The organism is Stenotrophomonas sp. BIO128-Bstrain, assembly GCF_030128875.1.
Taxonomy (GTDB): Bacteria; Pseudomonadota; Gammaproteobacteria; order Xanthomonadales; family Xanthomonadaceae; genus Stenotrophomonas; species Stenotrophomonas bentonitica_A.
This window is the reverse complement of sequence record NZ_CP124620.1, coordinates 4409842-4466276: the sequence shown is the minus strand read 5'-3', so window position 1 is coordinate 4466276 and position 56435 is coordinate 4409842. Positions and strand designations below refer to the sequence as shown.

General features: G+C 66.7%; 54 protein-coding genes and 1 pseudogene (2 of these 55 only partly in view). 23 read left to right on the top strand and 32 right to left on the bottom strand.

Annotation, left to right across the window (positions count from 1 at the left end):
- Together POS15_RS20320 and ubiE are read right to left on the bottom strand one after the other, a co-directional pair.
- On the bottom strand, nt 1-100 hold the start of the coding sequence (locus tag POS15_RS20320; protein WP_019186051.1) for a GGDEF domain-containing protein. 767 nt of this gene lie to the left of the window's left edge; the window shows 100 of its 867 coding nt (coding positions 1-100); it begins with the start codon at nt 98-100; its stop codon lies beyond the left edge, outside the window.
- A gap of 68 nt (nt 101-168) precedes the next feature.
- The gene (gene ubiE / locus POS15_RS20315; RefSeq protein ID WP_019186052.1) at nt 169-930 is read right to left on the bottom strand and encodes a bifunctional demethylmenaquinone methyltransferase/2-methoxy-6-polyprenyl-1,4-benzoquinol methylase UbiE; all 762 of its coding nucleotides are present in this window, start codon (nt 928-930) and stop codon (nt 169-171) included.
- A gap of 79 nt (nt 931-1009) precedes the next feature.
- Here ubiE and POS15_RS20310 point away from each other — a divergent pair, with 79 nt between their 5' ends.
- From POS15_RS20310 to POS15_RS20295, 4 genes and pseudogenes are all read left to right on the top strand, one after another.
- Nucleotides 1010-1462, top strand: coding sequence for a nucleoside deaminase (locus tag POS15_RS20310; RefSeq protein ID WP_019186053.1), 453 nt, complete (start codon nt 1010-1012; stop codon nt 1460-1462).
- Nucleotides 1463-1716: 254 nt separating this feature from the next.
- A complete protein-coding gene (locus POS15_RS20305) occupies nt 1717-1995 on the top strand; it encodes a hypothetical protein (protein ID WP_019186054.1) in 279 nt (92 codons plus the stop codon).
- Between the two features lie 62 nt (nt 1996-2057).
- Entirely contained in the window at nt 2058-2390 is a 333-nt protein-coding gene (locus POS15_RS20300) for a hypothetical protein (RefSeq protein WP_019186055.1), read from the top strand.
- Nucleotides 2391-2466: 76 nt separating this feature from the next.
- A pseudogene (locus POS15_RS20295) lies at nt 2467-2685 on the top strand (low affinity iron permease family protein); the annotation flags it as partial.
- Nucleotides 2686-2805: 120 nt separating this feature from the next.
- Here POS15_RS20295 and POS15_RS20290 read toward each other — a convergent pair.
- The 3 genes from POS15_RS20290 to smeD are packed head-to-tail and all read right to left on the bottom strand — an operon-like array spanning nt 2806 to nt 8554.
- Nucleotides 2806-4209 (bottom strand): efflux transporter outer membrane subunit, encoded by a 1404-nt coding sequence (locus tag POS15_RS20290; protein ID WP_284129672.1) that lies wholly within the window; start codon nt 4207-4209, stop codon nt 2806-2808.
- Nucleotides 4210-4216: 7 nt separating this feature from the next.
- Nucleotides 4217-7363 carry a multidrug efflux RND transporter permease subunit SmeE gene (smeE, locus tag POS15_RS20285; protein WP_070425966.1) on the bottom strand — a complete coding sequence of 1049 codons (3147 nt, stop codon included), beginning with the start codon at nt 7361-7363 and terminating at the stop codon, nt 4217-4219.
- Nucleotides 7364-7375: 12 nt separating this feature from the next.
- A complete protein-coding gene (gene smeD / locus POS15_RS20280; RefSeq protein ID WP_284128755.1) occupies nt 7376-8554 on the bottom strand; it encodes a multidrug efflux RND transporter periplasmic adaptor subunit SmeD in 1179 nt (392 codons plus the stop codon).
- A gap of 231 nt (nt 8555-8785) precedes the next feature.
- Between smeD and POS15_RS20275 the strand changes: the two genes are divergently transcribed.
- Entirely contained in the window at nt 8786-9454 is a 669-nt protein-coding gene (locus POS15_RS20275; RefSeq protein ID WP_019183678.1) for a TetR family transcriptional regulator, read from the top strand.
- 63 nt (nt 9455-9517) lie between these two features.
- On the opposite strand, the gene hslU is transcribed toward POS15_RS20275, so the two are convergent.
- The 7 genes from hslU to POS15_RS20240 all read right to left on the bottom strand — a co-directional run bounded on the left by hslU (nt 9518) and on the right by POS15_RS20240 (nt 16626).
- Nucleotides 9518-10891, bottom strand: a complete 1374-nt coding sequence (gene hslU / locus POS15_RS20270; RefSeq protein ID WP_019183677.1) for an ATP-dependent protease ATPase subunit HslU — start codon at nt 10889-10891, stop codon at nt 9518-9520.
- A gap of 60 nt (nt 10892-10951) precedes the next feature.
- Nucleotides 10952-11503: an ATP-dependent protease subunit HslV gene (hslV, locus tag POS15_RS20265; RefSeq protein ID WP_019183676.1), complete on the bottom strand. Its 552-nt coding sequence runs from the start codon at nt 11501-11503 to the stop codon at nt 10952-10954.
- A 91-nt stretch (nt 11504-11594) separates the two neighbouring features.
- Nucleotides 11595-12485 carry a tyrosine recombinase XerC gene (xerC, locus tag POS15_RS20260; RefSeq protein ID WP_284128754.1) on the bottom strand — a complete coding sequence of 297 codons (891 nt, stop codon included), beginning with the start codon at nt 12483-12485 and terminating at the stop codon, nt 11595-11597.
- Nucleotides 12486-12507: 22 nt separating this feature from the next.
- Nucleotides 12508-13185 carry a DUF484 family protein gene (locus POS15_RS20255; protein ID WP_019183674.1) on the bottom strand — a complete coding sequence of 226 codons (678 nt, stop codon included), beginning with the start codon at nt 13183-13185 and terminating at the stop codon, nt 12508-12510.
- The gene (gene dapF / locus POS15_RS20250; protein ID WP_070471917.1) at nt 13182-14036 is read right to left on the bottom strand and encodes a diaminopimelate epimerase; all 855 of its coding nucleotides are present in this window, start codon (nt 14034-14036) and stop codon (nt 13182-13184) included. The genes POS15_RS20255 and dapF overlap by 4 nt, the downstream gene beginning before the upstream one ends.
- Nucleotides 14029-14274 (bottom strand): lipoprotein, encoded by a 246-nt coding sequence (locus POS15_RS20245; protein WP_019183672.1) that lies wholly within the window; start codon nt 14272-14274, stop codon nt 14029-14031. The genes dapF and POS15_RS20245 overlap by 8 nt, the downstream gene beginning before the upstream one ends.
- Before the next feature lie 234 nt (nt 14275-14508).
- Nucleotides 14509-16626, bottom strand: coding sequence for a S9 family peptidase (locus POS15_RS20240; protein ID WP_284128753.1), 2118 nt, complete (start codon nt 16624-16626; stop codon nt 14509-14511).
- 111 nt (nt 16627-16737) lie between these two features.
- Between POS15_RS20240 and POS15_RS20235 the strand changes: the two genes are divergently transcribed.
- Entirely contained in the window at nt 16738-17934 is a 1197-nt protein-coding gene (locus POS15_RS20235; RefSeq protein WP_284128752.1) for a pyridoxal phosphate-dependent aminotransferase, read from the top strand.
- A 166-nt stretch (nt 17935-18100) separates the two neighbouring features.
- Here the strand turns inward: POS15_RS20235 and POS15_RS20230 are convergent, their stop codons facing one another.
- Nucleotides 18101-20197, bottom strand: coding sequence for a prolyl oligopeptidase family serine peptidase (locus tag POS15_RS20230; protein ID WP_284128751.1), 2097 nt, complete (start codon nt 20195-20197; stop codon nt 18101-18103).
- A gap of 34 nt (nt 20198-20231) precedes the next feature.
- Nucleotides 20232-20558, bottom strand: a complete 327-nt coding sequence (locus POS15_RS20225) for a hypothetical protein (RefSeq protein ID WP_046273170.1) — start codon at nt 20556-20558, stop codon at nt 20232-20234.
- Nucleotides 20559-20763: 205 nt separating this feature from the next.
- On the opposite strand from POS15_RS20225, the gene POS15_RS20220 reads away from it, so the two are divergent.
- Nucleotides 20764-21375: a lipocalin family protein gene (locus tag POS15_RS20220; RefSeq protein ID WP_019183667.1), complete on the top strand. Its 612-nt coding sequence runs from the start codon at nt 20764-20766 to the stop codon at nt 21373-21375.
- A gap of 9 nt (nt 21376-21384) precedes the next feature.
- Here the strand turns inward: POS15_RS20220 and POS15_RS20215 are convergent, their stop codons facing one another.
- The 5 genes from POS15_RS20215 to POS15_RS20195 all read right to left on the bottom strand — a co-directional run bounded on the left by POS15_RS20215 (nt 21385) and on the right by POS15_RS20195 (nt 24883).
- Nucleotides 21385-21687 carry a HigA family addiction module antitoxin gene (locus tag POS15_RS20215; RefSeq protein WP_019183666.1) on the bottom strand — a complete coding sequence of 101 codons (303 nt, stop codon included), beginning with the start codon at nt 21685-21687 and terminating at the stop codon, nt 21385-21387.
- 10 nt (nt 21688-21697) lie between these two features.
- Entirely contained in the window at nt 21698-21976 is a 279-nt protein-coding gene (locus tag POS15_RS20210) for a type II toxin-antitoxin system RelE/ParE family toxin (RefSeq protein WP_046273155.1), read from the bottom strand.
- 172 nt (nt 21977-22148) lie between these two features.
- The gene (locus POS15_RS20205) at nt 22149-22838 is read right to left on the bottom strand and encodes a methionine ABC transporter permease (protein ID WP_019183664.1); all 690 of its coding nucleotides are present in this window, start codon (nt 22836-22838) and stop codon (nt 22149-22151) included.
- A complete protein-coding gene (locus tag POS15_RS20200) occupies nt 22835-23842 on the bottom strand; it encodes a methionine ABC transporter ATP-binding protein (protein WP_019183663.1) in 1008 nt (335 codons plus the stop codon). The genes POS15_RS20205 and POS15_RS20200 overlap by 4 nt, the downstream gene beginning before the upstream one ends.
- 144 nt (nt 23843-23986) lie before the next feature.
- Nucleotides 23987-24883, bottom strand: a complete 897-nt coding sequence (locus tag POS15_RS20195; protein WP_019183662.1) for a DMT family transporter — start codon at nt 24881-24883, stop codon at nt 23987-23989.
- Between the two features lie 77 nt (nt 24884-24960).
- Here POS15_RS20195 and POS15_RS20190 point away from each other — a divergent pair, with 77 nt between their 5' ends.
- Nucleotides 24961-25443, top strand: coding sequence for a YajQ family cyclic di-GMP-binding protein (locus POS15_RS20190; protein ID WP_046273152.1), 483 nt, complete (start codon nt 24961-24963; stop codon nt 25441-25443).
- 204 nt (nt 25444-25647) lie between these two features.
- Here POS15_RS20190 and POS15_RS20185 read toward each other — a convergent pair whose 3' ends face one another.
- The 3 genes from POS15_RS20185 to POS15_RS20175 form a co-directional block, all read right to left on the bottom strand.
- Nucleotides 25648-26748, bottom strand: coding sequence for a helix-turn-helix domain-containing protein (locus POS15_RS20185; protein WP_284128750.1), 1101 nt, complete (start codon nt 26746-26748; stop codon nt 25648-25650).
- Between the two features lie 88 nt (nt 26749-26836).
- Complete coding sequence (locus tag POS15_RS20180) at nt 26837-27964, bottom strand: NAD(P)-dependent alcohol dehydrogenase (protein ID WP_284128749.1); 1128 nt, start codon at nt 27962-27964, stop codon at nt 26837-26839.
- Nucleotides 27965-27977: 13 nt separating this feature from the next.
- Nucleotides 27978-29441, bottom strand: coding sequence for a benzaldehyde dehydrogenase (locus POS15_RS20175; protein WP_261998104.1), 1464 nt, complete (start codon nt 29439-29441; stop codon nt 27978-27980).
- Nucleotides 29442-29651: 210 nt separating this feature from the next.
- Between POS15_RS20175 and POS15_RS20170 the strand changes: the two genes are divergently transcribed.
- Both POS15_RS20170 and POS15_RS20165 read left to right on the top strand, forming a co-directional pair.
- The gene (locus POS15_RS20170; RefSeq protein WP_026069847.1) at nt 29652-30230 is read left to right on the top strand and encodes a DUF1415 domain-containing protein; all 579 of its coding nucleotides are present in this window, start codon (nt 29652-29654) and stop codon (nt 30228-30230) included.
- The gene (locus POS15_RS20165; protein WP_284128748.1) at nt 30221-31021 is read left to right on the top strand and encodes an SDR family oxidoreductase; all 801 of its coding nucleotides are present in this window, start codon (nt 30221-30223) and stop codon (nt 31019-31021) included. Before POS15_RS20170 ends, POS15_RS20165 begins: the two co-directional genes overlap by 10 nt.
- 118 nt (nt 31022-31139) lie before the next feature.
- On the opposite strand, the gene POS15_RS20160 is transcribed toward POS15_RS20165, so the two are convergent.
- Both POS15_RS20160 and POS15_RS20155 read right to left on the bottom strand, forming a co-directional pair.
- A complete protein-coding gene (locus tag POS15_RS20160) occupies nt 31140-33173 on the bottom strand; it encodes a M3 family metallopeptidase (RefSeq protein ID WP_046273148.1) in 2034 nt (677 codons plus the stop codon).
- 118 nt (nt 33174-33291) lie between these two features.
- On the bottom strand, nt 33292-34404 hold the full coding sequence (locus POS15_RS20155) for a PLP-dependent cysteine synthase family protein (protein WP_019183654.1): 1113 nt from the start codon (nt 34402-34404) through the stop codon (nt 33292-33294).
- A 112-nt stretch (nt 34405-34516) separates the two neighbouring features.
- Here POS15_RS20155 and gloA point away from each other — a divergent pair, with 112 nt between their 5' ends.
- Complete coding sequence (gene gloA / locus POS15_RS20150; protein WP_019183653.1) at nt 34517-35044, top strand: lactoylglutathione lyase; 528 nt, start codon at nt 34517-34519, stop codon at nt 35042-35044.
- Nucleotides 35045-35092: 48 nt separating this feature from the next.
- On the opposite strand, the gene POS15_RS20145 is transcribed toward gloA, so the two are convergent.
- Nucleotides 35093-35455 (bottom strand): hypothetical protein, encoded by a 363-nt coding sequence (locus POS15_RS20145; protein WP_284128747.1) that lies wholly within the window; start codon nt 35453-35455, stop codon nt 35093-35095.
- A gap of 178 nt (nt 35456-35633) precedes the next feature.
- Between POS15_RS20145 and POS15_RS20140 the strand changes: the two genes are divergently transcribed.
- Nucleotides 35634-36068 carry a VOC family protein gene (locus POS15_RS20140; protein ID WP_284128746.1) on the top strand — a complete coding sequence of 145 codons (435 nt, stop codon included), beginning with the start codon at nt 35634-35636 and terminating at the stop codon, nt 36066-36068.
- Nucleotides 36069-36144: 76 nt separating this feature from the next.
- Here the strand turns inward: POS15_RS20140 and POS15_RS20135 are convergent, their stop codons facing one another.
- A complete protein-coding gene (locus tag POS15_RS20135; RefSeq protein WP_284128745.1) occupies nt 36145-36606 on the bottom strand; it encodes a DUF2846 domain-containing protein in 462 nt (153 codons plus the stop codon).
- Nucleotides 36607-36901: 295 nt separating this feature from the next.
- On the opposite strand from POS15_RS20135, the gene POS15_RS20130 reads away from it, so the two are divergent.
- Both POS15_RS20130 and POS15_RS20125 read left to right on the top strand, forming a co-directional pair.
- On the top strand, nt 36902-38188 hold the full coding sequence (locus tag POS15_RS20130; protein ID WP_284128744.1) for a putative DNA modification/repair radical SAM protein: 1287 nt from the start codon (nt 36902-36904) through the stop codon (nt 38186-38188).
- Nucleotide 38189: 1 nt separating this feature from the next.
- Complete coding sequence (locus tag POS15_RS20125; RefSeq protein ID WP_019183649.1) at nt 38190-39641, top strand: UdgX family uracil-DNA binding protein; 1452 nt, start codon at nt 38190-38192, stop codon at nt 39639-39641.
- 59 nt (nt 39642-39700) lie between these two features.
- On the opposite strand, the gene POS15_RS20120 is transcribed toward POS15_RS20125, so the two are convergent.
- A complete protein-coding gene (locus POS15_RS20120) occupies nt 39701-40132 on the bottom strand; it encodes a CBS domain-containing protein (protein ID WP_019183648.1) in 432 nt (143 codons plus the stop codon).
- A 465-nt stretch (nt 40133-40597) separates the two neighbouring features.
- On the bottom strand, nt 40598-42439 hold the full coding sequence (gene glmS, locus POS15_RS20115; RefSeq protein ID WP_019183647.1) for a glutamine--fructose-6-phosphate transaminase (isomerizing): 1842 nt from the start codon (nt 42437-42439) through the stop codon (nt 40598-40600).
- 203 nt (nt 42440-42642) lie between these two features.
- Between glmS and POS15_RS20110 the strand changes: the two genes are divergently transcribed.
- The 7 genes from POS15_RS20110 to POS15_RS20080 all read left to right on the top strand — a co-directional run bounded on the left by POS15_RS20110 (nt 42643) and on the right by POS15_RS20080 (nt 50448).
- Complete coding sequence (locus tag POS15_RS20110; RefSeq protein ID WP_019183646.1) at nt 42643-43908, top strand: efflux RND transporter periplasmic adaptor subunit; 1266 nt, start codon at nt 42643-42645, stop codon at nt 43906-43908.
- Nucleotides 43909-43949: 41 nt separating this feature from the next.
- The gene (locus POS15_RS20105) at nt 43950-44675 is read left to right on the top strand and encodes an ABC transporter ATP-binding protein (RefSeq protein WP_019183645.1); all 726 of its coding nucleotides are present in this window, start codon (nt 43950-43952) and stop codon (nt 44673-44675) included.
- An 8-nt stretch (nt 44676-44683) separates the two neighbouring features.
- The gene (locus POS15_RS20100) at nt 44684-45988 is read left to right on the top strand and encodes an ABC transporter permease (RefSeq protein WP_019183644.1); all 1305 of its coding nucleotides are present in this window, start codon (nt 44684-44686) and stop codon (nt 45986-45988) included.
- Nucleotides 45989-46004: 16 nt separating this feature from the next.
- Nucleotides 46005-47225: an FtsX-like permease family protein gene (locus tag POS15_RS20095; protein ID WP_046273141.1), complete on the top strand. Its 1221-nt coding sequence runs from the start codon at nt 46005-46007 to the stop codon at nt 47223-47225.
- A gap of 31 nt (nt 47226-47256) precedes the next feature.
- Nucleotides 47257-47664, top strand: coding sequence for a PDZ domain-containing protein (locus POS15_RS20090; RefSeq protein ID WP_070471988.1), 408 nt, complete (start codon nt 47257-47259; stop codon nt 47662-47664).
- A gap of 79 nt (nt 47665-47743) precedes the next feature.
- A complete protein-coding gene (locus POS15_RS20085) occupies nt 47744-49084 on the top strand; it encodes a sigma-54 dependent transcriptional regulator (RefSeq protein WP_284128743.1) in 1341 nt (446 codons plus the stop codon).
- The gene (locus POS15_RS20080; protein ID WP_019183640.1) at nt 49081-50448 is read left to right on the top strand and encodes a HAMP domain-containing sensor histidine kinase; all 1368 of its coding nucleotides are present in this window, start codon (nt 49081-49083) and stop codon (nt 50446-50448) included. The genes POS15_RS20085 and POS15_RS20080 overlap by 4 nt, the downstream gene beginning before the upstream one ends.
- Nucleotides 50449-50511: 63 nt before the next feature.
- Here POS15_RS20080 and glmU read toward each other — a convergent pair whose 3' ends face one another.
- Nucleotides 50512-51876 carry a bifunctional UDP-N-acetylglucosamine diphosphorylase/glucosamine-1-phosphate N-acetyltransferase GlmU gene (gene glmU, locus POS15_RS20075; protein WP_284128742.1) on the bottom strand — a complete coding sequence of 455 codons (1365 nt, stop codon included), beginning with the start codon at nt 51874-51876 and terminating at the stop codon, nt 50512-50514.
- Between the two features lie 85 nt (nt 51877-51961).
- On the opposite strand from glmU, the gene POS15_RS20070 reads away from it, so the two are divergent.
- Nucleotides 51962-52345 (top strand): GtrA family protein, encoded by a 384-nt coding sequence (locus tag POS15_RS20070; protein WP_284128741.1) that lies wholly within the window; start codon nt 51962-51964, stop codon nt 52343-52345.
- A 114-nt stretch (nt 52346-52459) separates the two neighbouring features.
- Complete coding sequence (locus POS15_RS20065) at nt 52460-53680, top strand: ISL3 family transposase (protein ID WP_284128102.1); 1221 nt, start codon at nt 52460-52462, stop codon at nt 53678-53680.
- Nucleotides 53681-53747: 67 nt separating this feature from the next.
- On the opposite strand, the gene POS15_RS20060 is transcribed toward POS15_RS20065, so the two are convergent.
- The 3 genes from POS15_RS20060 to atpG all read right to left on the bottom strand — a co-directional run.
- Nucleotides 53748-54170 (bottom strand): F0F1 ATP synthase subunit epsilon, encoded by a 423-nt coding sequence (locus POS15_RS20060; protein ID WP_019183637.1) that lies wholly within the window; start codon nt 54168-54170, stop codon nt 53748-53750.
- Nucleotides 54171-54285: 115 nt separating this feature from the next.
- The gene (gene atpD, locus POS15_RS20055) at nt 54286-55692 is read right to left on the bottom strand and encodes a F0F1 ATP synthase subunit beta (RefSeq protein WP_019183636.1); all 1407 of its coding nucleotides are present in this window, start codon (nt 55690-55692) and stop codon (nt 54286-54288) included.
- A gap of 37 nt (nt 55693-55729) precedes the next feature.
- Nucleotides 55730-56435: the 3' portion of a F0F1 ATP synthase subunit gamma gene (gene atpG / locus POS15_RS20050; RefSeq protein WP_019183635.1), read on the bottom strand. It continues 158 nt past the right edge of the window; the window shows 706 of its 864 coding nt (coding positions 159-864); the start codon falls outside the window, past its right edge — the gene reads right to left on this strand; its stop codon occupies nt 55730-55732.

Here is a 56435-nt window from a genome sequence, read left to right as displayed (position 1 = left end):
GGACCAGCAGCGGGACGTGCAGGCCGAGGAACACCACCGCCATCAGCTTGGCGGTGAATGAGCGGGGAAATACGCGGGCAAGCCCGCGGTACAGGCGCATGGCAGGCCCTCTTCGACAGCCTGCCTGCAGTGTGGCCGAGCCCCCTCAGCGGGAACCGGACCGCTGTCTCAAAGTTTGTAGCCGGAGTGAATCGAAACGATGCCGCCGGTCAGGTTCTTGTAGTGGCAACGCTCGAAACCGGCCTCGGCCATCATGGCCTTGAGCTGTTCCTGCGGCGGATGCTTGCGGATGCTCTCGGCCAGGTACTGGTAGCTGTCGCCATCGCGCGCGAACAGCTGGCCCAGCTTGGGCAGGATCTTGAACGAGTGGAAATCGTAGATCGGCTTGAACCAGTCGGCGGTGACTTCGGAAAACTCCAGCACACGCGCCTGGCCGCCCACCTTGAGCACGCGGTGCATCTCGCGCAGGCCGGCTTCCTTGTCGGTGACGTTGCGCAGGCCGAAGGCGATCGTGACCAGATCGAAGCTCGCATCCGGGAACGGCAGCGCCTCGGCGTTGCACTGCACGTAGTTCAGGCCCGCGACCAGGCCGCGGTTGGTCAGCCGGTCACGGCCGACGGAGAGCATGCCGGCGTTGATGTCGCCCAGCACCACTTCACCCTCATCACCCACCCGCTCCTTGATCAGCGCGGCGATGTCGCCGGTGCCGCCGGCCAGGTCGAGCACGCGGTCACCCGGCTTCACCTGCGCGGTGGCCACGTAGTAGCGCTTCCACGCCCGGTGGATGCCCAGGCTCATCAGATCGTTCATCAGGTCGTAGCTGCGCGCGACCGAGGTGAACACTTCGCCCACCAGCTTCTGCTTGTCCTTCGCAGCGACGTCGCGGAAGCCGAAATGGGTGGTGCCAGTCTTGTAGGGGGATTCGCTCATGGGGACGATTATCGCACCGCCGGCGCCGTTGCGGCAGGCCGCCCACTATCATGAAGGCCTTCACGTCCCTGGATTGCGCATGATCACCACCCCCGACTACGCCGCCCTGCTCGAAACCGCCATCGCCGAAGCCCGCCAGGGCCTGGCCGAAGGCGGCATCCCGATCGGCGCCGCGCTGTACCACAACGACGGCCGGCTGCTCGGCTGCGGCCACAACCGCCGCGTGCAGGAAGGCGACCCGTCCGTGCACGGCGAGACCGACGCCTTCCGCAAGGCCGGCCGCCAGCGCCGCTACCAGGACACCATCATGGTGACCACCCTGGCCCCGTGCTGGTACTGCAGCGGGCTGGTGCGCCAGTTCAACATCGGCACCGTGGTGGTGGGCGAATCGGTCACCTTCCAGGGTGGCATCGAGTGGCTGCGCGAGAACGGCGTCAAGGTGATCGACATGCAGAGCCAGGCATGCATCGACCTGCTCGGCGGCTTCATCAGCGCCCATCCCGAGGTCTGGAACGAAGACATCGGCGAGTAAGCGCCGCCGCTTCCGCGCGCATATGCGTGGAAGATGCCCGCGCGGGGCCGAACGGTGGCGCGCGGGCACGGCAACGTTCTGAATGCTTCAGTGAGCAGGCCGGGCCGCAAGGCCCTGTGCTGCGGGTGTCTGCGCGTGATGCCCTCACGCACCGACGACGGTCGCCGGACAAGGCGAACACGCCGCACTAACAACCGCGCTGCATGAACGGCTTAAGGTGGTTGCACAGGGGGCACCATCGTCGAGGAGACGTCATGCATGCCCGAACCCGCCGCACCTCCTCCGTCGAACCCGAGCTGACCGATGCCTGGGAACGACTGCAGGTGCACTACGCACGCCACCAGAACGCCGCGCCTTTCTGGGATGCCTACCAGGCGATACAGGATGAGTTGACGCGGTCCCATCCCCAGCAACGTGTCGCCGTCTGCAACCGGCTGGCGACGCTGGCCGAGCGGCTCGGCGTGGTCCACCACGCTCATCTGCTGCGCGAGCAACGTGGCGAAAGCCGCCACACCAGCTCCACATCGCCATGACACCGCTTGCACCGCGCTCTACGCCATCATCCAGATTCCCTTCTTCCCAAACTGAAGTGACCATGTCCTCCGCCCAGATCTCCATCCCTGCCGTCATCGATGTCGACGCCGAAGTCAGCTACTGGCGCCAGCGTCATGCCGACGGCAACCTCGGGACGGGCTCGTTCGGCCATTACGTGCCGTGGATCAAATTCGCCTGCGACTCGCTGATCACGCAACCGCGTGCCAGCGATGAGCAGCGCGATGAAATGTTCCAGACCCACTACGCGCTGCAGATCATGCCGCGCCTGTCCGAAGAACAGGCACGCCAGTTCGTCGACCAGTGCTGGGAACACGTCTACCATGCCGGCCGCCAGGACCTGTCCTCGCGCCCGCGGTTGCATGCCCGGGTCTGACCCGCCCCGGCTGCACAGCGCCTGCACGGCGCCCCACCAATGATGCAGGCACCTCGGACCCGGTCTGCCGTGCCTCATGAAACTGCGCAGCATCTTCAACCTGGTCGCCAAGAAGGCGTCCTATGCGGCGGGAACGCCGTGGACCTTCCTGGCGGCGGTCAGTCAGAACGCGGATACCGCCGCGATCCAGATCAAGCTTGATGAGCTGATCCGCGCCACCAAGGGCGCCAACAACGAACTGCTCGATCTGGAAGAGCTGGACGAAGAGCGCCTGGAAGAGATCCGCCGCGAGTACTAACGCATGGCACGCGAGGCGGGCAATGCGCTGGACCGCGCGCGGCGCTGCCACGGCGATGGCCGCGCCGACGACCCATGACGGGCACGGGTGCGGCCGGCCGGACGCACCCGCGCAGACTTACCCGCGCTCGTGCCAGCCGCCGCCGAGCACCTTGTACAACGCCACCTGGTTGGACTGCTGCGCCAGCTGCGTGCTGACCAGCGACTGCCGCGCGGTGTAGGCGGTACGCCGTGCATCCAGCAAGGTCAGGAAGCTGTCCAGGCCGGCGTCGTAACGCGCCTGGGACAATCGCTGCGCCTGCTCCGCCGCGGCGACCAGCGCCTGCTGCGAAGACAACTGCGCATCCAGGCTTTCGTTGAGCGCCAGTGCATCGGCCGCCTCGCGGAACCCGGACTGGATCGCCTTCTCGTACTGCGCCAGTGCGATATCGCGATCGGCGGTGGCCATGCCCAGATTCGCGCGCAGCTTGCCGCCCTGGAAGATCGGCAGGTTGAGCTTGGGAATGAAACTCCACACGCGCGTGCCGCTGTCGAACAGACCCGACAGCTCCGAGGAGGCCGAACCGATGTTGCCGGTCAGGCTGATCGACGGGAAGAACGCCGCGCGCGCGGCACCAATGTTGGCGTTGGCCGAGAGCAGCACGTGCTCGGCGGCCATCACGTCCGGGCGGCGCAGCAGCACATCGCCCGGCATGCCGGCCGGCAGCGGCCGCACACTGGCCACATCGGTCACCTCTGCCTGCGGCAGCAGGGCGGCATCGACCGGCCCGCCGGCCAGCAGCACCAGTGCATTGCGGTCCTGGGCGACCTGGCCGGCAAAGCGCGCCACATCCGTGCGCGCGGTTTCCACCAAGGTGCGGGTCTGGCTGAGTTCCAGCGCCGAGGCGCCGCCAAGCTGACGGCGTGCCTCGGTCAGGCGCAGCGAATCTTCGTACGTCGCCAGCGTCGCCTGGGCGATCCGCAGCTGTTCGCTGTCCGCGCCCAGGGTCAGCCACGCATTGGCCACCTCGGCCACCAGCGACAGCTGCGCGCTGCGACGGTTGGCCGCTTCCGCGAAGTACTGCTGCAGCGCAGCCTGGCTGAGGTTGCGCACGCGGCCGAACAGATCCAGCTCGAACTCGACCACGCCGAGGTTCGCACTGAACTGCTCGGTCACCGGCGCATCACCGCCGCTGCGGGTCATCTGCCCCTGCACGCCGATCGCCGGTACGCGGTCGGCACGCTGGATGCGGTACTGCGCCCGGGCACGCTCGACGTTGAGCACGGCCACGCGCAGGTCGCGGTTGTTCTCCAGCGACTGGCTGATCACTGCCTGCAGGCGCGGGTCGACGAAGAAATCGCGCCAGCCGATGTCGGCCACTTCCATCGGTGCGGCGGTCACTGCCCCCGTGGTGGCCGTTGCCGGCCACTGCGAGGGAATCGCCGGGGCGACTTCGGTGCTGCGCGGCTCCAGCGTCGAGCAGCCGGACAGCACCAGGCTCACGGCCAGCGCCAGGCTCACGGCCAGCGCCAGGCTGGCCATCATGGGCTTACGCATCGGAACCTCCAGCGTTCTTGCCGTACTTTTTGCGATTGAACACGCGCTGCACCACCACGAAGAACAGCGGGATGAAGAACACACCCAGCAGGGTGCCGACCACCATGCCGCCCAGCACGCCGGTACCGATGGCCTGCTGCGCGCCAGAACCGGCACCAGAGGCGATCGCCAGCGGCAGCACGCCCAGGCCGAAGGCCAGCGAGGTCATGATGATCGGGCGCAGACGGTCGCGCACGGCATGCATCGTCGCTTCGATCAGGCCGGCGCCCTTCTCCAGGTTCTCCTTGGCGAACTCCACGATCAGGATCGCGTTCTTGCTGGTCAGGCCCACCGTGGTCAGCATCGCCACCTGGAAGTAGATGTCGCGCTCCATGCCGCGGAAGGTGTTGGCCAGCACCGCGCCGAGGATGCCCAGCGGCGCCACCAGCAGCACCGAGGTCGGCACGCTCCAGCTTTCATACAGCGCGGCCAGGCACAGGAACACGATCAGCAGCGACAGCGTGTACAGCAGTGGCGTCTGCGAACCGGCCTGGCGTTCCTGGTAGGACAGCGCGGTCCACTCGATGTCGAAACCGGCCGGCAGCTGCTTGGCGAGCTTCTCCACTTCGTTCATCGCATCGCCCGAGGCCACGCCCGGAGCGGGCTCGCCCTGGATCTCCATCGCGGAGACGCCGTTGTAGCGCTCCAAGCGCGGCGAGCCGTAATCCCAACGCTGGCTGGCGAAGGCCGAGAACGGCACCATCTCACCGGCGGTGTTCTTCACCGACCACAGGTTGAAGTCTTCCGGGTTCATGCGGAACGGCGCATCGGACTGCACGTACACGCGCTTGACCCGGCCACGGTCGATGAAGTCATCGATGTAGCTGCTGCCCCATGCCGCCGCCAGCGTCGTGTTGACCGCCTCCAGCGACAGGCCCAGCGCGCTGGCCTTGCCGACATCGATATCGATGCGCAGCTGCGGGGTGTCTTCCTGCCCGTTCGGGCGCACGTTGGCCAGCAGCTTGCTCTGCCCGGCCATGCCGAGCAGCTGGTTGCGTGCCTCCAGCAAGGCCTGGTGACCGGCACCGCTGGTGTCCTTCAGGAAGAAGGTATAGCCCGAGCCGATGCCCAGCTCCGGCATCGCCGGCGGCGGGAAGGCGAAGATGAAGGCGTCCTTGATCCCGCCCAGCGCGGCCATGGCCCGGCCGGTGATCGGCATCGCGCCCTGGTCGGCATCACGGTCCTTCCAGTCCTTGAGCTTGACGAAGGCCATGCCGGCGTTCTGCCCCATGCCGGCGAAGCTGAAGCCCTGCACGGAGAAGATCGACTCGATCGCGTCGGCCTCGTTCTCCATGAAGTGCTTTTCGAGCTTGTCGATCGATTCCAAGGTACGTTCCTGGGTGGCGCCGACCGGGGTCTGGACCAGCGCCATCAGGATGCCCTGGTCTTCATTGGGCAGGAACGAACTGGGCAGGCGCATGAACAGCAGGCCCATCACCAGCGCGAGCGCCGCGAACACGCCCATGAAACGCCACGGACGGCCGAGGATCCCTCGCACGCCACGCTGATACTTCGCACTGGAGTTGTCGAAGCCGCGGTTGAACGCGTTGAAGAAACGGCCCGACCAGCCCTTGTGGGCGACGTGGTGCTCGCCCTTCTTGAGCGGCTTGAGCATGGTGGCGCACAGCGCCGGGGTCAGCACGATGGCGACCAGCACCGACAGCGCCATCGCCGAGACGATCGTGGCCGAGAACTGGCGGTAGATGACGCCGGTGGCACCGCTCATGAAGGCCATCGGCACGAACACCGCCGACAGCACCAGGCCGATGCCGACCAGCGCACCGGTGATCTGGCTCATCGATTTGCGCGTGGCTTCCAGCGGCGAGAGGCCTTCCTCGGACATGATCCGCTCGACGTTCTCCACCACCACGATCGCGTCATCGACCAGCAGGCCGATCGCCAGCACCATCGCGAACATGGTCAGCATGTTCACCGAGAAGCCCAGCGCGGCCAGGATGCCGAACGTGCCCAGCAGCACCACCGGCACCGCGATCGTCGGGATCAGGGTCGCGCGGAAGTTCTGCAGGAACAGATACATCACCAGGAACACCAGCACGATGGCTTCGATCAGGGTCTTGATGACGCCCTTGATCGAAACCTGCACGAACGGGGTGGTGTCATACGGCACCACCGCCTTCAGGCCGGCCGGGAAGTTCGGGGCCATTTCATCCAGGGTGGCACGCACGCCGTTGGCGGTGGCCAGCGCGTTGGCGCCGGTGGCCAGGGTGATCGCGATACCCGACGACGGCTTGCCGTTGTAACGGGTCACGAAGTCGTACGACTCGGCCCCCAGCTCCACGCGGGCCACGTCGGCCAGGCGCAGTTCGGCACCGTCCTGCGCGCTGCGCACGATGATGTTGCGGAACTGCTCCGGGGTCTGCAGGCGGTCCTGCGCGTTGATGGTGGCGTTGAGCTGCTGGCCCTTGATCGACGGCGCACCACCGAGCTGGCCGATGGCGACCTGCGCGTTCTGCGCGGTGATCGCCGCGATCACTTCGGCGGTGGACAGCTTGTAGGTGTGCAGCTTGTTGGGGTCCAGCCAGATGCGCATGGCGTACTTGCCACCGAACACCTGGATGTTGCCCACGCCCGGCACGCGGCTCAGCGGATCGACGATGTTGGAGCCGACGTAATCGGAGATGTCGTTGGCATCCATGCTGCCGTCTTCAGACACGAAGCCGAGCACCTGCAGGAAGCCACTGCTCGACTTGGCCACGTTGATGCCCTGCCGCTGCACTTCCTGCGGCAGCAGCGGCATGGCCAGCTGCAGCTTGTTCTGCACCTGCACCTGGGCGATGTCCGGGTCGGTGCCGCTCTGGAAGGTCAGCGTGATCGTGGCCTGGCCATTGGAGGAGCTGTTGGAGGAGAAGTAGATCAGGCCGTCCAGGCCCTTCATGTTCTGCTCGATGATCTGCGTCACCGAGTCCTCGACCACCTTGGCCGATGCACCCGGGTAGCTGGCGCTGATCTCGACGGCCGGCGGCGCCACTTCCGGGTACATCGACACCGGCAGCTTGAGCACCGCCAGGCCACCGGCGAGCATGATGATGATCGCAATCACCCACGCGAAGATGGGGCGATCAATGAAAAAACGTGCCATGGAATTCTCCGGTTACTGCTGGGCGGCGGGAGCCGCCGGCGCGGCGGCCGGCTTGGCCGGGGCCGCGCCCATTTCGGTGGCCTGCACGGGCATGCCCGGCTGGATCTTCTGCAGGCCTTCGACGATGACCTTGTCACCGGCCTTCAGCCCGTCCTCCACCAGCCACTTGTCGCCGAGCGAGCGGCTGACCTTGACCTGCCGCACTTCGACCTTGTCGTCCTTGCCGACCACCATGGCGCTGGTATCGCCCTTGGGATCGCGGGCGATGCCCTGCATAGGCACCAGGATCGCGTTCTCGCGCACGCCGCTGCCGACCTGCGCACGCACGTACATGCCCGGCATCAGCACCTGGTCCGGGTTCTCGACCTTCACCCGCAGCGCGTAGCTGCCGGTGGTCGGGTCCACGCTGACTTCGGAGAATTCCAGGGTGCCCTTGTGGTCGAACGCGGTGCCGTCGTCGAGCAGGATCGTCACCGGCAGGGTCTGGTTGTCCTGCAGGCGGCCGCTGGCCAGCTCGCGGCGCAGCTGCAGCAGCTCGCTGGCGGACTGGGTCAGATCGACATAAATCGGGTTCAACTGCTGCACGGTGGCCAGCGCTTCGGCCTGGCCGGCGCTGACCAGCGCGCCCTGGGTGACCGAGGACTTGCCGATGCGGCCGCTGATCGGCGCGGTGATGCGGGCATAGCCCAGCGTCACGTTGGCCGCATCCAGCGCGGCGCGCGCGGCACCGACATCGGCCTCGGCCTGCTTGAGCGCGGCGATCGCGTTCTCGTTGTCCTGGGTGCTGACCGCCTCGACCTTGGCCAGCTCGCCGATGCGCCTGGCGCTCAGGCGTGCGGCATTGGCGGTGGCTTCGGCGCGGGCCAGCTGGGCGCGGGCGCTGTTGGCCTGGGCCCGGTAGCTGGCGTCATCAAGCTGGTACAGCGGCTGCCCCGCGGTGACCAGGCCCCCTTCGGTGAACAGCCGCTTGGCCACGATGCCGTTGACCTGCGGGCGCACTTCGGCGACCAGGAAGGCGTTGGTCCGGCCCGGCAGTTCACGGGTCAGGCCGACCTGCTCGGCTTTCAGGGTGGCCACGGTGACCTGGCCAGGCCCGCCCTGTGGACCCTCCTGCTCACCACCGCCACAGGCGGACACGGTCAGGGCGATCGCGAGGGACAGCGCGAGAAGGCGGTACGGGGTTCTGGACATGGCGGTAGGGGCTCGCAGACGGAAAAGGGCGCGCCTGCAGCCCAACTTCCGATAAAAGCGAAGAATGACGACAAACAGGCAGCAAATGACGGCAAATATCCGAAACGAGACCCGCCGACATTCGCAGGCAGTCCTCGCTGAGGATCAGTGGGGCGCAAATATACATACATGCATGTTTGTTTGTAAAGCGGTACAATTCAGGCCGGTTTCATCCAGCAACTGCACAGCGCAATGGCCCGAAAAACCAAAGAAGAGGCGCAGGCCACCCGCGAGGGCATCCTCGATGCGGCGCAGGTCTGTTTCCATGAATACGGGGTCGCCGGCACCAGCCTGGCGATGATCGGCGCGCGCGCCGGATTTACCCGCGGCGCGGTGTACTGGCACTTCAAGAACAAGGCCGAAGTGCTGACCGCGATGATCGACCGCGAGCGCGTGCCGTTCATCGAGCGCATGCGCCGCACCACCTCGGCCAAGCGCAACACGCCGATCCTGGACCTGCGCTCGGCGCTGCTGGTCTCCTTCCGCGAACTGGCCGAAGACGAGCGCCTGCGCAACATGATGGAAATCATGCTGCGCAACGATCTGTCAGTGGAAAGCCAGGCGATGCAGGAGCTGCAGCGCGAAGCGTCACGTGAGGAACTGGCGATCATCGCCGCCGCACTCGAGCGCGCGCGCGAGCTGGGCCAGCTGCACGACCACGCCGATGCCGAAACCGTGGCGCGCATCGTCAGCACCAGCCTGACCGGCGTGCTGTACAGCGCGATGCTGGAACCGGATCTGTTCGAGATCCAGCGCGACGGCATGCAGACGCTGGATGCGATCTTCAGTGCCTTCGTCAAACCGGGGGTGTTCACCCCGGGCGCACCGCCAACGCCATTGCCGACCGACGACGAGGTGTGAGGCAAAAAAAACGGCGACACCGAAGTGCCGCCGTTCTTCCTACCACCCGATCGTTGCGTGCCGTTACAGGATGTAGCGGCTCAGGTCCGGATCCTGCACCAGCTCGCCCAGATGCGCATCGACGTAGGCCTGGTCGATGCTGATGGTCTCGCCATCGCGATCCGGCGCTTCATAGCTCAGCGTATCCAGCAGACGCTCCAGCACGGTGTGCAGGCGGCGCGCGCCGATGTTTTCCTGGCGCTCGTTGACCTGGAACGCGATCTCGGCCAGGCGGTCCACCGCATCGACGGTGAACTTCATCGACACGCCCTCGGTCTGCAGCAGCGCTTCATACTGCTTGGTCAGCGCAGCCTTGGGCTCGGTGAGGATGCGCACGAAGTCCTGCTTGCTCAGCGCACCCAGCTCCACGCGGATCGGGAAACGACCCTGCAGCTCCGGGATCAGATCGCTGGGCTTGGCCAGGTGGAACGCACCGGAGGCGATGAACAGGATGTGGTCGGTCTTGATCGTGCCGTACTTGGTGGAGACGTTGGAGCCTTCCACCAGCGGCAGCAGATCGCGCTGCACACCCTCGCGCGACACATCGCCCCCACCGACGTTGTCACCGCGCTTGGCGACCTTGTCGATCTCGTCGATGAACACGATGCCGTGCTGCTCGCAGGCCTCGATCGCCGCGCTGCGGATATCGTCTTCGTTGACCAGCTTGCCGGCCTCCTCCTCGACCAGCAGCGGGCGCGCCGCCTTGATCGACAGCGTGCGCTTCTGCGCCTTCGCGCCGCCCATGCTGGAGAACATCTGGCGCAGCTGCTGGCCCATTTCCTCCATGCCCGGCGGGGTCATGATGTCCATGCTCACGTTGGCCGACACTTCCAGCTCGATCTCGCGCTCGTCCAGCTCACCGTTGCGCAGCATGCGGCGGAACTTGATGCGGGTCTCGTTGTCCTGCGCGGACGGCTCATTGCGCGCGGCTTCGGCATCGAAGCCGATACCGGTGCTGCGGCGCGGCAGCAGCGCATCCAGGATGCGGTCTTCGGCGCGTTCTTCGGCCTGCGTGCGCACGCGCACCTTGGCCTGCTCGCGGTACAGCTTGACCGCGGTGTCGGCCAGGTCGCGGATGATCTGCTCCACATCCTTGCCGACATAGCCGACCTCGGTGAAACGGGTCGCTTCGACCTTGACGAACGGTGCGTTGGCCAGCGTGGCCAGGCGACGCGCGATCTCGGTCTTGCCGACGCCGGTCGGGCCGATCATCAGAATGTTCTTGGGCATCACTTCGTTGCGCAGCTCGGTCGGCAGCTGCATGCGGCGCCAGCGGTTGCGCAGCGCGATGGCGACCGCGCGTTTGGCGTCGTGCTGGCCGACGATGTGCCGGTCCAGTTCCTGCACGATTTCGCGCGGGGTCATGGTGGCGGAAGAAACTTCAATCTTGTGCGGCATGAGTGTGCTCACGGATGAATTGGGTTTTTCGAGGTTGCCGGCCAGCGGCCGGCACTACGCTTACAGTTCCTCGACCACCACGTTGCGATTGGTGTAGATGCAGATGTCGCCGGCGATGTTGATCGACTCGGTGGCGATCGTGCGGGCATCCAGTTCGGTGTGCGCCATCAGCGCGCGGGCGGCCGACAGGGCGTAGGAACCACCGGACCCGATCGCGATGATGCCGTCTTCGGGCTCGATCACATCACCGGTGCCGCTGATGATCAGCGAGGTGTCCTTGTCGGCGACGGCGAGCAATGCCTCAAGCTTGCCCAGGCGGCGCTCGGTGCGCCAATCCTTGGCCAGTTCCACCGCAGCGCGCTGCAGCTGGCCATGCTTTTCCAGCTTGGCCTCGAACAGCTCGAACAGGGTGAAGGCATCGGCGGCGGCACCGGCGAAACCGGCCAGCACCTGGCCCTCGCGACCCAGGCGGCGCACCTTGCGGGCATTGCCCTTCATCACCGTGTGGCCGAGCGTGACCTGGCCATCGCCGGCGACGGCGACATGCCCATTGCGGCGCACCGAGATGATGGTGGTGGCATGAAATACGTTGGGGTTCTGACTGGGGTCCATGGAGCCTCCGGGGTGACAAAGACTGAGGTGGGGTCTGTGCCCGACGCTTCAACCCGTCCTGCCCTGCGCCCGGATGCCGCAGCGGATCGATTCAGCTTTCGTTGCCGCTCTTGCGCCGCTTGGCGCGCGGGTGGGCCGCATCGTAGACCTTGGCCAGGTGCTGGAAATCCAGGTGGGTGTAGATCTGCGTGGTGGCGATGTCGGCGTGACCGAGCAGCTCCTGCACGCCGCGCAGATCACCGGAGGATTCCAGGATGTGGCTGGCGAAGCTGTGCCGCAGCATGTGCGGGTGCACGTGCTTGAACAGGCCCTGGCGCTGGGCCAGTTGGCGGATGCGGATCTGCACGGCGCGCTGGGTGATCGGCCCGCCCTTGCGCCCGGGGAACACCGGCGCGGTCGCCGCGCCGCCGCTCTCGGCCCGCCAGCCCTGCAGCGCGGTGCGTGCATGCGAGCCGAACGGCACCCGGCGCTCGCGGTTGCCCTTGCCCAGCACGTTGACCAGGCCGGTATCGAAATCCAGGTCGAGCCAGATCAGCGCGCACAGCTCGCTCAGGCGCAGCCCGGAGGAATAGAACAGCTCCAGCAGCGCGCGATCGCGCAGGCCGAGCGGTGCATCGGTGGGCAGTTCGACCAGTTGCACGGCTTCATCGGCATCGAGCACCTGCGGCAGCTTGCGCGGCGCCTTGGGGGCTTTCAGGCCGGTGGCCGGGTTGGCCGCGATGCGATGGTGCTTGAGCAGCCACGCGTAGAAGCTGCGGCACGCCGAGAGCCGGCGCTGCAGCGAGATGGGCGACAGGCCACGCCGGTGTTCGGCCGCGATGAACTGGCGCAGCTGCGCGCTGTCGAGCGTGTCGATGATGGCGCCCTGCCCGTCCGACCACGCCGCCAGGGCGTCCAGGTCGCGACGATAGGCATCCAGCGTGTGCGCCGACATGCGGCGCTCCACCTGCAGATGCGACAGGAAGTCCTGCGCGGTACTCACGACGGCTCCGCTCAAGGGAATGTCAGGGCGACGGGAAACGCTGCAGGGCCACGACCAGCGACTCGCCCATCATGCGCAGGAACAACGTGCCCATGCCGGGGTAGAACCGGTTGCCGTCGTGGCTGCCCACTGCGATCAGGCCGACGCCCGGCAGCGGCAGCAGCGCGCTGGACTGCACTTCCTCGGCACGCCCCGCGTACAGCACGGTATTTTTTTCCGGCTGCAGGCGGCCACAGATCGGCTCGCCGTCTTTCAGGCAATCGCGGAACACCCCCAGCAACGGGCTGCTCTCCTCGATCACCTGCAGCCACGGCGCCTGCTCCAGCCCCGCAACCGGGTGCAGCACGATCAGCCGGACCAGATCGCCAGCAAAATCTTCTTCCAGCGAGGCGGCCATCGCCCGCAGGGTATCGGCCGCCGAGTCCTGTTTCATCAGTGCCAGGGTGAGCTGGTGCGTGCGGACCGCCAAGCGCTCGTTGATCTGCGCATTGGCGGCCAGATCGGCCAGCCGCCGCGACAGCTCACGGTTCTTGTCCCGCAGCACTTCCAGCTGGTAGCTGGCCAGCGACGCGGTGGGGCCGTCATCACGCGGCACCACCAGGGTCAGGGCCAGGTCCGGGAACTGTTTCAGGAAGGTCGGATGCCGACGCAGCCAGGCGGCTACTTCGTGCGATCCGATTTTCTCGGCGGTGTCACTCATGCGTTCCACTCTCCATCAAAGACGAAGGCTGCGGGTCCGGACATCACGATCTGTGCATCATCGGCCGGCCAGCGGATGCGCAGATCGCCACCCGGAAGCGACATCGTGGCATCGCGCTGCAGGCGACCGCGCTGCATCATCACCACGGCCGCGGCGCACGCGCCGCTGCCGCACGCCAGGGTTTCGCCGGCACCGCGCTCGTACACGCGCAGGCGCGCATGCTGCGGGCCGAGCACCTGCACGAAGCCGACGTTGACCGACTTCGGGAACGAGGCGTGCTGCTGCAGCAACGGACCCAGGCGTTCGACCGGGGCGGCATCGACCAGGCCCACTTCGATGACCGCGTGCGGATTGCCCATCGACACCGCGCCGAAACGCACCGTGTCCCCCTGCAGCGGCAAGAGATATTCTTCGCGGGCGCGGGCGAAGCCGATCAGCGGCACGTTCTCCGGCTCGAAACGCGGCACGCCCATGGCCACCGCGTACTGGTCTTCGCCCAGGCGCTCAACCGCGTGCGTGGTGACCGGGCTGTCGATCGCGAACGTGGTGCCAGTGGCCGCACCATCGCGCACCAGCCAGGCAGCGACGCAGCGCGCGCCGTTGCCACACTGCTCCGAACGGCTGCCGTCGGCATTCCAGATCCGGTAGGAGGCCACCGAGCCCTCGGCCTTGGGCGGTTCGATGGTCAGGATCTGGTCGCAACCCACGCCGGTATGGCGATCGGCCAGGCGCGCGGCCAGTGCGGCATCCGGCGGTACGCTGCCATCGCGCAGGTCCAACACCACGAAATCATTGCCGGCGCCATGCATCTTGGTGAAACGCAGCGCCGCGGACGTGCTTGCCTTACTCATTCCCGTCATTGGCCTTCAGCGCCGGGGCTTCAACGGGATCGGGAACCACCGGGGAATCGGTATCGGCGTCAGCGGCCGGCGGCGTGGCGTCGTCGGCGGCCGGTTCGACCAGTTGTTCTTCGACCGGGACCGGCTTCTGCGGCAGGACCAGCGGGCCCTTGTTGCCACAGGCCGACAGCACCAGCAGCGCCGAGGCGGCCAGCGTCAGGGAGATGAGGGTACGGGGGGATGTCTTCATGCCCTGAGTATAGCCGCGCCCTTTGGGCGCTTGGGTGCTGGCTGGATGAACAGGCCGCGCAGACATCGCGCCCCTGGAAGCACCCCGGCAGTGCCGGCGCTGGCCGGCAACCCCGCACCTCCTGCTGGGCCCAGGCGGTGCCGGCCAGCGGCCGGCACTACCGGAGCGGTTGACGATCCTTGGCCGGACAGCGGCGATCGTCGTCCTCCGACGGCCGGCGGCCGGCGGCTGCCATTACGGGGTCCGGGTCACGCCCAGCTGGTCGAGCACGAACGCATACGACTCGGCCAGCTCGTGATAGCGCTGGAAGCGGCCGGATTTGCCACCGTGGCCGGCTTCCATGTTGGTGCGGAAGACGATCGGGAAGTGACCGGTGTTGTCATCGCGCAGCTTGGCCACCCACTTGGCCGGCTCCCAGTACTGCACCTGCGAATCCCACAGCCCGGTGCCGACATACAGGGCCGGATAGGCCTGCTTGCCGACGTTGTCGTACGGCGAGTACTTCAGCATGTAGTCGTAGTACTCGCGCTGCTCGGGGTTGCCCCACTCGTCGTATTCGTTGGTCGTCAGCGGGATGCTGGCATCGAGCATGGTGGTGACCACATCCACGAACGGCACCTGGGCGACCATCACGCGGTAGTCCTGCGGTGCCTGGTTGGCGACCGCGCCCATCAGCAGGCCACCGGCGCTGCCACCGGAGGCGGCGACGCGATCCTTGGCGGCATAGCCGAGGCGGACCAGCTCACGAGTGACGTCGATGAAATCGTTGAAGGTGTTCTGCTTCTTGAGCAGCTTGCCGTCCTCATACCACGCACGGCCCATTTCCTGGCCGCCGCGGATGTGGGCGATGGCATACACCACGCCGCGATCCAGCAGGCTGACCACGGTCTGGTTGAAGCCCGGATCCATCGACATGCCGTAGCTGCCGTAGGCGTACTGGTACAGCGCGCCGGTGCCGTCCTTCTTGAAACCGTTGCGGTAGACCAGCGACACCGGCACCTTGACGCCATCGCGGGCCGTCACCCACACACGCTCGGTGGTGTACTGCGACGGGTCATAGCCGATCACCGGCTGCTGTTTGAGCTGGCGACGCTCACCGGTGACGGTGTTGAGCTCGTAGGTGGTGGTCGGGGTGGTCAGCGAGGTGTAGGCGTACCGCAGCCACGGCGTATCGTGTTCGCTGTTGGCGGCCAGCCCCATCGAATAGGCCGGCTCGTCGGCCTTGACGTAGTCCTGGCGGCCATCCGGGAACAGCAGGCGCACGCGCTCCAGGCCATTGGAGCGCTCGGCGATCGCGGTGAAGCCATCGAACAGCTCGAAGCCTTCGATCAGCACCGCATCATCGTGCGCGACCCAGTCTTTCCACTGGCTGCGCGTGGTGGCATCGCTGGGCGCGGTGACGATCTTGAAGTTCTTCGCATCGGCATCGTTGGTGCGGATCACCCAGCGGCCGTTGAAGTGGTCGGCGTCGTATTCCACGTCGCGTGCACGCGGTGCCAGCACCTTGAATGCCTGCGGATCGGCGGCCGGGGCGTAGCGCGTTTCCGAGCTGACCGTGCTGTGCAGTTCGATGGTCAGGAAACGATCATCGCGGGTGCGGCCGACGCCCATGTAAAAGCTGTCGTCCTTCTCCTCGTAGACCAGCACGTCACTGCTGGCCGGGGTGCCCAGCACGTGTTTTTTCACGCGCACGGTGAGCAGCGTTTCCGGATCGTTCTCGACGTAGAACAGGGTGCGGTTGTCATCGGCCCAGACCACGTTGGGCGAGACGTTCTCGATACGGTCCGGCAGCACGTCACCGGTGCGCAGGTCCTTGAAGCGGATCACGTACTGGCGGCGGCCCACATCATCTTCGGCCCAGGCCAGCAGATGGTTGTCCTGGCTGACATCGGCATCGCCCACGTTGAAGTAGCCCTTGCCCTCGGCCATCGTGTTGATGTCGAGCAGGATTTCTTCCGGCGCCTCCATGCTGCCCTTGCGGCGTGCCTGGATCGGGTAGTCCTTGCCGGTTTCAAAGCGGGTGTAATACCAGTAGCCGCGGTCACGCGAGGGCACGCTGGCATCGTCCTGCTTGATGCGGGCGACGATCTCCTTGTAGAGCGTGTCTTCCAGCGGCTTGAGCGGCGCCACGACCTGGTCGGTATAGGCATTCTCCGCGTTCAGGTACGCCAGCATTTTCCTGTCTTCGCGCTTGTCGTCGCGCAGCCAGTAGTAATCATCGCTGCGGGTCGCGCCAAAGGGAGCCTTCACCGTGTGCGGGTGCTTCTCGGCGTCGGGCGGGGTCAGCGCGGGGGCGGCGTGCACGTTGGAGGTCATGAGGCTGGCAACCAGTAAACAAAGGGCGGGTTTCACGAGATAAGGCTCCTGGCCGGGGAATGCAATGGCGTCCGTGTCCGTGCAGTCTGTGCCGCCGGGTGGGCCAGCAGCAAGCCTGTCGTTGGTCACTGCGCCTATCATCAGGCCATGGATACTTCCCGCACGCCCCCGACCGGCACCGGCTACAGCCGCCGCAGCCAGGAAATCGAACCCTTCCACGTGATGTCGCTGCTGGCCCGCGCGCAGGCGCTGGAGCAGGCCGGCCACGATGTGATCCACCTGGAGATCGGCGAGCCGGACTTCACCACCGCTGCCCCGATCGTGCGCGCCGGCCAGGCGGCACTGACGGCCGGGCACACGCGCTATACCGCCGCCCGCGGGCTGCCCGCGCTGCGCGAGGCGATTGCCGGGTTCTACCAGGATCGCTACCAGGTGCAGATCGACCCCCAGCGGATCCTGGTCACCCCGGGTGGTTCGGGCGCGTTGCTGCTGGCCAGCAGCCTGCTGGTCGATCCCGGCAAACACTGGTTGCTGGCCGATCCGGGCTACCCGTGCAACCGGCACTTCCTGCGCCTGGTGGAAGGAGCCGCGCAGCTGGTACCGGTCGGCCCGGAAACGGCGTACCAGCTCACGCCGGAACTGGTGGCACGGCAATGGAACGCCGAGAGTGTCGGCGCCCTGGTCGCCTCCCCGGCCAACCCGACCGGAACCGTGCTTTCCGCTGCGCAACTGGACGCGCTGTCGCAGTCACTGAAGTCGCGCGGCGGGCACCTGGTGGTGGATGAGATCTACCACGGCCTCACCTACGGGATGGACGCGGCCAGCGTGCTGCAGGTCGATGATGACGCCTTCGTGCTCAACAGCTTCTCCAAGTATTACGGGATGACCGGCTGGCGACTGGGCTGGCTGGTCGCGCCGCCGCAGGCGGTGAAGGAGCTGGAGAAGCTGGCGCAGAATCTGTACATCAGCGCCTCCAGCATCGCCCAGCATGCGGCGCTGGCGTGTTTCGAGCCGGAATCGATCGCGATTTTCGAGCAGCGCCGCGCGGCATTCCGCGAGCGCCGCGATTACCTGCTGCCGGCGCTGCGGGCGCTCGGCTTCCGGATCGAAGTGGAACCGGAAGGCGCGTTCTATCTCTACGCCGACGTGAGTGCGTTCACCGGGGATGCGCAGGCCTTCTGTGCGCATTTCCTGGAAACCGAGCATGTCGCGTTCACCCCGGGCCTGGACTTCGGGCACCACCGCGCCAACGCGCACGTGCGGCTGGCCTACACGCAGGAAGTGCCCCGCCTGGAAGAGGCGGTGCGGCGGATCGCGCGTGGGCTGGAGACGTGGGTGCGTTGAGCGACCCCTGAAAAAAACGCCACGCATCGCTGCGTGGCGCTGAAAATGGGGTGGAGCCAACCTGACGCCCCACCACCCGGAGTCCGCTCCAGGGGGCTACAACGTCTGCGGCAGGCTCACTCCCTGCCGGCTGCTCGACTGCCCCTGGCCGTCGAGCAACCCGAGCTTACTTGGAGAGCTGCTCCCACAGGAAGCTGTAGGCCAAAGCCGACATGTGCGCGGCCTGCGCGTTGTTCGCCGCGCCGCCGTGGCCACCTTCGATGTTCTCGTAGTAGGTCACGTCCTTGCCGGCGTCGATCATCATGGCCGCCATCTTGCGGGCGTGTGCCGGATGCACGCGGTCATCGCGCGTGGAGGTGGTGAACAGCACCGGCGGGTACGTCTTCTTCGCATCGAACAGGTGGTACGGCGAGAAGGTCTTGATGAACTCCCAATCGGCCGTGTCCGGGTTGCCGTATTCGGCCATCCACGAGGCGCCGGCCAGCAGGTGGCTGTAGCGCTTCATGTCCAGCAGCGGCACCTGGATCACCACCGCACCGAACAGTTCCGGGTACTGGGTCAGCATGTTGCCGGTGAGCAGGCCACCGTTGCTGCCGCCCTGCACGCCCAGGTGCTTGGCCGAGGTGATCTTGCGGCTGGCCAGGTCGCGGGCGACCGCGGCCATGTCTTCATAGGCCTTGTGCCGGTTCTGCTTGAGCGCTGCCTGGTGCCAGCGCGGACCGTACTCGCCACCGCCGCGGATGTTGGCGACCACGTACACGCCGCCCTTCTCCAGCCATGCGCGGCCCATGCCACCGGAGTAGGACGGGGTCAGCGAGATCTCGAAGCCGCCATAGCCGTACAGCAGGGTCGGGTTGGAACCGTCCAGCTTCATGTCCTTGCGGTGCACCACGAAGTACGGCACGCGGGTGCCGTCCTTGCTGGTGGCGAAGTGCTGCTCGATCACCTTGCCATCGGCATCGAAGAACGCCGGCATGGTCTTGAGCACTTCAGGCTGCTTGCCGATCTCGGCGATGGCCAGGGTGGTCGGGGTCAGGTAATCGGTGACGGTCATCCACACCGCATCGCTGTCGTCGGCATCCACCGCGCTGACAGCCACGGTGCCGAACGACGGCGCGCCGGTGAAGGCACTCGTCTTCCAGCCACTGTCGGTGGGGGTCAGCACGCTCAGGCGGCTCTTGACGTCGTCCAGCACGTTCAGGACCAGGTGGTTCTTCGTCCAGCTGGTGCCGGCCAGCGAGGTGGTGTCGGTCGGGGCGAACAGCACGTCGAAGTCGCGCTTGCCGGCGAGGTAATCGTCCAGCCTGGTGGCCAGCAGCGAACCGGCCGCATAGGTCTTGCCGCCCACGGTCCACGGCTCGCGCAGCTCCAGGGTCAGCCACTGCTTGCGCAGGCCCTTCTCCGCCGAGTTCGGCGCATCGATCCTGGTCAGCGTGCCGTCGTCGGCGCGCAGGAAGATCTCGTTGTTGTAGAAGGCCAGCGTACGGCTGACCAGGTTGCGCTCGTAACCGGGGGTATCGTCATGCATGGCCGCGATGTACATGTCATCGGGCTTGCCTTCATAGACCACCGAAGCCGAGGCCATCGGCGTGCCACGCTTCCACAGCTTGGCCACCCGCGGGTAACCGGAAGTGGTCATCGTGCCGGTGCCGAAATCGGTGTAGACGAAGACCGTGTCGCGGTCGATCCAGTTCAGGCCACCTTTGGACTCGGGGCGGAAGAAACCGTCCTTGATCCAGGTCTTGTTGGCCAGGTCGAACTCGCGGGTGACATCGGCGTCGGCGCCGCCGCGCGACAGCGCGATCAGGCAGCGGGAATAGTCCGGGCGCAGGCAGTCGGCGCCGTGCCAGACCCAGTTTTCGCCCTCGGCCTTGTTCAGCGCATCCAGATCCAGCACGGTTTCCCACTGCGGCGAGGCCTTGCGGTACTCGGCCAGCGTGGTGCGGCGCCACAGGCCGCGCTCGTGCTGCTTGTCCTTCCAGAAGTTGTAGTAGTAATCGCCGATCTTCTGTACGCCGGGAATCTTGGCGTCCGAATCGAGCACCTCGCGGATGCTGGTCTCCATCTGCTTGAACGCCGGGGTCGAGGCCAGGCGGCCTTCGGACGTGGCGTTCTGCGCTTTGACCCAGGCCAGCGGCTTGTCGCCGGTGACATCTTCAAGCCAGGCGTACTTGTCCGCGGGGGCGTCAGCGGCCATGGCGGTTCCCGCCGCGCTGGCGGAGATCAGACCTGCCACCAGGCAGGCGGAAGCGAATCGTGACATTGCAGCTCCAGGCATTCATAGCCTTGGGACGCTATCACACCGTCTGGCTGCGGCTCACGTGTCGAAGGTCAGGCCGGGCCGGTCGCGGCAGCGGGCGACCGCGGCGCCGCGCCTGCGGCCCACGACGGCGGCGGGCGGTCCGGGTGAGCAGGCCCGGCAGCGGCAGGCGGAAGCGATGCAGGCTCCACCAGGCCACCAGGGGCATGCCGACCAGCCACAGCGGCAGCCAGCCGATCCACTCGCTGTGGCCCCGTGCGGCGGGCCAGACCAGGACCAGGGCGACCCCGGCCAGGGCGGCCTGCCTGACGCAGCGCAGCACGCGCGGATCGGGACGGTCGGACGAACGCGGGGAAGACGACAGGGTCATGACACAGCTCCGTGCGAAAGTGATGCGTCACCTTGCCGCGCGGCCATCTCACCGGCTGCGACCTTGTCGGTCGGCCGCGGCAGCAAGGACCTCCGGCGCCGAGGCTGCATGAATCGGTCACGCAACCGCCGCGCCGCCATTGACGTTCTCTGCTGTCCCACCCACCATGCCCCTGCCAGCCACTGGAGCCACCCGCCGCATGTCTTCGAACCGCCCGCTTCGCGCTGTCCTGTTGGTCTCCTCGCTGGCGTTGCTGTCAGCCTGTGCGTTCCGTCATGAGACCAAACCGGACCCCGCGCCGACGCCGGTCGCGGTCGACAGCGCCGCGGCGCCGATCGACCTGCAGCGGTTCATGGGCACCTGGTACGTGATCGGCCGCGTGCCGAACCCGATCGAGCGCGGCCACGTCGCCAGCGTCAATGAGTTCCGCCTGCGCGGAGACCAGAAGGTGTCGATCAGATACCGCTACCGCGACGGCTTCTCCGAACCGCAGCAGGAACTGACCGTCCGCGCCTCGGTGGACGAGAAGAGCGGCAACCACAACTGGCGCACCTGGTTCTACAAGATCGTGCCGACCCACACCCGCGTGCTGGAAGTCGCGCCGGACTATTCGTGGGCGATGCTGGGTTACCCGGGCCGCGAGATGGCCTGGATCTTCGCGCGCCAGCCGGACATGGACAAGGAGCTCTACAAAGAGCTCGCCACCCGCCTGCGTGACGATTACGGGGTCAACACCGACAAGCTCAAGCGCGTGCCGCAGCACCCCGAGCAGGTGGACCGGCTGGGCTTTGAAGTGCCGAACGTCCGGTAAGGGCGGCGCTCAGGCCGCCTCGCGCGGCTGCACCCTGCGCTCGATTTCCTGACGGGTCGGCAGCGTCTTCAGGTCGTACTCGGCCTGGAGGGCCAGCCACGACGCGGCGTCCCCGCCGAAATGACGCGCCAGGCGCACTGCGGTATCCGCCGTTACGCCACGGGTTTCATGCACGATGGCGTGCAATCGCGTCGGCGGCACATCCAAGGCCCGTGCCAGCGCGGTGATGCTCAGCTGCAGCGGCAGCAGAAACTCCTCGCGCAGGATTTCGCCCGGATGGACGGCCCTGAGATTGTTGATGGGGCGGCTCATGGATGGCACCTCAGTGGTAATCGACGATCTCGACATCACGCGGACCGTTGTCGGTCCAGACAAAACACAACCGCCACTGCGCGTTGATGCGGATGCTGTGCTGCCCGCGTCGATCACCGTACAGCGCTTCGAGCCGATTTCCGGGCGGGCACCGCAGGAACTGCAGGGTCTGTGCAGCATCCAGCATCTGCAGCTTGCGCTCGGCCAGTGACTGGAACGCACGGAATTGGCGCGGGCATCGCCCCGCAAACAGCGCGAGCGTGTGGCGGCATCGGAAGGATTGAATCATTCCGCACAGCGTATTACGTCAAACGGAATATAACACAGCTGTCCGTCACGCAATGCTGCGTTGGTCGATCACCTGATCAATAGAACCAACGCGTGCTGCCGCCCCGGCACTCCCATGGGCGGCACACTCTGAGACCATGCCCGGTCGCCGCTGGGCATGGCGTACCGACCGGTTATTTCCGGCTGTAGTGCGAGACCAGGCGGTCGCCGATCATCTGCAGGATCTGCACCAGCACCAGCAGCAGCACCACGGTAACCAGGGCCACGTCGGTATGCGAACGCTGATAGCCATCGCGGAATGCCAGGTCGCCCAGGCCGCCCGAGCCGATCGCACCGCCCATCGCGGTGAAGCCGATCAGGGCGATCACGGTGACGGTGGCGCCGGCGATGAGGCCAGGCCGCGCTTCGGGCAGCAGCACCCGGGTGACCAGCTGCCAGGTGGTGGCGCCCATCGCCTGGGTCGCCTCGATCACGCCGCGGTCCACTTCGCGCAGCGCGGTCTCGACCAGACGTGCATAGAACGGCGCCGCGCCGATCACCAGCGGCACGATCGCGCCACGGACACCCAGCGAGGTGCCCATCATCCACAGCGTGAGCGGGATCAGCACGATCATCAGGATGATGAAGGGCACCGAGCGCAGCAGGTTCACCAGCAGCGCGAGCGAACCGTACAGCACCGGCTTGCGGTGCAGCTGCGGCGAGCCGGTCAGGAACAGCAGCACGCCCAGCGGCAGGCCGATCAGCAGCGTCAGCGGCAGCGAGCCGCCGAGCATCAGCAGGGTATCCAGCGTGGCCTGGCCGATGTCAGCCCATTTGCCGGCGTCGAGGTGGCGGAAGAACCCGCCTGCGGTGGCCAGGATCATCGGCGCAGCTCCTCAAGATGGACACCGGCGGCAACGAAGCCCGCCTGCGCGGCCTGTACGTCGCCCCCGACCAGCGACACGGTCAGCTGCCCATACGGGGTGTCCTTGATCCGGTCGATGCGACCGGACAGGATGTTGTAGTCCACGCCGGTCTCGCGCGCGATGCGCCCCAGCAGCGGTTCATAGGTGTCGGCGCCGAGGAAGGTCAGGCGCACGATGCGACCGGCCACCGCCTCGAAATCCTTGTGCAGCTCGCCCTCGTCGACCTGTTCGGACTCGCTGACGAAGCGGCGGGTGGTCGGGTGCTGCGGGTGCAGGAACACCTCGGTGACCGGGCCGGTCTCGACCAGGTGGCCGGCATCGAGTACGGCCACGCGGTCGCAGACACGGCGGATCACGTCCATTTCGTGGGTGATCAGCACGATGGTCAGGCCCAGCTCGCGGTTGATCCTGCCCAGCAGCTTGAGCACCGAGGCGGTGGTCTGCGGGTCCAGCGCGCTGGTGGCCTCATCGCACAGCAGGATCTGCGGGCGGGTGGCCAGCGCGCGGGCGATGCCGACGCGCTGTTTCTGGCCGCCGGACAGCTGCGCCGGGTATTTGTTGGCGTGCGCTTCCAGGCCGACCGTGTGCAGCAGTTCGTCCACGCGCGCATCGATCTCCGCGCGCGGCGTGCCGGCCAGCTCCAGCGGGAAGGCGACATTGGCCGCCACGGTGCGCGAGGACAGCAGGTTGAAGTGCTGGAAGATCATGCCGATCTTCCGGCGCAGCACGCGCAACCCCTCGGCGTCGAGCGCGGTGACGTCTTCGCCATTGATCAGCAGGCGGCCACCGGTGGGCTCCTCCAGCCGGTTGATCAGGCGGATCAGGGTCGATTTGCCCGCGCCGGAATGGCCGATGATGCCGAACACTTCGCCGGCCTCGATGGTCAGGTCCAGCGGCTGCAGCGCGGCAATCGCGCGGCCGCCGACGGCATAGGATTTGTGCAGGCGCTGGAACTCGATCACTTCGCGGTCAACCGGGGCATCGACGGGAGGGGGCGTGCAGCCTACCAGCGCGGGGCGGCCCTGGCCCGTGCGGTTGCGCGGAATGATATTCCGTTTGGTTCTAAGGGAACGTGATCCGGTCGGCCTGGCGGGCGCCGGCCGGGCTCAGGGATGATCCAGCGGCCTGGGCGGCTCGACCCGGCGGACCCGCTCGCGGTGCAGCAGGTACAGGCCCGAGGCCACGATGATGGCTGCGCCCAGCCAGGTCACCTGGTCGGGCAGCACGCCCCAGAACAACAGGTCCCAGCCGATCACCCAGACCAGCCCGGTGTATTCCAGCGGCGCGATCATCGAGGCTTCGCCCAGCTGGAAGGCCCGGGTCAGGGCGACCTGCCCCCCTGCCCCGGCCAGGCCCATGCCCGCGATCAGGGCCGCGTGGCCCAGCTGCAGCGGCTGCCAGTCCGGGATCGCGAGCAGGCCGGCGCCGACGGCCATGATCACCAGGAACCACACCACCATCGACTGCGGGGTATCGGTCCGGGTCAGCATGCTGACCGTGATCGCGGCCAGGGCATAGGCGGTGGCCGCCAGCAGCACCATCAGGCCCGGGAAGGAGATGATCCCGCCAACGCCGGGGCGCAGCACCACCAGCACGCCGATCAGGCCGATGCCGATGGCGATCCAGCGGCGCGGGCCGACGTGCTCGCCGAGCAGCGGTACCGAGAGCGCGGCGATCAGCAGCGGGGCGACGAAGTAGATGGTGTAGGCGGTGGACAGCGGCAGGCTGCGCAGCGCGTAGACGAAGCAGCCGATCATCGCCATGCCGAGCACGCCGCGCAGCAGGTGCAGGCCCCAGCGCCTGGGCACCAGCGAGCGCGGGCCGGCCGTGGCCAGCACCCAGACCAGCACGAACGGCAGCGACGCCGCGCCGCGCAGGAAGGTGACCTGCAGGGTGGGATAGCTGGCCGACAGCTGCTTCATGCCGGCATCCATCAGCGAGAAGCAGGCCACGGCCATGAGCATCCAGGCGACGGCGCGGGTGGGGGAGCGTTGCGTGTTCATGACCCATTATCGCCGGGTTGGCCGGGCCGTCCATGGTGGGTTGGTAGAATGGGGTATTCACCCGCTGGAGTTTTCCGATGCCCTCTTTTGACGTTGTTTCCGAAGTCGACACCCACGAGCTGACCAACGCGGTCGATCAGGCCAACCGCGAGTTGTCCACGCGCTTCGATTTCAAGGGGGTGGACGCCAAGTTCGTGCTGGAGGATGGCGTGATCAACCAGTCCGCGCCGAGCGATTTCCAGTTGCAGCAGATGACGGACATCCTGCGCCAGCGCTTGATCGCGCGGAAGATCGATGCGGCGTGCCTGGAGTTCGGTGATATCGAGACGAATCTGGCCGGTGCGCGGCAGAAGATCACGGTCAAGCAGGGCATCGAGCAGAAGGTGGCCAAGAAGATCGCGGCGAAGATCAAGGAGGCCAAGTTGAAGGTGGACAGCCAGATCAATGGCGACAAGCTGCGGGTGACGGGCAAGAAGCGCGATGATCTGCAGGATGCGATGGCGCTGCTGCGGAAGGAGACCTTCGAGGTTCCGCTGCAGTTCGATAATTTCCGCGATTGATCTTGGCCGAAGGGCTGTAGCGAAGAGCGCTGGCGATTCATTGCTGGTGTGCTGCGTCGGCGGATGGGCGGGCAAAGCGGTCGTGCCCGCCGCTTCCGGCGACCAGGCGATATCCCATCGGTAGTGCCGGCCGCTGGCCGGCAACCTCGTTGCGCAGATCGAAAAGGTGCGGCTTCCGGCGTGTGTACCGCCGGGCGCGGGTCACTACGCGCGAATCAGCTTGTACAGGGTGGTGCGTGAGATGCCGAGCTGGCGCGCGGCGGCACTGACGTTGCCCTGGTGGGCGGCCACGGTGTCGCGGACGTGCTGCGTGTTCTGCGCACGCAGCGAGGCATTGGCGGCGTTGACGGGCTGTGCGTCGAGCTTGCGGCTGGCGTGCGGTGCGAGTGGCCCGCGCAGGTACTGGACGTGCACGGCCGTGTCTTCGTCCAGGCGGACCCGGTGGGCCGGGCCGGTCTGCAGGAGGCGGCGGCGCTGGTGGACGCTGGCGCCGGCGAACAGGCCTTCGAGGGTGAGCAGGGGCAAGGGGCCGCGGCGCGGGAGTCCGAACAGGCGGCGGGCCACGCGGTTGGCGGCGCGGACGCGCCCGTCTTCTTCGATGGCCAGCAGACCCTGCAGCGGTGAGTGCAGCCAGCGTGCGTCGTGCTGGACGGCCAGCAGATGACAGGGGCGGTGGTCCTGCATCAGCCGGTTTTCGGCCGAGAGGGCGGCCTGGCGGAAGTAGCCGTGCAGCAGCTCGGCATCGCGCTCGCCGGTGCCGGTGATGTCCAGGGCCCCCAGCACTTCACCATCCAGCCCATGCAGGGGCACGCTCAGGCAGAACACGGTGGCGAAGCGATCCAGGTAGTGTTCGTTGCCGCGCACAAGCGCGGGCGCGTCTTCGGCCAGGCTGCAGGCCGGTGCCGTGGTGCCGATGTCGATCTCGCGCAGGCGGCGGCCGATCTGGATCGGGCGCAGCACCGGCACGTCGGCCAGGCCATGTTCGCGCTGGGCGACGACCAGGCCGTCGGCGTTGACGCAGAACAGGGTCCATTGGCGGCCACCGAAGGCGGCCCAGAGATGGTCCATGTCCTCGCGCACACAGCGTGCGAGGCGGCGGTCGGCCGGGTCGTCCAGGCGGGTGGCGCCCGCGGCAAGGGGCGCGTAGTACGGCGCCTGCCGCGGCTGTACGCCGGCCTGGCGCGAACGCTCCCAGGAGCGCAGTACCGGCGGGCTGACCACGCTGTCCATCAGCGCGCCGCCCTCGGCAAAGCGCTGACGGGCGGCGGCCAATACCTGCTGCTGTTCCAGAACCATCGCGGCCATCGGTCGATCTCCACCTCGGACCGACAGCCTACTCCGGCAAAGCTGACTGCTGCGTCGTCGCAGGCACGCATGCCTGCGACGGAGCGTTTCACCCGCCGATGGTCAGGATCGGCTTGAGGGTCACGCCGCGGGTGCTGTCCTCGGCGGCCTGGTTGATCTGGTCCAGCGGGTAGAACTTCACCAGTTTGTCGAACGGGAAGCGGCCCAGCTGGTACAGCTGCACCAGCTGCGGGATGAACACCTTCGGCACGCTGTCGCCTTCAACGATGCCGCGGATGCTGCGCCCGCCCAGCAGCAGGTTGTTGACGTCGAACTCGGCCTTGGTGCCCAGCTTCGGCGCGCCGACCACGCCGATCACGCCCAGCCCCCCAAGCGCCTCGATGCCCTGTGCCAGCACGTCCGGGCGACCGGTGGATTCCAGGGCGAAGTTGGCCCCGCCGCCGGTGATCTCGCGCACGGCGTCGACGACGTCGACCTCGCGGCTGTTGATCACATGGGTGGCGCCGAGTTCCTTGGCCAGTTCCAGGCGCGACGGCACCACATCGATGGCGATGATCGTGGTCGCACCGGCCACGCGCGCGGCCATCACCGCGCTCAGGCCGACCGCGCCGGCACCGAAGCTGGCGAAGCTGCTGCCGGCGGTGACCTTGAGCGAGTTGATCACGGCACCGGCACCGGTCTGGATGCCGCAGCCGAGCGGGCCGAGCAGTTCGATCGGCGCATCGTCAGGCACCTTGATCGCGTTGTTTTCGCGGCTCAGTGCGTAGGTGGCGAACGAAGACTGCGCGAAGAAATGATCGTGCAGCGGCTTGCCGTCCGGGTCCTGGATCGCGGTGGAACCGTCCAGTGCACCGCCACCGAAGTTGAGCCCGAAGAAGTCCTTGCAGTACGCGCCGTGGCCGCCGCTGCAGGGATTGCAGTGGCCGCAGGCGCCGTAGGTCAGCACAACATGGTCACCAACCTTGAGGTCTTTCACGCCCGGGCCGAGTGCTTCAACGATGCCTGCACCTTCATGGCCGAGCACCGCCGGCAGCGGCACGGGATAGTACTGGTCACGCACGATCAGGTCGGTATGGCACAGGCCGGTGGCGACTACGCGCACCAGCACTTCATCGTCCTGCGGCCCACGGATGCGCGCCTTCTCGATCGTGAAAGGCTGTTCTTTTTCGCGCACCACGGCCACGGTGATGTCGCGCAGTTCTGCTGTTGCGGTCATGAGGGTCTCCTGATCAGATCGGGTAGGCGGGCGCTTCGCCCTTGACGGTCATCCACTGCCACTGGGTGAACTCGTCGATGTTGGACGGGCCACCGATGCTGGTGCCATTGCCGGAGGCGCCGACGCCACCGAACGGATTGATCACCTCATCGTTCACGGTCTGGTCGTTGATGTGCAGCAGGCCGGTGCGCAGCCGTTCGCCCAGCTTCAGTGCGCGGCCGACATTGCTCGACACGATCGCCATCGACAGGCCGTACTCGCTGTCGTTGGCCAGCTCCACCGCCTCATCATCGGTATCGAAGGGCACGACCACCGCGACCGGTGCGAAGATCTCTTCGTGGAAGGCCGGGTTGTCGCGGCTCACATCGCTGAGCACGGTCGGTTCGAAGAACAGGTCCTTGTACCCACCGCCGGTCGCGAGCGTGGCGCCAGCCGCCTGCGCTTCGGCAACGATGCGCGCAGCATGGTCACGCTGCTGGGCGTTGATCAGCGGCCCGATCGCCACCTCGCCATCGGCCGGATTGCCGACCTTGAGCGACTTGGCCTTGGCCACCAGCTTTTCCAGGAACCGCGCATGGATGCTGCGCTGGACCAGCACGCGGCCGGTGGCCATGCAGATCTGGCCCTGGTGCAGGTAGACGCCCCACGCGGTGTTGGCGATGGCCAGGTCCATGTCGGCATCGTCGAGCACGATCAGCGAGTTCTTGCCGCCCAGTTCCAGCGATACCTTCTTCAGGTGCTTGCCGGCCGCTTCGCCGACCTTGCGCCCCGCTCCGGTGGAGCCGGTGAACTGGATCATCGCGATGTTCGGGTCACTGGTCAGCGCCGCACCGGCGGCGCCATCGCCCGGCAGCACGTGCAGCAGGCCCGCCGGCAGCCCGGCCAGTTCGAACAGGCGCGCGATCACGAAGCCGCCGCACACGGCAGTGCGCGGATCGGGCTTGAGCACCACCGCGTTGCCCAGCGCCAGCGCCGGGGCCACGGCACGCATGGCCAGGTACAGCGGGAAGTTGAACGGCGAGATCACGCCGACCACGCCGAGTGGGCGGCGGCGCGCCAGGTTCAAACGGCCCGGTTCGGACGGCAGCACCTCGCCGATGCTGCGCGAGGGCAGTGCCGCGGCCTCATGCAGCGCCTTGGTGTTCACCTTGGCCTCGAAACCGGCCTTGAGCTGGGTGGAGCCGCTTTCGCGGACCAGCCACTGCACGATCTCGTCGTTGTGTTCTTCGGCCAACTGCGCCGCGCGGCGCAGCACCTGCGCGCGGGTGTCATACGGGGCGCTGGCCCAGTCGCGCTGCGCCTTGGCGGCGGTGGCGGCGGCGCGCGCGATCTGTGCCGGGTCGGCCATCGCGATCTCGCCCAGGCGCTCGCCGGTCGCCGGCTCGACCACGTCCTGGGTGCCTGCACCCGCGGCCCACTGGCCATCGAACAGCTTGCCGGACCACGTGGCCGTCGGCAGGAATGCGTGTGTTGCCATCACTGAGAACTCCTTGCGTCGTGTACCCGGCCATTGGATACCCGCAGCCGGCCACTGCCTATTGGCCGCTGGATGGATCACTGCAAGTGATTGCCGGATAAGGAATTTCCAGCATGACCGGTGTCCAGTTAATGGACAGTGGAGCCGATCGGGCGTCCACTTCACCGCCGCGCCGTACAATCAACGGCCCCGCCAGCGACCCCGCCCGCCATGAACGATGCCTTCCTCACTGCCACCCGCGACCCCATTGCCGAGACCCGGAAATGGCTGGAGCAGATCGTGATCGGCCTGAACCTGTGCCCGTTCGCCAAGGCGGTGTACGTCAAGGACCAGGTGCGGTTCGTGCTCAGTGATGCGACCACGCCGGAGGCGCTGGTCGAGGAACTGGCCGAAGAGCTGATCCTGCTGCGCGACACGCCCGCCGAGCAGATCGACACCACCCTGATCGTGCACCCGGACGTGCTGACCGATTTCCTGGAGTACAACGACTTCCTCGACAACGCCGATGCAGCGATCGAGGCACTGGATCTGCAGGGCATCCTGCAGGTGGCCAGCTTCCATCCGCAGTACCAGTTCGCCGGCGTGGCCCCGGATGACGTGAGCAATTACACCAACCGCGCGCCCTACCCGACCCTGCACCTGCTGCGCGAAGACAGCGTCGAGCGCGCGGTGGCAGCCTTCCCGGATCCGGACGTGATCGTGGAGCGCAACATCGAGACGCTGGACAAACTCGGCATCGAAGGCTGGACGCGCCTGCTGGGCCGCAACGAGATGCCGCCGTGTCATTGACCCCGACCCTCCTCGACTGGCCGGCACAGCCGCTGCGCGACCGCGTGGTGGTGATCACCGGGGGTGCGCAGGGCGTGGGCCGTGGCATCGCGCAATCGGTGCTCGGCGCGGGCGGCAGCGTGATGATCGCCGACCTGGATGCCGATGCCGGCAAGGCCTGCCTGAAGGAATGGGCATTGCCGGAGCGCGCGGCGTTCCAACGCGCGGACGTGGCCAGCGAACGCAGCGTGCAGGCGCTGATCAAGGCGACGCTGAAGCGCTTCGGGCGCATTGATGGCCTGGTCAACAATGCCGGCATCGCCAGTGCCCATGGCACGCCCCTGGCGCAGATGCCGCTGGCCGAGTGGCAACGCCGCCTCTCCAGCCTGCATGGCGCCTTCCTGTGCAGCAAGCATGCCCTGCCCGCCCTGCGCGAGCATGCCGGGGCGATCATCAACATCGCCTCCACGCGTGCCTGGCAGTCCGAGCCGGACAGTGAAGCCTACGCCGCGGCCAAGGGCGGGCTGGTCGCCTTCACCCATGCATTGGCATTGAGCGAAGGGCCGGCCGTGCGGGTCAACAGCATCAGCCCCGGCTGGATCACCACCGATGCCTGGCAGGCGCCCTCACGGCGACGCACGCCCAAACTGTCCCGCCGCGATCATGCGCAGCACCCGGTCGGCCGCGTTGGCCAGCCGCCGGACATCGGCGCACTGGCGGTCTTCCTGCTCTCGGACCTGGCTGGCTTCATCACCGGCCAGGACCACATCGTCGACGGCGGCATGAGCCGGAAGATGATCTACGCGGAGTGATCAACGTGCCGCGATAGCGCACGCGATCCCGCTGGCCGGCTCCTCACCTTGCATGACACCCCGCCCCTGGCGGCGGGATGCAGAGCCGGCCAGCGGCCGGCACTACCACATCGGGGAATCACACCATCCCGTTATGCCGCAGCAGCGCGTCCACTGTCGGCGCGCGGCCACGGAAGGCGGCGAAGTTCTCGGCGGCACTGCGGCTGCCGCCCCGTGAGAGCACTTCATCGCGGAAGCGCTGGCCGGTCTCGGTCACTTTGTCCGGGGCCTCCTCGAACGCGGCGTAGGCATCGGCGCTGAGCACCTCGGCCCATTTGTAGCTGTAGTAGCCGGCCGCATAGCCACCGGCAAAAATGTGGCTGAACTGGTTGGGGAAGCGATTCCACGCCGGCGGCCGGTTGACGGCCACTTCATCGCGGACGCGTTCCAACAGCGCCTGCACGCTGTCCTGGGTCGGATCGAACTCGCTGTGCAACTGCATGTCGAACAGCGCGAATTCCAGCTGGCGCACGGTGAACATGCCGCTCTGGAAATTGCGTGCGGCCAGCATGCGGTCGAACAGCGCACGCGGCAGCGGCTCGCCGGTGGCCACGTGTGCGGTCATCGCCTGCACGCGGTCCCATTCCCAGCAGAAGTTCTCCATGAACTGGCTCGGCAGTTCCACCGCGTCCCACTCCACCCCGTTGATGCCGGCCACGCCCAGCTCACCGATGCGGGTCAACAACTGATGCAGGCCGTGCCCCATCTCATGGAACAGCGTGGTCACATCGCTGTGGCTGAAGGTGGCCGGCTGCCCTTGTGCACCCTTGCCGAAGTTGCAGACCAGGTACACCAGCGGCGTCTGCACGCCGGCGGCGGTCTCGCGGCGGTTGCGGCAATCGTCCATCCACGCGCCACCGCGCTTGCCTTCGCGCGCGTACAGATCCAGATAGAACTGGCCGACCAGCGCGCCCTGCGCATCGACCACGCGGAAGAAGCGCACATCCGGATGCCACACCGGCGCGCTGTCCGGCTGCACCGCCAGGCCATACAGGCTGCGGATCACACTGAACAGGCCGTCCAGCACCTTCGGCTCGGTGAAGTACTGCTTCACGTCCTGCTCGGAATAGCTGTAGCGCGCCTGTTTCAGTTTCTCCGCGGCAAACGCCAGGTCCCACGCCTCCAGCGCGGCCATGCCCAGCTCGTCGCGCGCGAACGCCTCCAGCTCGGCACGGTCGCGCTGCGCGTACGGCTTGGCACGCGCGGCAAGATCACGCAGGAAGCCCAGTACCTGCGGCGCATCCTCGGCCATCTTGGTGGCGATCGAGTACTCGGCGTAGTTGGCAAAGCCCAGCAGCGTGGCCAGCTCCGCGCGCAGCGCCAGTACGCGATCGATGTTGCCGCTGTTGTCCAGCGTGGCATCGCCGAATTCAGAGGCGCGGATCGCATTGGCGCGGTACAGCGCTTCGCGCAGCGGGCGATGTTCGGCGTAGGTCTGCACCGGGATGTAGCACGGCATCTGCAGGGTCAGCTTCCAGCCGGCCAGACCCTCCTTCTCCGCGGCAGCGCGGGCCGCGGCGATCACATCGTCCGGCAGGCCGGCGAGCTCGGCGCGGTCCTGCACGTGCAGCGACCAGGCATCGGTCGCATCGAGCACGTTCTGCGAGAACGTCGCCGACAGCGCGGACAGCTCCTCGCGGATCGCGCTGTACCGCGCCTTGCCAGCGTCATCGAGTTCAGCACCGCCCAGGCGGAAATCGCGCAGCGCGTTCTCCAGCACTTTGCGGCGTGCCGCGTCGTACTGCGTCGCTTCGGGCGCGTCGGCCAGGGCACGGTACTGCTGGTAGAGCGCCAGGTTCTGGCCCAGCGCGCTGCCGAAGCGCGTCACCTTGGGCAGGTTCGCGTTGTAGGCCTCGCGCAGCGCAGGGGTGTTCACCACGGCCTGCAGGTGGCCCACCTGGCCCCACGCGCGCCACAGGCGCTCGGTGGCGTCGTCCAGCGGCTCGGCGAAGCTCGCCCAGGTCACCGGGGAGACCGTTTCGGCGGTTTTCACCGCGGCTTCGGCGTCGGCCAGCAGGGCATCGATCGCCGGGGCGATGTGCTCGGGCTGGATCGCATCGAAACGCGGCAGGCCGGAAAAATCGAGCAGAGGATTGGTGGGGGTCACAGGCATCTCCAGACAACGGGGCCGCTGCAGCGGCATCACCCCACGATATGGCATTGCCCCCCACCCCACACAAGGCCCCGGGGCACGCCGATGGGCCCGGTTCACGCCCGCCCGGGCGCCCCGCTCAGTACAGTGCTTCCAGCGAGACGCACGGCAGCACCGGCAGCCCCTTGCCCGCCACCGCGGCCGCAAGCACCGCATCGGCGCCGTCCACGTCGATGGCCTGTTTCGGGTACCACTCCGGGTTGTAATAGCTGTGTGCGTAGCGGTCACCGCTGTCACACAGGATGGTCACGATCGAGCCGCTGCGGCCCGCATCGCGCATCAGCTGCGCGGCCTGCAGCACGCCGATGAAGTTGGTGCCGGTGGAGCCGCCCACGCGGCGCCCCAGTTGGCGGCTGACGTGGCGCATCGCGGCCAGGCTCAGCGCATCGGGCACTTTGACCATCGCATCGACGCTGGTCGGAATGAAGCTCGATTCCACCCGCGGCCGGCCGATGCCTTCCACCCGCGAACCGCCGCTGCAGGTCAGCTCACGCCAGGGCTGCCCTGCCAGCGCAGCGCAGTAGCCATCATAGAACACGGAGATTTCCGGGTCCGCGCACAGGATGCGCGTGTCATGCCGGCGGTAGCTCACGTAGCGGCCCAGCGTGGCCGCCGTGCCGCCGGTGCCCGGGCTGCACACGATCCACTCGGGTACCGGATGCGGCTCCTCGGCCATCTGCTTGAAGATTGATTCGGCGATGTTGTTGTTGGCACGCCAGTCGGTCGCGCGCTCGGCGTACGTGAACTGGTCCATGAAATGGCCGCCGGTTTCGCGGGCCAGCGTTTCCGAATCGGCGTTCAGGTCGCAGGCGCGCTCCACCAGATGGCAGCGGCCCCCGTGGAACTCGATCGCCGCGATTTTTTCCGGGGAGGTGGTGGCCGGCATCACCGCAATGAACGGCAGGCCCAGCAGCCGCGCGAAATACGCCTCGGACACGGCCGTGGAGCCGCTGGAGGCCTCGATCACCGGGCGCCCCTCGCGCAGCCAGCCATTGGCCAGTGCATACAGGAACAGCGAGCGTGCCAGGCGATGTTTGAGGCTGCCGGTCGGGTGGCTGGACTCGTCCTTGAAATACAGGTCGATGCCCTCGAACCCGGGCAGGTCCATCGGAATCAGGTGGGTATCGGCCGAACGGTTGAAATCGGCGTCGATCTTGCGGATGGCCGCAGCCACCCATTCACGCTGGGACATGGATGAACGCTGGTCAGGAAGACACACCATTCTACCTGTCACGTGGCCCGGCCGGGACCGGTAAAATGAGGGGTCCGCCGCGCTGATGCGGCCCTGCCCCCCAGGAATCCCCATGAGCCTTGCCGCCCTCCAGAACTCTCCCGGCGTTGCCGCCACCACGCCCGCCGAGACCGCCGGGTTCGTGTTCAACCACACCATGCTGCGCGTCAAGGACGCCACGGCCTCGCTGGATTTCTACACCCGCGTGCTGGGCTTCCGCCTGATCGACCTGCGCCACTTCCCCGAGGCCGAATTCAGCCTGTACTTCCTCGCCCTGCTGCCGGCCGGCACGCAGATTCCCGAGGGTGACGATGCCCGCCGCGTGTGGATGGCCGGCATCCCCGGCGTGCTCGAGCTGACCCACAACCATGGCACCGAAAACCAGGACGGCCCGGTCTATCACAACGGCAATGCCGACCCGCGTGGCTTCGGCCACATCTGCGTGTCCGTGCCGGACATCCAGGCCGCCTGCAAGCGCTTCGATGAGCTGCAGGTGCCTTACCAGAAGCGCCTGGAAGACGGCCGCATGAAGCACCTGGCCTTCATCAAGGACCCGGACGGCTACTGGGTGGAGATCATCTCCAACACGCCGATCGCCTGATCCCTGCGGCCGCGCAACGCACCGGCACCGGTCGGTGCGTTGCCGGTGCTACGGCTCGACCTGGAACTCGAACGCCGCATAGAACGGCGCCTTCGGTGGCACGAACAGGGTTTTCCCGGCGAAGCCTGCGTCCACGCAGCGTGCAACCGCCTCCTCGCCCTCGCGCCACGTGCGCACCACCCTGCCCTGCGCATCCAGCTGCAACACCACGGTGAACGCGGCCAGCGTCTGCGGCGCGGGAGTCGGCATGCAACGCTTGAAGGCGGCACCCCCAACCTCGCTCATGCTGTCCACCATCGCCGTGTACGCCGCCGGTTCGAGGCTGGCCTCATCACGTTGCGCCCAGGCATGCGCCTGTGGGTAGCCCGCGTCGCCGGCGACCGCCTGGGCCATCATCACCATCCACAGCATCGTGCCTCCTCCGCCTGCGCGTTCATGGCGCCAGCACGCAGCGTAGGTCACTGCGCGGGCCGGCGGAAGGGCCGCCGCCGGCGCCGCCCTGCGCGTGGTCAGCAAGGTCGACGGCGCGGCAATGCGCAGCGCTGTGTCCGGTGGTATATCTGCGTCCCATCCCCCCTGTGGAGCCGGTATGGAAACGATGGAACTGCACCGCGGCCGCCTGATCGATCACCTGCAACTGGTGGTCAGGGACATGGCCGCCAGCCGCCGCTTCTACCAGGCCGTGTTCGACACGATCGGCATCCCGATCGCCGGCGAGGGCGACACGTATTTCTGGGCCGATGAGCTGTTCATTTCCACGCCGGACAGCGAGGCGGCCCTCGGCCAGCTGACCGGCCGCCACCATCTTGCCTTCCAGGCCCGCGACCGCGCCACGGTGGAGGCCTTCCACCACGCGGCGCTGGCCAACGGTGGCAAGGACAACGGCGCGCCCGGCGAGCGCCCCTACCATCCGGGGTATTACGCCGCCTTCGTGCTGGATCCGGATGGCAACAACATCGAAGTGGTGTTCCATGGGCCGGCCGACTACAGCGCGGATTCGGTGAAAGTGAGCTTCTCGCAGTAGACCAGCGCCTTGGCCCGACGCACCGCACCAAGGCGGGCACGCAACGCGCGCCCGCCTCGTTATGGTCCTTGCCCGATCAGCGCGAACACGTTCCCTTACGGGCCATCTTCAACCCGGCGACCTGGCGGCGGCCTTCGGCTTCGGGCACCACGTCCAGCTTGGCACCGCCCACGAACACGCCCATCCGGATCGATTGCTGGATGAAGTAGTTGCGGCCCGATTCGGTCTGCACTTTCAGGTCGTTCGGCGAGAACTCCGACTCCGTCGAGAAGGTGTGCTCACGGTCGCCCGGCACCGTCGTGTAGAAGAACACCTTGTCGGCGCTTTCGCCCAGGCATTCGCCATCGATCCAGATGTCCTTTTTCAGCGCCTTGCCGACGAAGCTGTTGCGGAACACATACACCCCGGCGGTGCCCGGTTCGGGCGTCGGGAAGGTCTTGGCGGTCTCCACCATGCCCTTTTCGGACATCGGCACGCTTGCACAGCCCGACAACAGGGCAATGGCCGCGGCCATCCCCAACAACGAAACCTTGTTCACGTACTGCCCCCTGATGGTTGGATGAGAGGCGACGCGGTTCCGGCAGAAGGATGCTGGAGATTCAGTCGCGCAACGCCGCACGCGAGAGCGTGCTTCCAATGCCGTGCCCGTCCTGGCCAACCTGCGTCCCTGCCGGTGCCGACGGCACCGGGGCGAAGTCTAGCCGGGAATGTGAAGATCGTGAATGGGCGCACGCAGCGCGTGCCGGCGAAGCACGGGAACCATGGCGTGAACGCTTCAGGATGCCCCGCGGTCAATCTCACTGGATGAGATCGCCCCTGCTTAGGGTGCCCGCATGGACACCCTCCGCAAGCTCGCCATCCTCGCCGATGCCGCCAAATACGATGCCTCCTGCGCCTCCAGCGGTGCGGGGAAGCGGAACTCGGTCAAATCCGGTGGCATCGGCAGCACCGAGGGCGCGGGTATCTGTCACAGCTATACCCCGGATGGGCGGTGCGTATCGTTGCTGAAGATCCTGCTGACCAACTTCTGCATCTACGACTGCGCCTACTGCGTGAACCGCGTGTCCAGCAACGTGCCGCGCGCGCGCTTCGACGTCGCCGAAGTGGTGTCGCTTACGCTGGATTTCTACAAACGCAATTACATCGAGGGCCTGTTCCTCTCCAGCGGCATCATCCGCAACGCCGACTACACCATGGAACGCATGGTGGAGGTGGCGCGCCAGTTGCGCGAGGAACACCACTTCGCCGGCTACATCCACCTCAAGACCATTCCCGAGGCGTCGCCGGAACTGCTGGCCGCTGCCGGGCGCTACGCCGACCGCCTGTCGATCAACATCGAGCTGCCCACCGAAGCCGGGCTGGCCAGCTTCGCGCCGGAGAAATCCCTGCCCTCCATCCGCGGCGCGATGGGCGAGCTGCGCTGGCGCATCGAAGAGGCCAAGGACGCGCGCAAAGGCGATGCTGCAGCATCGGCAACACCGGCGCCGCGGGTATCGCGCCCCCGACCGCCGAAGTTCGCGCCGGCCGGCCAGAGCACGCAGATGATCGTGGGTGCCGACGGCGCCAGCGACCAGCAGATCCTCACCGCGGCCGACAACCTGTACGGCAATTACCGCATGCGCCGGGTCTATTACTCCGCCTTCAGCCCGATCCCCGACGCCAGCCGCATTCTGCCGTTGCAGCCGCCGCCGCTCGCGCGCGAACACCGCCTGTACCAGGCCGACTGGCTGCTGCGCTTCTACGGCTACGGCGTGGAAGAAATCACCGATACCACCCAGGGCGGCATGCTCGACCTGGACATCGACCCCAAGATGGCCTGGGCGATCCGGCACCCGGAGCGCTTCCCTGTCGACCTCAACCGCGCGCCGAAGGAACTCCTGCTGCGCGTGCCCGGGCTGGGCGTGCGCAACGTCAAGCGCGTGCTGATGGCACGCCGCCAGGTGCGCCTGCGGGTGGTCGATGTGGCCCGCCTGCGTGCGCCGATGGCCAAGCTGCTGCCCTTCGTGCAACTGGCCGACCATCACCCCCGCAAGCAGCTGGATGACCCGGCCACGCTGCGCGCGCGGCTGGCCCCCCCGCCCGCGCAGGGCTCCCTGTTCGACGCCGTTGCCGCGCACTGAGATGGCACGCTGGAGCGTACGCATCGACCCGCCGTGGTCGCTGGACGCATGGCGCGATGCCGCGCGCCTGGCGCTGCGCCACGCGGTGCCCCCGGAGCAGTTGGACTGGTTGCATGGCGAGGAAGCGTCACTGCTGGATGCGCCGCCGTTGCAGACCATCGAAGCGGTGGCCGATACAGCGCACGACGCACCCACCTATGTGTCCAAGGCGTTCGTCGAGCTGGCCGCCACCTGCCTCTGCCACCGCGACCCGCAGCGGCTGCCGCTGCTGTACCGCATGCTGTGGCGCATCGCCCACGGCGAGCGCGGGCTGCTCGCCACCCCCACCGACCCGGACGTGCTGCGCGCGACAGCGCTGAGCCAGGCGGTGCGCCGCGACTCGCACAAAATGAAGGCGTTCGTGCGTTTCCGCGAGGTGCCGGGCGAACAGGACGCCTTCATCGCCTGGTTCGAGCCGGACCACCTCATCGTGGATCGCGTCGCGCCGTTCTTCGCACGTCGCTTCACCGGCATGCGCTGGGCGATCCTGACACCGTCGCGCAGCGTGCGGTGGGATGGGCACGTCCTCACCTTCGGCCCCGGCCGGACGCAGGCCGATGCCCCAACCGATGATGCACGCGAAGAACTGTGGCGCACCTATTACGCCAACATCTTCAATCCGGCGCGGCTGAATACCCGGATGATGCAGCAGGAGATGCCGGCCAAATACTGGAAGCACCTGCCGGAGGCCGCGTTGCTGCCGCAGCTGGTGCGGGACGCCGGCGACCGCGTGCAGGAGATGCACGACCGCGAAGCGCAGGCACCGCGTCGCCGCATCCCCCAACCCGCCTCGGGCTTGCCGGTCGTCGCGAAGGCTGCACCGGCCACGCTCGATACCCTGCGCGACGCCGCGTCGGCATGTCGCCGCTGCCCCCTGTGGGAACCGGCCACGCAGACCGTGTTCGGTGAGGGCCCGGCCGACGCATCGATCATGCTGGTGGGTGAGCAACCCGGCGACAGCGAGGACCTCAGCGGGCACCCGTTCGTCGGCCCGGCAGGACAGCTGCTCGACCGTGCGCTGCGCGAGCTGGGGATCGAGCGCAGCGCGCTGTACATGACCAATGCGGTCAAGCACTTCCGCTTTGAACGGCGCGGCAAGCGGCGCATCCACAGCAAACCGCAGATCACCCACGTCAACGCCTGCCGGCCGTGGCTGATGGGGGAAATCGAAAACGTGCGACCGCAGGTGATCGTCTGCCTCGGTGCTACCGCGGCGACGGCGGTGTTCGGTGCCGGCTTCAACCTGATGGCGAACCACGGACGCTGGCACGTACTGGATGACGGCACGCGCGCCTTCGCGACGGTGCATCCGTCGTGGGTGTTGCGGCAAACCGCTGATGCAGCGCGCGATGGGGCCTATCAGCTGCTGAAGGGCGACCTCCAGCAGCTTGTCGAGGTCAAACGCGTACGCTGACCTCGTCCGGGGTTGCCAGCCAGCGGCCGGCAATGCCCGTCAGTGCGGACCAGGCAGCGTCAGTGCGCTGCCATGTAGATGTCCTGCAGCACCGCTTTTTCCAGCTCGAGTTCACTGAGCAGGTTCTTGACGATGTCGCCCAGGCTCAGGATGCCGACCAGCGTGGCGCCCTCGGTCACCATCAGGTGACGATGGCGGGAATACGTCATCAGCGCCATCGCCTGCTTGAGCGTCGCATCCGGGACGATGCCTTCCAGCCCTGCCGATGGCAGGCTGGAAATGACGCGTCGGCCTGCCTGGGGACCATCTTCCGCAAGGCTGCGCACGATGTCCTTCTCGGAAATGATCCGCACTGGCGCATCGTCTTTCATCACAACCAGGGCAGCGATCTTGTGCGCGCTCATCTTGTGCGCAGCGGCACCGATGGTGTCCTCGACATCAATGGTGACGATTGCATCTTTCTTGGATTGCAGGAGTTCGCGGACGTTCATTCTTGTTTCCTGTTACAGGTTACTGAAGTCGAGAGGTGCGCCTGGTTGCAGCGAGGGAGGCGGCGCCATGCGTCTGCCCGGTCCTCGGTCACTCGATTCTACGACTGCGACTTGGCCCAGGAGTTTGCAAATCTGGGACAGTTCGTCGTCGAAACAGCTGACGACCCCGAGAATGGCACCGCCAGTAAAACCGTCGCTGAATGCTGCCGCGGCCCACGACTAAAGTTCCACGCCCCCCTGCCGCCGGTAGAGGCACCCCATGGGTGGATGCGTGATGTCCGACCTACCCAGGGGCCAGCCACCCGTGGGGTGGCTCTCCCGATCAATCCGGGCGGCTGCGTCGGCCCAGGATCGAAAACACAGCCAAGCACCGCGCGGCGCAACCGACGAACACGGTTACCTGACACCCACAAAAAAGGGGGCCGCGCGGCCCCCTTCTCCACATCCACAACGCGACGCGCGCGTTTATTCCACCGTCACGCTCTTGGCCAGGTTGCGCGGCTTGTCCACGTCTGTCCCGCGAGCCAGTGCGGTGTGGTATGCCAGCAGCTGCACCGGCAGGGTGTGCACGATCGGGCTGAGCACACCGGCGTGGCGCGGGGTGCGGATCACATGCACGCCTTCGGACGCGACGAAGTTGCTGTCCTGGTCGGCGAACACGAACAGCTCACCGCCGCGTGCACGCACTTCCTGCATGTTGGATTTGACCTTCTCCAGCAGGCTGTCGTTCGGCGCGATCACCACCACCGGCATGTCCTCATCCACCAGCGCCAGCGGGCCATGCTTCAGCTCGCCGGCCGGATAGGCCTCGGCGTGGATGTACGAGATCTCCTTGAGCTTGAGCGCGCCTTCCAGTGCGATCGGGTAATGCAGGCCCCGGCCCAGGAACAGGGCGTTGGCCTTGCGTGCGAAGCGCTCGGCCCAGGCCGCAATCTGCGGCTCCAGGTTCAGCGCGTGCTGCACGCTGCCGGGCAGGAAACGCAGCTGTTCCAGGTAGTCCGCTTCCTGCGCGGCATCGATGCGGCCGTGCAGCTTGCCCAGCACCATGGTGAGCTGGAACAAGGCAGCCAGCTGGGTGGTGAACGCCTTGGTCGAGGCAACGCCGATCTCGGCACCGGCGCGGGTGTAGCAGACCAGTTCGCTGGCGCGCGGAATCGCACTCTCGGGCACGTTGCAGATCGAGAGCGTGTGCAGGTGGCCGAGCGACTTGGCGTACTTGAGTGCTTCCATCGTATCCAGCGTTTCGCCGGACTGGGAGATGGTGACGATCAGGTGCTTCGGGTTTGCGTAGGCGGCGCGGTAACGGTACTCGCTGGCGATCTCCACGCTGCACGGCAGGCCGGCAATGGATTCAATCCAGTAACGCGCGGTCAGGCCGGCGTAGTAGCTGGTGCCGCAGGCGAGGATCTGCACGCCTTCGATACCCGACAGCACGGCCTCGGCGTTCTTGCCGAACAGCGTGGCCGGGAAGCCACCGGCATCGATCGCCGCTTCGATGGTGTCACCCAGCGCACGCGGCTGCTCGTGGATTTCCTTCTGCATGAAGTGGCGGTACGGGCCCAGTTCCAGCGAGGCCAGCGACACATCGGACAGATGCACATCGCGCACGATCGGCTGGTTGTGCTCGTCGTAGACCTGCACGCTGTCGCGGCGGATGTCGGCCGTGTCGCCTTCTTCCAGGAAGATCACCTTGCGGGTGGCCTGGATGATCGCCGAGACATCGGAGGCCACGAAGTTCTCGCCTTCGCCCACGCCCACCAGCAGCGGACACCCCATGCGGGCGCAGACGAAATGGTCCGGCTCGGCACGGCTCATCACCGCCAGCGCATAGGCACCGGTCAGTTCCTTGACCGTACGCTGCAGCGCCGACAGCAGGCTGTCGCCTTCCTTGAGGTGATGGTGCATCAGGTGCGCGATCACTTCGGTGTCGGTCTGCGACTCGAAGGTGTAGCCCAGCGCGCGCAGCTTCTCGCGCTGCTCTTCATGGTTCTCGATGATGCCGTTGTGCACCAGCGCCACACCGTGACTGATGTGCGGGTGTGCATTGGCCTCGGTCACGCCCCCGTGGGTCGCCCAGCGGGTGTGGCCGATGCCGAGCAGCGACTGGAAGCCTTCGCTCGCGGCAGCCTTCTCCATCTCCGCCACCCGGCCGGTACGGCGCACGCGTCGGACATCGGGTTCGGCGGCGGTGGTATCGATCACGGCGATGCCGGAGGAATCGTAGCCCCGGTATTCCAGTCGCTTCAATCCTTCGATGAGTACCGGTACCACGTCGCGATGGGCGATCGCTCCCACAATGCCGCACATAGATTCAGATCCCTGCTGGTAAGCCTCGCATTCTAGCGTGGCGGCCCCGGCGGCTTGGGCGCTGTCGGCTTAACGAAAGTGTCCGGTCAGGTGTCCGCGGACACATGGACACCGGCCGCTTTTTGCAAGCTGTTGTTTCCAAAGGGCTAAAAGTTGGCACGGAGTCTGCTTGGTACTCCACAACCCAACCGCGAACGAGCCCGATGATCCGCGACACTTCCGCCCAGGACCAGACCCTTTCTTCGCACGCCGCGCCCGCCCCGTGGAAGCGCTGGCTGTGGCCGGCGGTCGCCGCGCTGGTCGTGCTGGTGGCGATCGGCTTCGCCGCCCGTGCCTGGCTGGGGGCCAGCCGCTCCTACGACAGCGCCCGTGTCCGCATCGCTGAGGTCACCCGAGGCGACATGGTGCGCGACATCGCCGCCGACGGCCGCGTGATCGCCGCCAACAACCCGGTGCTGTATGCGATCTCCGCCGGCAACGTGAACCTGAAGGTCGTGGCCGGTGATGTGGTCAAGCAGGGCCAGGAACTGGCCGTGATCGACAGCCCCGAACTGCGCAGCAAGCTGGCCCAGGAACAGGCCACGCTGGCCGGCCTGCAGGCCGAGGCAAGCCGCGCGACTCTGGATGCGACCCTGGCGCGCGCCACCGCGCAGAAGGACACCGACCAGGCCGTGATCGAACGCCAGGCCGCGGTGCGTGACCTGGAACGTTACAAGCGCGGCTTCGATGGCGGCGCGGTACCGCAGGTGGACGTGGCCAAGGCCGAGGACACCGTCAAGAAGAGCGACATCCAGCTCGAGCACGCCCGCAAGGACGCCATGCTCAAGGCCCAGGGCGCCGATCTGGATGCGCGCAACAAGCGCCTGCTGGCTGATCGCCAGCGCGCGGTGGTGACCGAAGTGGAGCGCCAGGTGGACGCGCTCACGCTGCGTGCGCCCTTCGATGGCCAGGTCGGCCAGGTGCAGGCGACCCAGCACACCAACGTGGTCGCCAATGCGCCGATCCTGGGCGTGGTCGATCTGTCGCGCTTCGAGATCGAGATCAAGGTGCCGGAGAGCTTCGCCCGCGAGCTGACGATCGGCATGCCTGCGCAGCTGACCGGCGGCAGCGGCCAGTTCGCCGGCGAGATTTCCGCCGTCTCCCCGGAAGTGGTCGCCGGCGAGGTCAATGCCCGCATCCGCTTCGCCGACAAGCAGCCGCAGGGCCTGCGCCAGAGCCAGCGGATGCAGGCGCGCGTGCTGCTCGATACCCGCCGCAACGCACTCAAGATCGAACGTGGCCCGTTTGTCGAACAGGGCAACGGCTACGCCTATGTCATGGATGGCAGCCATGCCGTCCGTCGCCCGGTCAAGCTCGGCGTGAGCAGCCTGGGTGAAGTGGAAATCCTCTCTGGCCTGCAGCCCGGCGACCGCGTCGTGGTGTCCGGCAGCGATCTGTTCGGCGATGCCGAGCGCGTCTCCATCAACTGATTCAGTCCTTTCGATCTTCTCGACCCTCAAAGGAAACAGCCATGCTTGAAATGCGCTCGGTCGCCAAAGTCTTCCGCACCGAACAGGTGGAAACCCATGCCCTGCGGTCGCTGGACCTGCACGTCCGCGAAGGCGAGTTCGTTGCCGTGACCGGTCCGTCCGGTTCGGGCAAGACCACCTTCCTCAACATCGCCGGCCTGCTGGAAACCTTCACCAGCGGCACCTACCTGCTCGACGGCCAGGATGTCAGCCAGCTCGGCGATGACGCGCGCAGCCGCCTGCGCAACCAGAAGATCGGCTTCATCTTCCAGGGCTTCAACCTGATCTCCGATCTCAACCTGTTCGACAACGTCGATGTGCCGCTGCGCTACCGCGGCATGCCCGCGGCCGAGCGCAAGGAGCGCATCGAGCACGCGCTGGCCCAGGTCGGCCTGGGCTCGCGCATGAAGCACTACCCGGCCGAACTCTCGGGCGGCCAGCAGCAGCGCGCCGCGATCGCGCGTGCGCTGGCCGGCAGCCCGCGCCTGCTGCTGGCCGATGAACCGACCGGCAACCTGGACAGCCAGATGGCCCGCGGCGTGATGGAGCTGCTGGAAGAAATCAATGCCAAGGGCACCACGATCGTGATGGTGACCCACGATCCGGAACTGGCCGCCCGCGCCAAGCGCAACGTGCACATCGTCGATGGCCAGGTCACCGACCTGCTGCGCGACCCGGTGCTCGCCACGCCGCGCCCCGCGGTTGCCGCTGCCATCGCCAACGACTGAGGCCGGCCATGATCGCTTACTACTTCCGACTGGCCCTGCGCAGCTTCCGGCGCAACAAGGTGCTGACCGCGCTGATGGTGATCGCCATCGCGCTGGGCATCGGCGCCTCGATGACCACGCTGACCGTATTCCATGTGCTGTCCGGTGATCCGATCCCGCAGAAGAGCGACCGGCTGTTCAGCGTGCTGGTTGATCCACAGTCAGCGCTGGGCTATCAGCCTGGCGAAGAACCGGCCGACCAGTTGACCCGCTTCGATGCTGAGAAACTGCTGCGCGAGAAGCATGCCAAGCGGCAGGCGATGATGACCGGTGGCGGTGTGACCCTCGAGCCCGAGGGCAGCACGCTGCGTCCGTTCAACACCGATGCGCGGTATACCTCGAGCGATTTCTTCCCGATGTTCGACACGCCGTTCCTCTATGGCCAGGGCTGGAAGGAAACCGATGACGACGGGCGCGGTCGGGTCGCGGTGATTTCCAGCACGCTCAACCAGAAGCTGTTCCAGGGCGCCAACAGCGTCGGCAAGTCGGTCCGCCTCAACGGCAACACGATGACCGTCGTGGGCGTGCTGGGTGACTGGCATCCCAACCCGCACTTCTATGACCTGTATACCGGCCGCTACGGCGACAGCGAAGACGTCTACCTGCCCTTCTCCACGGCGATCGAGCTGAAGTTCGACCGCAACGGCAGCATCGACTGCTTCGGGCGCCGCAACGAGACCGACCCGACCGGTCCCAACGCCAGCTGCACCTGGATCCAGTACTGGGTGGAGCTGGAAAACCCCGGCCAGGCCGCGGAGTACCGTCGCTATCTGGAGAACTACTCCGACCAGCAGCGCGCCGCCGGTCGTTTCGAACGCCCCAACAACGTACGGCTGCGCAACGTCATGGAATGGCTGGATTTCAAAAAGGTCGTCCCCGGCGACGTGCGTCTGCAGTTGTGGTTGGCAATGGGCTTCCTGCTGGTCTGCCTGATCAATACGGTCGGTCTGCTGCTGGCCAAGTTCCTGCGTCGCAGCGGTGAGATCGGCGTGCGCCGGGCGCTGGGTGCCAGCCGCGGCCAGATCTTCCTGCAGTCGCTGATCGAGGCCGGCACCGTCGGTCTTGCCGGCGGCCTGCTGGGCCTGCTGCTGGCACTGCTCGGGCTGTACGCGGTGCGCCAGCAACCGGTGGACTACGCCAAGCTCGCCACCCTGGATGGGCAGATGCTGCTGATGACCTTCGCGTTGACCCTGGTCGCCAGCCTGCTGGCCGGTTTCCTGCCGGCGCTGCGCGCCATGCAGGTCGCGCCCGCCATCCAACTCAAATCGCAGTAAGGATCCGGAGCACACCATGGATATCCGTCCCATTCTCTCCACGCTCCGCCGGCATAAAACCGCCGCATCGCTGATCGTGCTCGAGATCGCCCTGACCTGCGCCATCGTCTGCAATGCGCTGTTCCTGATCGGGCAGCGCATCGAGAAGATCAACCAGCCCAGCGGCATCGCCGAGACCGAACTGATCGAAGTCCGCCTGGGCGGCATCGGCCCACAGGTCAACGCCGTGGCGCGCACCCGCGAGGATCTTGCCGCGCTGCAGGCGTTGCCGGGCGTCAAGAGTGCGGTCACCCTGAACCAGATCCCGTTCCGCAACAGTTCCTGGAATACGAGCGTGGGCCTGGTTCCCGACCAGGAGCGCCCGACGCTCAGCGCCTCGCAGTATTTCGGCCGCGAAGGCGCACTGGATACGTTGGGCGTGGAGCTGATCGCCGGTCGTGATTTCCAGCCCGATGAGTACCGGGACCTGGAAGTCGTCAAGAATGACGAAGCAGCCGCGGACGAAGGCTCGGCCGTCATCGTTACCCAGGCGATTGCGGACAAGATGTTCCCCGGCGGCGATGCACTGGGCAAGACGATCTATAGCGGCTCCATGCCGCTGCGCATCATCGGCATCGTCAAGGTACTCGCCCGCCCGACCGCTCGCGAAGGCGATTCACAGTTCTCGATGGTCCTGCCACTGCGCACTACCTATGACGAGGGCTTCTACCTGATCCGGGTCACCGATCCGACCCGGCGCGACGAAGTGCTCAAGTCCGCGGTGGCGGCATTGGAGCGGGTGGATTCAAGCCGCTTGGTGCACGGCAAGTACACCTACGAGGAGCAGCGCAGGAAGTACTTCGCCAATGACCGCGCCATGGTCGGCCTGCTGATCACCGTGTGCGTGGCCCTGCTGGTGGTGACCGCACTGGGCATCGTCGGCCTGGCCAGCTTCTGGGTGCAGCAGCGCACCAAGCAGATCGGCATCCGCCGTGCGCTGGGCGCGACCCGCAGCCAGATCCTGCGGTACTTCCAGACCGAGAACTTCCTGCTGGCCACGGTCGGCATCGTGCTGGGCATGTTAATGGCCTACACGATCAACCTGTGGCTGATGAACAACTACGAGCTGCCGCGCATGCCCATCAGTTACCTGCCGATCGGTGCGGTGCTGCTGTGGCTGCTCGGCCAGATCGCTGTCTTCGGCCCGGCCCGTCGCGCCGCGGCCGTTCCCCCTGCCGTTGCCACCCGGAGTGCCTGAAATGCACCAGACCCATCCCCAGAGCAAACACATGACCAAGACCAAGACCAGCATCACGACCCTGTTGTTGTCCCTCCTGCTGGCCAGCGCACCTGCGCTGGCCGCCACCCAGACCGATACCGCACGCCTGGAGTGGCGTGACGCCGGCCACCATCTGGTGGTGGATGCCCAGGATGGCATCGTGCGCGTCACGACCACCGAGCCGAGCAGCTACTTCGGCGTGCGCAGCGGCGATCGGATCCTGCGCGTGGATGGCCAGCCCGTACGGCGCATGGCCGACCTCACCCATGCGCTGGTCGGCAACAAGGCCACCCGGGTTCCGGTCACCGTGCTGCGCAAGGGCAACCAGGTGACCGTCGATGTCGATACCGCCGCCTGGAGCGAGGTGCTGGCGGTACCGACCCCGCCGATTCCGCAGGCGCCCGGCACCGGCGGCTGAGGCCAGCCGCGCCGGGCCATCTGCCCGTTGGCCCGGCGCTCCGGTACTCTTGAACCCACTTCCGGTCCTTCGTTGCCGCATGCCCTCGATCCTGATCATTGACGACAACGCCAGCGTCGGCACCGCACTGAACGTGCTGTTCTCGCTGCACGACATCGACACCCTGCACGCGCTTTCCCCCGAACAGGGGTTGGCCCTGCTGGAGCAGCAGCCGGTGGACCTGGTGATCCAGGACATGAACTTCACCGAAGACACCACGTCGGGCGAGGAAGGCGAGGCGCTGTTCCAGCAGATCCGCGCACGCCATCCGGACCTGCCGGTGATCCTGCTGACCGCCTGGACCCACCTGAGCAGCGCGGTGGATCTGGTCAAGGCCGGCGCGGCGGACTACCTGGCCAAGCCCTGGGACGACCGCAAGCTGCTGGTCACGGTCAACAACCTGCTGGAACTGTCCGAGACCCGCCGCGAACTCGACCGCCGCCGCGACCGCGAACAGCGCGATCGCTCGGCGCTGGAGGCCCGGTACGATCTGCGCGGTGCGGTGGTGGCCGACCCGGCCAGCGAGCGCGTGGTCAGCCTGGCCTGCCAGGTGGCGCGCTCGGCACTGCCGGTGCTGATCACCGGTCCCAACGGCGCGGGCAAGGAGAAGATCGCCGAGATCATCCAGGCCAATTCGCTGGTCGCCAAGGGCCCGTTCGTCGCGCTCAACTGCGGCGCGATTCCGGCCGAGCTGATCGAGGCCGAGCTGTTCGGTGCCGAGGCCGGCGCCTACACCGGCGCCAACAAGGCACGCGAAGGCAAATTTGAAGCCGCCGACGGCGGCACCCTGTTCCTCGACGAGATCGGCAACCTTTCCTCCAGCGGGCAGATGAAACTGCTGCGCGTGCTCGAGACCGGGCGATTCGAGCGGCTGGGCTCCAACCGCGAGCGCCAGGTCAAAGTCCGCGTGATCAGTGCGACCAATGCCGACCTGCCGGCCATGATCCGCGACGGCCAGTTCCGCGAAGATCTGTTCTACCGCCTCAATACCGTCGAGCTGGCCCTGCCGCCACTGGCCGAACGCCCCGGTGACATCCTGCCACTGGCCGAACGTTTCCTGGGCAGCGGCAAGCCGCTGTCCACCGCCGCCGCCACCGCCCTGCAGCGGCATCCCTGGCCGGGCAACGTGCGTGAACTGCGCAACGTGCTGCAGCGCGCCGAACTGCTGGCCAGCGGCCCCCGCATCGAGGCCGGTGACCTCAACCTGCCGCGTGCGGCCGCCCCGCGCGCGGCCAGCCCGACGGTGGACCCGGACCGCAGCCGGATCGAAACCGCGCAGGCCCACAACCACGGCATCATCGCCCAGACCGCTGCCGAACTCGGGCTCAGCCGCCAGGCGCTGTACCGGCGCATGGACCGCTACGGCATTCCACGCGAATGAAGCGGCGCTCGTTCACCTTCCGGCTGTTCCTGCGCCTGCTGCCGGTGCTGGCACTGGCGGCCGCCTTCCCGTGGTATCTGGCGTACTGGCTGGACCATGGCTGGGCGGTCACCACGATCTCGACCGTGGTGCTGATGGGCCTGATGTGGTGGAGCCTGAGCCGCGCGACCGCACCGATCCGCTCGCTGCTGCGCGCGCTGTCCGGCACCACCAGCAGCTATCGCGATGGCGAATACAACTTCGGCATCTACTGGCCCTCCAACGACGAACTCGGCGACCTGGTCCAGGCCCACCGCGAACTCGGCGATGTGCTGCGCGCACAGCGCCAGGACCTGGTCCAGCGCGAACTGCTGCTGGACACCATGGTGCAGAACACGCCGGTGTCGATGCTCCTGCTCACCCACGGGGGCGACGGCGTGCAGCGCGTGGTGTTCTCCAACCTGGCCGCGCGCAAGCTGCTGCACAGCGGCTGGAAGCTGGAAGGCCAGCGCATGCACGATGTCATGGCGGCGATGCCGATCGAGCTGCGCGACGCTATCGCCCGTGGCGGCGACAGCCTGTTCGCGGTCCGCGGCGAGGGCCAGGACAGCGACGATGAGCGCGACGAAGACGATGAGCAGATCTACCATCTGTCACGCCGCAACTTCCACCTCAACGGCCGCCCGCACGACCTGCTGCTGATCCGCCTGCTCACTGCCGAACTGCGCCGCCAGGAGGTACAGACCTGGAAGAAGGTGATCCGCGTGATCAGCCACGAGTTGAACAATTCGCTGGCCCCGATCGCCTCGCTCGCCCACTCCGGTGGCGAGCTGGTCCGGCGCGGCAAGACCGAGCGGCTGGAAGAAGTGTTCGGCACGATCGAAGAGCGCGCGCGGCACCTGGAAGGGTTCATCCGCGGCTATGCACGCTTCGCCAAACTGCCGCAGCCGCAGCTGCAGACCGTGCAGTGGAACCTGTTCCTGGGCGGGCTGCAGCACCAGATTCCGTTCCGCATGGCCGAGGTGCCCGACGACCTGCACAGCCGCGTGGACATCGCCCAGCTGGGGCAGGCGCTGCTGAACCTGCTCAAGAATGCGCATGAAGCGTGCAGCGAAGCCGAACCGCCCAACGACGATGTCGAGGTCCGCCTGACCCGGCTGCCGCAGTGGTTGCGGCTGGAAGTCCTGGATCGCGGCAAGGGCATGAACGAGGCGGTGCTGCAGAATGCGTTGATGCCGTTCTATTCGACCAAGCGCAACGGCACCGGACTCGGCCTGGCGCTTACCCGCGAGATCGTCGAGGCACATGGCGGCCGCATTTCGCTGCAGAACCGCCGCGAGGGCGGCCTGTGCGTGGCGGTGTTCCTGCCGGCCGACGCCCGGTAGTGCCGGCCGCTGGCCGGCACCGTCGCGGCCCGGGATCGGCTGGTTGCCGGCCAGCGGCCGGCATTACTTCTTCGTGGGGCGCTTCCAGCCGTCGATGGTTTCCTGGCGTGCGCGCGCGACGGTCAGCTTGTCGGCCGGGGCGCCGCGGGTGATCACCGAGCCGGCGGCGACAGTCGCGCCTTCACCGATCACCACCGGCGCGACCAGCGAGCTGTTGGAGCCGATGAAGGCCCGGTCGCCGATGGTGGTCTGCGATTTGTTCACGCCGTCGTAGTTGCAGGTGATGGTGCCCGCGCCGATGTTGACCTTGCTGCCGATCACCGCATCGCCCAGATAGGTGAGGTGGTTGGCCTTGCTGCCGGCGCCGAGCACGACCTTCTTGGTTTCCACGAAATTGCCGACGTGCGAGCCCTCGGCCAGCACGGTACCCGGGCGCAGGCGCGCGAACGGACCGATCTTCGCCGCGCCTTCACTGATCACGCCATCCAGGTCGCAGTGCGGCTTGACCACGGTGCCCGCGGCCAGGGTGACGTCCTTGAGCCGGGTGAACGCGCCGATGCTGACGCCGTCGCCCAGCACCACGCGCCCTTCCAGGATCACGTTGACGTCGATCTGCACGTCACTGCCGACGGTGACCGGGCCACGGATGTCCAGCCGCGCCGGATCCAGCACGCGCGCGCCCTGCGCGCACAGTGCACGCACTTCGCGCAGCTGCCAGGCACGTTCGAGCTGGGCCAGCTGCCACGGGTCGTTGGCGCCTTCGGCGTCCTGCGGGTCCTGCACGAAAGCCATCTCGGCCGGGGTGTAGTCACTCGCTGCCGCGGCAAAGATGTCGGTCAGGTAGTACTCGCCCTGCGCGTTGGCATTGGAAAGCTGGGACAACCAACGGCGCAGCGCGGTCGATTCGGCGGTGATGATGCCGGTATTGATGGTGCGGATGCTGCGCTGTTCGTCGCTGGCATCCTTCTGTTCGACGATCGCACCGACCTTGCCCTCGGCGTTGCGCACGATCCGGCCGTAGCCGGTCGGGTCGGCGACCTCGGCCACCAGCACGGCCAGGCGGCCCGGCTGCGACAGCAGGTGGCGCAGCGTCTCGCCGCGGATCAACGGCACGTCGCCGTACAACACCAGAACCGTTGCCGCATCCGGTACTTCCGGCATGGCCTGCAGCACGGCATGCCCGGTGCCCAGCTGCCGGCTCTGCTCTGCCCAGTGCAGGTCCGGCTGGTCCGCGAAGGCCTGCCGCACCGCCTCACCGCCATGGCCATAAACCACGTGGATCGCCTCGGGCTGCAGCTGGCGCGCGGTGTCGATGACGTGGGCAAGCATCGGGCGGCCGGCAATGGGCTGCAGCACTTTCGGCAGGGCCGACTTCATGCGCTTGCCGGCGCCGGCGGCCAGGATGATCACGTGCAGGGGCTGGGTCATGGGCAGATCACGTTCCGGGAATCGTAGAAGGGAATTCTAGTGCGCCGCTCGTTAACATGTGGGATTGCCCGCACCCGGATCGCACGTGAGTCTCCTCCGCCAAGGCAGCAGCTATCTCGTCATCGGCCTGATCCAGCTCGCGCTGGACTGGGCCGTGTTCGTGGCTGCCACCGCGCTGGGCATGCCTGCGGCACCCGGCAATCTGCTGGGGCGCGTGAGCGGCATGCTGCTCGGCTTCTGGCTCAATGGCCGTTACACCTTTGCCCGCGATGGCGAACACCGGCTGGGCTGGCCACGGTTCGTGCGCTTCGTGCTGCTGTGGGGCGTGCTGACCGCGATCAGTACGCTGCTGGTGACGCTGGCGGCCGAGCATCTCGGGCTTCGCTACGCGTGGCTGGCCAAACCCCTGGTCGAAGGTGGCCTGGCAGCGGTGTCGTTCCTGCTGATGCGGACGCTGATCTTCCGCTGAGCCGGCATCGCCGGAGGCAGGCAAAAAAAAAGGTTCTTCTCCCATCTGAGGGGAGAAGGCGCACGGCCGACCAGCTAGATTTGTAGTTGTCGAGAAAACAAACCGAGGCCGGCCGTGGCCAAGCTGGATTGTATGCCGTTGCTGGGAGGCTGGGCGGGGTATCGCCTGGATGGATGGCGCCGCGAGGCACGTGGCGGAGCCACGTGGCTGGTGCTTTCGCTGTTGCCTGATTCACGCCGCCGACGACGCTGCAGTGGCTGCGGCAAGTGGGTCGTGGCCATCCACGACCAGACGCTCCGGCGCATCCGTGACTTGCCCGTGTTCGACGAGCCGGTGGAGTTGGAAGTCCAGCGGCAGCGGCTGGCCTGCCCTCGCTGCGGGCCGAAACTGGAGCACTTGGATTGGCTGGAGCGGCATGCCCGGGTAACGCAACGGCTTGCGCAGAGCGTGGCACGCATGTGCGCCACCACCTCGATCCATGCCACCGCAAAGTGGCATGGTCTGGACTGGAAGACGGTCAAAGCGCTTGATTTCAGGCATCTGATGCAGACGCTGGGCCCAGTGGACCTATCGGACGTACGCGTGATCGCGATGGACGAGTTTGCGATCCAGAAGGGGCATCGCTACGCCACCGTGGTCGTCGAGCCATCGCGCAAGCGCGTGCTCTGGGTCGGCCGAGGACGCAGCCGCGCTGACATCCGTCCCTTCTTTGAACTACTCGGCAGGGTCGGTTGCGAACGCATCCAAGCCGTAGCAATGGACATGAATTCGGCCTTTGATGTGGAGGTCAAAGCCCAGTGCCCCAATGCTGAAGTGGTCTACGACCTCTTCCATGTCGTGGCCAAGTACGGGCGCGAAGTCATTGATCGGGTGCGGGTGGACGAGGCCAATCGCCTACGCACCGACAAGCCCGCGCGACGGGTGGTGAAGACCTCGCGCTGGCTCCTGCTGCGCAACCGGCAAAACGTCCCGGCCGAGCAGCGCGTCCAACTCGAGGAGCTGCTGGCCGCCAACAAAGCCCTGCTGACCACTTATCTGCTCAAAGACGACCTGAAGCAGCTGTGGCGCTACCGAAGCCAGAGCTGGGCGGAGAAGGCCTGGCGGTCATGGAAGCATCGCGCCCTGCGAAGCGGGCTGGAGCCGCTGCGCATCTTTGTCCGCCGTCTGCAGCCTTATCTCCCGGGCATCCTGGCCCACTGCCGATGGCCGCTCGGGACGAACCTGGTGGAAGGCATCAACAACAAGATCAAGGTCATCAAGCGCGTTGCCTACGGATACCGAGATGACGCGTACTTCTTCCTGAAGATCCGGGCGGCCTTCCCCGGAGTTGGGTGAAGAACCAAAAAAAACGCCGGCAAGCCGGCGTTTTCCCTTCGCGGATGGCGCCGTCGCGCCACTCCGCTCAGTGCTTGAGGTTCTTGCGCAGGCGCTCCAGCGCCTGCAGCTGGGCGGACACTTCCGCCAGGCGCTGCTGCGCTTCGGCCACTTCCATTGCTTCACCACGGTTGGCCAGGATGCGCTCGGCTTCTTCCTTGGCCTTGCGGACCGAGGCTTCGTCGATGTCCTGGGCACGGATCGCGGTGTCGGCCAGCACGGTCACGACCTGCGGCTGCACTTCGAGAATGCCGCCGGAGATGGCGAAGTCGATCTGCTCGCCGCTTGGCGTGGTCACCACCACCTTGCCCGGCTTCAGGCGGGTGATCAGCGGGGCGTGCTTGGGCGCGATGCCCAGCTCACCCAGCTCACCGGTGGCCACGACCAGGGTCGCCTCACCACGGAAGATTTCCTGCTCGGCGCTGACGATGTCGCAACGGATGGTGCTCATGAAACTCTTCTCGCTTTAGGGCGGGCTGGCGCCCACCGCAGGATGTCCTCAGCGGTGGGCATGCGCCCACCCCGTGTGACGGGTCGGGACGGGCATGGCGCCCGTCCCCGCCGCATCAGGCCTTTTCAGCCATCTTCTTGGCCTTCTCGACCGCTTCTTCGATGCTGCCGACCATGTAGAACGCCTGTTCCGGCAGGTGGTCGTATTCGCCATCGACGATGGCCTTGAAGCCACGGATGGTGTCCTTCAGCGACACGTACTTGCCCGGCGAGCCGGTGAACACTTCGGCCACGTGGAACGGCTGGCTGAAGAAGCGCTCGATCTTGCGGGCGCGGGTCACGGCCTGCTTGTCTTCTTCGGACAGTTCGTCCATGCCCAGGATCGCAATGATGTCCTTCAGTTCCTTGTACTTCTGCAAGGTCTGCTGGACGCGCTGGGCGGTGTCGTAATGCTCGTTGCCGATGACCAGCGGGTCCATCTGGCGGCTGGTGGAATCCAGCGGATCCACGGCCGGGTAGATACCCAGCGAGGCGATCGAACGCGACAGGGTCACGGTCGAATCCAGATGGGCGAACGTGGTGGCCGGCGACGGATCGGTCAAGTCATCGGCGGGCACGTACACGGCCTGGATCGAGGTGATCGAGCCATTCTTGGTCGAGGTGATGCGCTCCTGCAGGACGCCCATTTCCTCGGCCAGGGTCGGCTGGTAACCCACCGCCGACGGCATACGACCCAGCAGTGCCGACACTTCGGTACCGGCCAGGGTGTAGCGGTAGATGTTGTCGACGAACAGCAGCACGTCCTTGCCCTTGCCGTTCTCGTCCTTCTCGTCGCGGAAGTACTCGGCCATGGTCAGGCCGGTCAGGGCGACGCGCAGACGGTTGCCCGGCGGCTCGTTCATCTGGCCGTACACCATCGCGACCTTGTCCAGGACGTTGGAGTCCTTCATCTCGTGGTAGAAGTCGTTGCCCTCACGGGTACGCTCACCCACGCCGGCGAACACGGACAGACCGCTGTGCGCCTTGGCGATGTTGTTGATCAGTTCCATCATGTTGACGGTCTTGCCGACGCCGGCGCCGCCGAACAGGCCGACCTTGCCGCCCTTGGCGAACGGGCACATCAGGTCGATGACCTTGATGCCGGTTTCCAGCAGCTCGGTAGCCGGGGACTGGTCTTCGTACGACGGGGCCGAACGATGGATTTCCCAGGTATCACTGGCAGCCACCGGACCGGCTTCGTCGATCGGGCGACCGAGCACGTCCATGATGCGGCCCAGGGTGCCTGCGCCGACCGGCACCGAGATGGCGCGTTCGGTGTTGGTGGCGACCAGGTTGCGCTTCAGGCCATCGGTGGAGCCCAGCGCGATGCAACGGACCACGCCGTCGCCGAGCTGCTGCTGCACTTCCAGCGTGATTTCGGTGTTGTCCACCTTCAGCGCGTGGTACACCTTCGGCACCGACTCGCGGGGGAATTCGACGTCGACGACGGCGCCGATGATCTGAACGATCTTGCCCTGACTCATTGCTGCAATCCTCTAATGTGTGCTTTGACTGTGCGCGTCAGACTGCTGCCGCGCCGCCGACGATTTCGGAGATTTCCTGGGTGATCGCTGCCTGGCGCGCCTTGTTGTAGACGAGCTGCAGGGTGCCGATCAGCTTGTTCGCGTTGTCACTGGCCGACTTCATCGCGACCATGCGGGCTGCATGCTCGGACGCGACGTTTTCCAGCACGGCCTGGTACACCAGCGACTCGACGTAACGCGTCATCACGTGCTCGAGCACGGTCGCGGCGTCGGGTTCGTACAGGTAGTCCCAGTCGTGATGCGCGACCTGCTTCTCAGCCGCCGGCAACGGCAGCAGCTGATCGAAGCTGGCCTTCTGCGTCATCGTGTTGATGAAGCGGTTGTAGACCAGGTACACGCGATCGACCTTGCCTTCGGTGAACGCATCGAGCATCACCTTGATCACGCCGATCAGCTGTTCCAGGTGCGGCACATCGCCCATGTGGGTGACGGTGCCGACCATGTTGACCTTGACGCGACGGAAGAAGGTCGAGGCCTTCTGGCCGACGGTGACCACGTCGATCTCGGCGCCCTTGTCCTGCCACTGGCGCACTTCGCCCAGCATCTTGCGGAACAGGTTGTTGTTCAGGCCGCCCGCCAGACCGCGGTCGGAAGAGACCACGATGTAACCGACGCGCTTGACCTCGTCACGCTGGACCAGGAACGGATGCTGGTAGTCGGTGCTGGCCTGGGCCAGGTGACCG

Bases quoted from the DNA above. Each gene is read 5' to 3' on its own strand.
- POS15_RS20290 (WP_284129672.1), bottom strand. From the start codon at position 4,209: ATGGCCAGCCTGGCGCTGGCCGTGAGCCTGGCGCTGGCCGTGAGCCTG.
- POS15_RS20080 (WP_019183640.1), top strand. From the start codon at position 49,081: ATGAAGCGGCGCTCGTTCACCTTCCGGCTGTTCCTGCGCCTGCTGCCG.
- POS15_RS20180 (WP_284128749.1), bottom strand. From the start codon at position 27,964: ATGACCGCAACAGCAGAACTGCGCGACATCACCGTGGCCGTGGTGCGC.
- POS15_RS20095 (WP_046273141.1), top strand. From the start codon at position 46,005: ATGGATATCCGTCCCATTCTCTCCACGCTCCGCCGGCATAAAACCGCC.
- POS15_RS20235 (WP_284128752.1), top strand. From the start codon at position 16,738: ATGGATACTTCCCGCACGCCCCCGACCGGCACCGGCTACAGCCGCCGC.
- POS15_RS20060 (WP_019183637.1), bottom strand. From the start codon at position 54,170: ATGAGCACCATCCGTTGCGACATCGTCAGCGCCGAGCAGGAAATCTTC.
- POS15_RS20185 (WP_284128750.1), bottom strand. From the start codon at position 26,748: ATGGCCGCGATGGTTCTGGAACAGCAGCAGGTATTGGCCGCCGCCCGT.
- POS15_RS20145 (WP_284128747.1), bottom strand. From the start codon at position 35,455: ATGCTGTGGATGGTGATGATGGCCCAGGCGGTCGCCGGCGACGCGGGC.
- hslU (WP_019183677.1), bottom strand. From the start codon at position 10,891: ATGCCGCACAAGATTGAAGTTTCTTCCGCCACCATGACCCCGCGCGAA.
- ubiE (WP_019186052.1), bottom strand. From the start codon at position 930: ATGAGCGAATCCCCCTACAAGACTGGCACCACCCATTTCGGCTTCCGC.
- POS15_RS20120 (WP_019183648.1), bottom strand. From the start codon at position 40,132: ATGAACGTCCGCGAACTCCTGCAATCCAAGAAAGATGCAATCGTCACC.
- POS15_RS20245 (WP_019183672.1), bottom strand. From the start codon at position 14,274: ATGAAGACATCCCCCCGTACCCTCATCTCCCTGACGCTGGCCGCCTCG.
- POS15_RS20090 (WP_070471988.1), top strand. From the start codon at position 47,257: ATGACCAAGACCAAGACCAGCATCACGACCCTGTTGTTGTCCCTCCTG.
- POS15_RS20160 (WP_046273148.1), bottom strand. From the start codon at position 33,173: ATGCCTGTGACCCCCACCAATCCTCTGCTCGATTTTTCCGGCCTGCCG.
- POS15_RS20220 (WP_019183667.1), top strand. From the start codon at position 20,764: ATGTCTTCGAACCGCCCGCTTCGCGCTGTCCTGTTGGTCTCCTCGCTG.
- smeD (WP_284128755.1), bottom strand. From the start codon at position 8,554: ATGTCCAGAACCCCGTACCGCCTTCTCGCGCTGTCCCTCGCGATCGCC.
- POS15_RS20130 (WP_284128744.1), top strand. From the start codon at position 36,902: ATGGACACCCTCCGCAAGCTCGCCATCCTCGCCGATGCCGCCAAATAC.
- POS15_RS20105 (WP_019183645.1), top strand. From the start codon at position 43,950: ATGCTTGAAATGCGCTCGGTCGCCAAAGTCTTCCGCACCGAACAGGTG.
- POS15_RS20155 (WP_019183654.1), bottom strand. From the start codon at position 34,404: ATGTCCCAGCGTGAATGGGTGGCTGCGGCCATCCGCAAGATCGACGCC.
- gloA (WP_019183653.1), top strand. From the start codon at position 34,517: ATGAGCCTTGCCGCCCTCCAGAACTCTCCCGGCGTTGCCGCCACCACG.
- POS15_RS20210 (WP_046273155.1), bottom strand. From the start codon at position 21,976: ATGATTCAATCCTTCCGATGCCGCCACACGCTCGCGCTGTTTGCGGGG.
- smeE (WP_070425966.1), bottom strand. From the start codon at position 7,363: ATGGCACGTTTTTTCATTGATCGCCCCATCTTCGCGTGGGTGATTGCG.
- POS15_RS20255 (WP_019183674.1), bottom strand. From the start codon at position 13,185: ATGAGTGACACCGCCGAGAAAATCGGATCGCACGAAGTAGCCGCCTGG.
- glmS (WP_019183647.1), bottom strand. From the start codon at position 42,439: ATGTGCGGCATTGTGGGAGCGATCGCCCATCGCGACGTGGTACCGGTA.
- POS15_RS20195 (WP_019183662.1), bottom strand. From the start codon at position 24,883: ATGAACACGCAACGCTCCCCCACCCGCGCCGTCGCCTGGATGCTCATG.
- POS15_RS20085 (WP_284128743.1), top strand. From the start codon at position 47,744: ATGCCCTCGATCCTGATCATTGACGACAACGCCAGCGTCGGCACCGCA.
- hslV (WP_019183676.1), bottom strand. From the start codon at position 11,503: ATGGACCCCAGTCAGAACCCCAACGTATTTCATGCCACCACCATCATC.
- POS15_RS20140 (WP_284128746.1), top strand. From the start codon at position 35,634: ATGGAAACGATGGAACTGCACCGCGGCCGCCTGATCGATCACCTGCAA.
- atpD (WP_019183636.1), bottom strand. From the start codon at position 55,692: ATGAGTCAGGGCAAGATCGTTCAGATCATCGGCGCCGTCGTCGACGTC.
- POS15_RS20275 (WP_019183678.1), top strand. From the start codon at position 8,786: ATGGCCCGAAAAACCAAAGAAGAGGCGCAGGCCACCCGCGAGGGCATC.
- POS15_RS20230 (WP_284128751.1), bottom strand. From the start codon at position 20,197: ATGTCACGATTCGCTTCCGCCTGCCTGGTGGCAGGTCTGATCTCCGCC.
- dapF (WP_070471917.1), bottom strand. From the start codon at position 14,036: ATGAGTAAGGCAAGCACGTCCGCGGCGCTGCGTTTCACCAAGATGCAT.
- POS15_RS20215 (WP_019183666.1), bottom strand. From the start codon at position 21,687: ATGAGCCGCCCCATCAACAATCTCAGGGCCGTCCATCCGGGCGAAATC.
- glmU (WP_284128742.1), bottom strand. From the start codon at position 51,876: ATGACCCAGCCCCTGCACGTGATCATCCTGGCCGCCGGCGCCGGCAAG.
- POS15_RS20110 (WP_019183646.1), top strand. From the start codon at position 42,643: ATGATCCGCGACACTTCCGCCCAGGACCAGACCCTTTCTTCGCACGCC.
- POS15_RS20100 (WP_019183644.1), top strand. From the start codon at position 44,684: ATGATCGCTTACTACTTCCGACTGGCCCTGCGCAGCTTCCGGCGCAAC.
- POS15_RS20300 (WP_019186055.1), top strand. From the start codon at position 2,058: ATGTCCTCCGCCCAGATCTCCATCCCTGCCGTCATCGATGTCGACGCC.
- POS15_RS20170 (WP_026069847.1), top strand. From the start codon at position 29,652: ATGAACGATGCCTTCCTCACTGCCACCCGCGACCCCATTGCCGAGACC.
- POS15_RS20305 (WP_019186054.1), top strand. From the start codon at position 1,717: ATGCATGCCCGAACCCGCCGCACCTCCTCCGTCGAACCCGAGCTGACC.
- POS15_RS20310 (WP_019186053.1), top strand. From the start codon at position 1,010: ATGATCACCACCCCCGACTACGCCGCCCTGCTCGAAACCGCCATCGCC.
- POS15_RS20190 (WP_046273152.1), top strand. From the start codon at position 24,961: ATGCCCTCTTTTGACGTTGTTTCCGAAGTCGACACCCACGAGCTGACC.
- POS15_RS20205 (WP_019183664.1), bottom strand. From the start codon at position 22,838: ATGATCCTGGCCACCGCAGGCGGGTTCTTCCGCCACCTCGACGCCGGC.
- POS15_RS20175 (WP_261998104.1), bottom strand. From the start codon at position 29,441: ATGGCAACACACGCATTCCTGCCGACGGCCACGTGGTCCGGCAAGCTG.
- POS15_RS20125 (WP_019183649.1), top strand. From the start codon at position 38,190: ATGGCACGCTGGAGCGTACGCATCGACCCGCCGTGGTCGCTGGACGCA.